Origin of the sequence: Psychrobacter immobilis, from assembly GCF_904846065.1 — a bacterium.
GTDB classification, from domain to species: domain Bacteria; phylum Pseudomonadota; class Gammaproteobacteria; order Pseudomonadales; family Moraxellaceae; genus Psychrobacter; species Psychrobacter immobilis_H.
In genome coordinates this window covers 1,672,476-1,730,146 of sequence record NZ_CAJGZV010000001.1, presented here as the reverse complement: position 1 = coordinate 1,730,146, position 57,671 = coordinate 1,672,476, and the positions used below count along the sequence as shown (strand labels likewise).

At 42.6% G+C, this 57,671-nt stretch carries 46 protein-coding genes (2 of these 46 cut by a window edge); 21 read left to right on the top strand and 25 right to left on the bottom strand.

What is annotated here, in order from left to right; translation table 11 throughout:
* Positions 1 to 110: the final stretch of an acetyltransferase gene (locus JMW64_RS07190; protein ID WP_201553829.1), read on the top strand. The gene continues 841 nt to the left of window position 1, outside the view; 110 of the gene's 951 nt are visible here — the last part of the coding sequence; its start codon lies off the left edge, out of view; it ends in the stop codon at positions 108 to 110.
* Positions 111 to 368: 258 nt separating this feature from the next.
* Positions 369 to 1,973, top strand: a complete 1,605-nt coding sequence (gene cysG, locus JMW64_RS07185) for a siroheme synthase CysG (protein WP_201553828.1) — start codon at positions 369 to 371, stop codon at positions 1,971 to 1,973.
* Positions 1,974 to 2,070: 97 nt separating this feature from the next.
* On the opposite strand, the gene JMW64_RS07180 is transcribed toward cysG, so the two are convergent.
* Complete coding sequence (locus tag JMW64_RS07180) at positions 2,071 to 2,736, bottom strand: DUF4377 domain-containing protein (protein WP_201553827.1); 666 nt, start codon at positions 2,734 to 2,736, stop codon at positions 2,071 to 2,073.
* Between the two features lie 273 nt (positions 2,737 to 3,009).
* On the opposite strand from JMW64_RS07180, the gene JMW64_RS07175 reads away from it, so the two are divergent.
* From JMW64_RS07175 to JMW64_RS07165, 3 genes are all read left to right on the top strand, one after another.
* Positions 3,010 to 4,572 carry an exonuclease SbcCD subunit D C-terminal domain-containing protein gene (locus tag JMW64_RS07175; RefSeq protein WP_201553826.1) on the top strand — a complete coding sequence of 521 codons (1,563 nt, stop codon included), beginning with the start codon at positions 3,010 to 3,012 and terminating at the stop codon, positions 4,570 to 4,572.
* Positions 4,573 to 4,675: 103 nt separating this feature from the next.
* Positions 4,676 to 8,647, top strand: coding sequence for an AAA family ATPase (locus tag JMW64_RS07170; protein WP_201553825.1), 3,972 nt, complete (start codon positions 4,676 to 4,678; stop codon positions 8,645 to 8,647).
* A gap of 30 nt (positions 8,648 to 8,677) precedes the next feature.
* A complete protein-coding gene (locus tag JMW64_RS07165) occupies positions 8,678 to 9,748 on the top strand; it encodes a WG repeat-containing protein (protein ID WP_201553824.1) in 1,071 nt (356 codons plus the stop codon).
* A 150-nt stretch (positions 9,749 to 9,898) separates the two neighbouring features.
* Here JMW64_RS07165 and JMW64_RS07160 read toward each other — a convergent pair whose 3' ends face one another.
* On the bottom strand, positions 9,899 to 14,746 hold the full coding sequence (locus JMW64_RS07160) for an NAD-glutamate dehydrogenase (protein WP_201553823.1): 4,848 nt from the start codon (positions 14,744 to 14,746) through the stop codon (positions 9,899 to 9,901).
* 457 nt (positions 14,747 to 15,203) lie between these two features.
* On the opposite strand from JMW64_RS07160, the gene purD reads away from it, so the two are divergent.
* Positions 15,204 to 16,541 carry a phosphoribosylamine--glycine ligase gene (purD, locus tag JMW64_RS07155; protein ID WP_201555068.1) on the top strand — a complete coding sequence of 446 codons (1,338 nt, stop codon included), beginning with the start codon at positions 15,204 to 15,206 and terminating at the stop codon, positions 16,539 to 16,541.
* 298 nt (positions 16,542 to 16,839) lie between these two features.
* Positions 16,840 to 18,234 (top strand): ABC1 kinase family protein, encoded by a 1,395-nt coding sequence (locus JMW64_RS07150; protein ID WP_201553822.1) that lies wholly within the window; start codon positions 16,840 to 16,842, stop codon positions 18,232 to 18,234.
* 155 nt (positions 18,235 to 18,389) lie between these two features.
* Here JMW64_RS07150 and JMW64_RS07145 read toward each other — a convergent pair whose 3' ends face one another.
* Complete coding sequence (locus JMW64_RS07145) at positions 18,390 to 19,067, bottom strand: class I SAM-dependent methyltransferase (protein ID WP_198329899.1); 678 nt, start codon at positions 19,065 to 19,067, stop codon at positions 18,390 to 18,392.
* A gap of 208 nt (positions 19,068 to 19,275) precedes the next feature.
* On the opposite strand from JMW64_RS07145, the gene JMW64_RS07140 reads away from it, so the two are divergent.
* Together JMW64_RS07140 and JMW64_RS07135 are read left to right on the top strand one after the other, a co-directional pair.
* Complete coding sequence (locus JMW64_RS07140; protein WP_193013089.1) at positions 19,276 to 19,467, top strand: DNA gyrase inhibitor YacG; 192 nt, start codon at positions 19,276 to 19,278, stop codon at positions 19,465 to 19,467.
* A gap of 47 nt (positions 19,468 to 19,514) precedes the next feature.
* Positions 19,515 to 20,696 (top strand): aspartate aminotransferase family protein, encoded by a 1,182-nt coding sequence (locus JMW64_RS07135; protein ID WP_201553821.1) that lies wholly within the window; start codon positions 19,515 to 19,517, stop codon positions 20,694 to 20,696.
* A 114-nt stretch (positions 20,697 to 20,810) separates the two neighbouring features.
* Here the strand turns inward: JMW64_RS07135 and JMW64_RS07130 are convergent, their stop codons facing one another.
* The 6 genes from JMW64_RS07130 to JMW64_RS07105 form a co-directional block, all read right to left on the bottom strand.
* Entirely contained in the window at positions 20,811 to 21,710 is a 900-nt protein-coding gene (locus JMW64_RS07130) for a LysR family transcriptional regulator (RefSeq protein ID WP_045448120.1), read from the bottom strand.
* Between the two features lie 234 nt (positions 21,711 to 21,944).
* Entirely contained in the window at positions 21,945 to 23,891 is a 1,947-nt protein-coding gene (gene dnaX, locus JMW64_RS07125) for a DNA polymerase III subunit gamma/tau (RefSeq protein ID WP_201553820.1), read from the bottom strand.
* A 69-nt stretch (positions 23,892 to 23,960) separates the two neighbouring features.
* On the bottom strand, positions 23,961 to 25,223 hold the full coding sequence (locus JMW64_RS07120; RefSeq protein WP_201553819.1) for a hypothetical protein: 1,263 nt from the start codon (positions 25,221 to 25,223) through the stop codon (positions 23,961 to 23,963).
* A 114-nt stretch (positions 25,224 to 25,337) separates the two neighbouring features.
* Positions 25,338 to 26,870: a lysine--tRNA ligase gene (gene lysS / locus JMW64_RS07115; protein WP_198329895.1), complete on the bottom strand. Its 1,533-nt coding sequence runs from the start codon at positions 26,868 to 26,870 to the stop codon at positions 25,338 to 25,340.
* Between the two features lie 201 nt (positions 26,871 to 27,071).
* Positions 27,072 to 28,163 carry a peptide chain release factor 1 gene (gene prfA / locus JMW64_RS07110; protein ID WP_060491084.1) on the bottom strand — a complete coding sequence of 364 codons (1,092 nt, stop codon included), beginning with the start codon at positions 28,161 to 28,163 and terminating at the stop codon, positions 27,072 to 27,074.
* A gap of 254 nt (positions 28,164 to 28,417) precedes the next feature.
* Positions 28,418 to 29,563 (bottom strand): beta-ketoacyl-ACP synthase III, encoded by a 1,146-nt coding sequence (locus JMW64_RS07105; protein ID WP_060491083.1) that lies wholly within the window; start codon positions 29,561 to 29,563, stop codon positions 28,418 to 28,420.
* Between the two features lie 297 nt (positions 29,564 to 29,860).
* Here JMW64_RS07105 and pnuC point away from each other — a divergent pair, with 297 nt between their 5' ends.
* From pnuC to creD, 4 genes are all read left to right on the top strand, one after another.
* Complete coding sequence (pnuC, locus tag JMW64_RS07100; protein ID WP_045447439.1) at positions 29,861 to 30,622, top strand: nicotinamide riboside transporter PnuC; 762 nt, start codon at positions 29,861 to 29,863, stop codon at positions 30,620 to 30,622.
* Positions 30,573 to 31,154 (top strand): AAA family ATPase, encoded by a 582-nt coding sequence (locus JMW64_RS07095; RefSeq protein ID WP_198329894.1) that lies wholly within the window; start codon positions 30,573 to 30,575, stop codon positions 31,152 to 31,154. The genes pnuC and JMW64_RS07095 overlap by 50 nt, the downstream gene beginning before the upstream one ends.
* A gap of 67 nt (positions 31,155 to 31,221) precedes the next feature.
* Complete coding sequence (locus JMW64_RS07090) at positions 31,222 to 31,746, top strand: TIGR00645 family protein (protein WP_045447433.1); 525 nt, start codon at positions 31,222 to 31,224, stop codon at positions 31,744 to 31,746.
* 177 nt (positions 31,747 to 31,923) lie between these two features.
* A complete protein-coding gene (creD, locus tag JMW64_RS07085) occupies positions 31,924 to 33,516 on the top strand; it encodes a cell envelope integrity protein CreD (RefSeq protein WP_201553818.1) in 1,593 nt (530 codons plus the stop codon).
* A gap of 136 nt (positions 33,517 to 33,652) precedes the next feature.
* On the opposite strand, the gene JMW64_RS07080 is transcribed toward creD, so the two are convergent.
* Complete coding sequence (locus JMW64_RS07080) at positions 33,653 to 34,336, bottom strand: DUF421 domain-containing protein (RefSeq protein ID WP_201553817.1); 684 nt, start codon at positions 34,334 to 34,336, stop codon at positions 33,653 to 33,655.
* 338 nt (positions 34,337 to 34,674) lie between these two features.
* On the opposite strand from JMW64_RS07080, the gene JMW64_RS07075 reads away from it, so the two are divergent.
* From JMW64_RS07075 to JMW64_RS07065, 3 genes are all read left to right on the top strand, one after another.
* On the top strand, positions 34,675 to 35,595 hold the full coding sequence (locus JMW64_RS07075; RefSeq protein WP_201553816.1) for a DMT family transporter: 921 nt from the start codon (positions 34,675 to 34,677) through the stop codon (positions 35,593 to 35,595).
* Positions 35,596 to 35,660: 65 nt separating this feature from the next.
* Complete coding sequence (locus JMW64_RS07070) at positions 35,661 to 36,317, top strand: IS1595 family transposase (protein WP_201553697.1); 657 nt, start codon at positions 35,661 to 35,663, stop codon at positions 36,315 to 36,317.
* A 170-nt stretch (positions 36,318 to 36,487) separates the two neighbouring features.
* Entirely contained in the window at positions 36,488 to 36,859 is a 372-nt protein-coding gene (locus tag JMW64_RS07065; RefSeq protein WP_045447422.1) for an MliC family protein, read from the top strand.
* A gap of 294 nt (positions 36,860 to 37,153) precedes the next feature.
* On the opposite strand, the gene JMW64_RS07060 is transcribed toward JMW64_RS07065, so the two are convergent.
* Positions 37,154 to 37,567 carry an organic hydroperoxide resistance protein gene (locus JMW64_RS07060; RefSeq protein WP_201501213.1) on the bottom strand — a complete coding sequence of 138 codons (414 nt, stop codon included), beginning with the start codon at positions 37,565 to 37,567 and terminating at the stop codon, positions 37,154 to 37,156.
* 185 nt (positions 37,568 to 37,752) lie between these two features.
* Here JMW64_RS07060 and JMW64_RS07055 point away from each other — a divergent pair, with 185 nt between their 5' ends.
* Both JMW64_RS07055 and JMW64_RS07050 read left to right on the top strand, forming a co-directional pair.
* Positions 37,753 to 38,610, top strand: coding sequence for an AraC family transcriptional regulator (locus JMW64_RS07055; RefSeq protein WP_201501212.1), 858 nt, complete (start codon positions 37,753 to 37,755; stop codon positions 38,608 to 38,610).
* A 293-nt stretch (positions 38,611 to 38,903) separates the two neighbouring features.
* Complete coding sequence (locus JMW64_RS07050) at positions 38,904 to 39,233, top strand: hypothetical protein (protein ID WP_087814267.1); 330 nt, start codon at positions 38,904 to 38,906, stop codon at positions 39,231 to 39,233.
* Positions 39,234 to 39,445: 212 nt separating this feature from the next.
* Here the strand turns inward: JMW64_RS07050 and JMW64_RS07045 are convergent, their stop codons facing one another.
* From JMW64_RS07045 to JMW64_RS07025, 5 genes are all read right to left on the bottom strand, one after another.
* Positions 39,446 to 39,814 (bottom strand): hypothetical protein, encoded by a 369-nt coding sequence (locus JMW64_RS07045; protein WP_201501211.1) that lies wholly within the window; start codon positions 39,812 to 39,814, stop codon positions 39,446 to 39,448.
* Between the two features lie 175 nt (positions 39,815 to 39,989).
* On the bottom strand, positions 39,990 to 44,138 hold the full coding sequence (hrpA, locus tag JMW64_RS07040; protein WP_201555066.1) for an ATP-dependent RNA helicase HrpA: 4,149 nt from the start codon (positions 44,136 to 44,138) through the stop codon (positions 39,990 to 39,992).
* Positions 44,139 to 44,390: 252 nt separating this feature from the next.
* The gene (locus JMW64_RS07035; protein WP_201553815.1) at positions 44,391 to 44,804 is read right to left on the bottom strand and encodes a hypothetical protein; all 414 of its coding nucleotides are present in this window, start codon (positions 44,802 to 44,804) and stop codon (positions 44,391 to 44,393) included.
* Between the two features lie 97 nt (positions 44,805 to 44,901).
* Positions 44,902 to 45,219 (bottom strand): hypothetical protein, encoded by a 318-nt coding sequence (locus JMW64_RS07030; protein ID WP_201553814.1) that lies wholly within the window; start codon positions 45,217 to 45,219, stop codon positions 44,902 to 44,904.
* Between the two features lie 48 nt (positions 45,220 to 45,267).
* On the bottom strand, positions 45,268 to 45,861 hold the full coding sequence (locus tag JMW64_RS07025; protein ID WP_201553813.1) for a DUF1543 domain-containing protein: 594 nt from the start codon (positions 45,859 to 45,861) through the stop codon (positions 45,268 to 45,270).
* A 75-nt stretch (positions 45,862 to 45,936) separates the two neighbouring features.
* On the opposite strand from JMW64_RS07025, the gene JMW64_RS07020 reads away from it, so the two are divergent.
* Positions 45,937 to 46,440, top strand: a complete 504-nt coding sequence (locus tag JMW64_RS07020) for a hypothetical protein (RefSeq protein WP_201553812.1) — start codon at positions 45,937 to 45,939, stop codon at positions 46,438 to 46,440.
* A 40-nt stretch (positions 46,441 to 46,480) separates the two neighbouring features.
* Here JMW64_RS07020 and JMW64_RS14150 read toward each other — a convergent pair whose 3' ends face one another.
* From JMW64_RS14150 to JMW64_RS07010, 3 genes are all read right to left on the bottom strand, one after another.
* Positions 46,481 to 46,819 carry a metallophosphoesterase family protein gene (locus JMW64_RS14150; RefSeq protein ID WP_265089803.1) on the bottom strand — a complete coding sequence of 113 codons (339 nt, stop codon included), beginning with the start codon at positions 46,817 to 46,819 and terminating at the stop codon, positions 46,481 to 46,483.
* A gap of 48 nt (positions 46,820 to 46,867) precedes the next feature.
* The gene (locus JMW64_RS14145; RefSeq protein ID WP_265089802.1) at positions 46,868 to 47,284 is read right to left on the bottom strand and encodes a metallophosphoesterase family protein; all 417 of its coding nucleotides are present in this window, start codon (positions 47,282 to 47,284) and stop codon (positions 46,868 to 46,870) included.
* Between the two features lie 142 nt (positions 47,285 to 47,426).
* On the bottom strand, positions 47,427 to 48,848 hold the full coding sequence (locus JMW64_RS07010) for an SLC13 family permease (protein ID WP_060491069.1): 1,422 nt from the start codon (positions 48,846 to 48,848) through the stop codon (positions 47,427 to 47,429).
* A 531-nt stretch (positions 48,849 to 49,379) separates the two neighbouring features.
* Between JMW64_RS07010 and JMW64_RS07005 the strand changes: the two genes are divergently transcribed.
* Positions 49,380 to 49,544 (top strand): hypothetical protein, encoded by a 165-nt coding sequence (locus tag JMW64_RS07005; protein ID WP_201553811.1) that lies wholly within the window; start codon positions 49,380 to 49,382, stop codon positions 49,542 to 49,544.
* Between the two features lie 49 nt (positions 49,545 to 49,593).
* Here the strand turns inward: JMW64_RS07005 and JMW64_RS07000 are convergent, their stop codons facing one another.
* Together JMW64_RS07000 and JMW64_RS06995 are read right to left on the bottom strand one after the other, a co-directional pair.
* Complete coding sequence (locus tag JMW64_RS07000; RefSeq protein WP_087814274.1) at positions 49,594 to 50,289, bottom strand: YoaK family protein; 696 nt, start codon at positions 50,287 to 50,289, stop codon at positions 49,594 to 49,596.
* A 110-nt stretch (positions 50,290 to 50,399) separates the two neighbouring features.
* Positions 50,400 to 51,206, bottom strand: coding sequence for an enoyl-ACP reductase FabI (locus JMW64_RS06995; protein ID WP_060491067.1), 807 nt, complete (start codon positions 51,204 to 51,206; stop codon positions 50,400 to 50,402).
* Positions 51,207 to 51,559: 353 nt separating this feature from the next.
* Here JMW64_RS06995 and folE point away from each other — a divergent pair, with 353 nt between their 5' ends.
* On the top strand, positions 51,560 to 52,156 hold the full coding sequence (gene folE / locus JMW64_RS06990; RefSeq protein WP_227694112.1) for a GTP cyclohydrolase I FolE: 597 nt from the start codon (positions 51,560 to 51,562) through the stop codon (positions 52,154 to 52,156).
* Between the two features lie 130 nt (positions 52,157 to 52,286).
* Here folE and msrB read toward each other — a convergent pair whose 3' ends face one another.
* The 4 genes from msrB to JMW64_RS06970 form a co-directional block, all read right to left on the bottom strand.
* Positions 52,287 to 53,492 (bottom strand): peptide-methionine (R)-S-oxide reductase MsrB, encoded by a 1,206-nt coding sequence (msrB, locus tag JMW64_RS06985; protein WP_201553809.1) that lies wholly within the window; start codon positions 53,490 to 53,492, stop codon positions 52,287 to 52,289.
* A gap of 267 nt (positions 53,493 to 53,759) precedes the next feature.
* Positions 53,760 to 55,064, bottom strand: coding sequence for an iron-containing alcohol dehydrogenase (locus tag JMW64_RS06980; protein ID WP_201553808.1), 1,305 nt, complete (start codon positions 55,062 to 55,064; stop codon positions 53,760 to 53,762).
* Between the two features lie 222 nt (positions 55,065 to 55,286).
* The gene (locus JMW64_RS06975; RefSeq protein ID WP_201555064.1) at positions 55,287 to 56,987 is read right to left on the bottom strand and encodes an ABC transporter ATP-binding protein; all 1,701 of its coding nucleotides are present in this window, start codon (positions 56,985 to 56,987) and stop codon (positions 55,287 to 55,289) included.
* 7 nt (positions 56,988 to 56,994) lie between these two features.
* On the bottom strand, positions 56,995 to 57,671 hold the 3' portion of the coding sequence (locus JMW64_RS06970) for an ABC transporter permease (protein ID WP_201555062.1). The gene runs 355 nt beyond the window's last position; only the last 677 of its 1,032 coding nucleotides appear in the window; its start codon lies off the right edge, out of view; its stop codon occupies positions 56,995 to 56,997.

Genomic DNA, 57,671 nt, shown 5'->3' with positions numbered 1-57,671 from the left:
GCGGCTATGACCGTGATGAAACCACCAAAAAAATGATGTTTGATTGGTTAGAGGATATTTGGCAACAGAAAGATGCCCGTATGACTAAGATGCTGAGTGAGTTTGAATAGGTTCTTGTACGTGGTCAAATCTCTTTATTGCTAATAGCCAATGCAAAAATCTAATTTAAATGACAGCCACAAGCTTTGACGTAAGCCTGTGGCTTTTTTAGTTCTGTATTTCACGACTCACCTATTCCCTTTTACATCAAAAACCCTCACTAACATGACAAAAACGAATATGCTAATGCCAATTCGCTACGTGAGCGTATGCCTGTGATACATCATAATAGCGACATACCTTACATTGAATGAATTACAGGTAATCCTATGAACACCTTTCCCCTATTTTTTAAATTAGAAGGTCGCAAAGCACTGATTGTTGGCGGTGGCGATGTGGCGCTACGTAAAGCGGATTTGCTCAGCCGTGCTGGCGCGCGCATCACTGTTCTTGCGCCAAATATCAGCGACGAAATACAAGCCTTGCTCAGTGACAGTAAGCATGAGCTGATTTATGAGAATTATAATAAAACTTATATGACAGGCGCACGCGTTATCATTGCTGCCACTGACGATGAGACACTTAACCATCAAATACATGCTGATGCGACGGCATTAAATATCCCTGTAAACGTCGTCGATACGCCGCATTTATGCGATTTTATCTTCCCTGCGATTGTTGATCGCAATCCAATCGTGATTGGCATATCGTCAAACGGCAAAGCGCCAGTGTTGGCACGTCTATTACGCGCTCGCCTCGAAACCTTGATTCCACAAGGCTATGGTAAATTGGCAAAGCTTGCTGGTGATTTTCGTAGCGAAGTGAAAACTAAAATACCTACGCTGACAGGACGCAGGCAGTTTTGGGAAAAGGCATTTGAAGGTCCAGTCAGTCAGCTGATGTTTGCTGGTAATGAAGCTGAAGCGGCGGCACAATTACAAGCCGATTTAGATAAAACAGCATCAATTATCACTGAAAAACATACAGAGAATGATATATCCACAGAACCTCAAACCCTACAAAATAATGTAGGCGAAGTCTATATCGTTGGTGCAGGCCCAGGTGACCCAGAGTTGCTAACGTTTAAAGCGCTGCGTTTGATGCAACAAGCAGATATCGTCTACTATGATGCGCTCGTCTCACCGCAAGTATTAGACCTATGCCGCCGTGATGCTGATAAAGTGTTTGTTGGCAAAAAACGAAGCAATCATGCAGTAGCGCAATTAGGCATTAATGAGTTGTTGATCAATAGCGCAAAAGAGGGTCGCCGTGTGGTGCGTTTAAAGGGCGGTGATCCCTTCATCTTTGGCCGTGGCGGCGAAGAAATTGAGAGTTTGCGTGCGTACAGTATCCCGTATCAAGTCGTACCTGGTATTACCGCTGCCAATGCCGCCGCAAGCTATGCTGGCATTCCGCTGACCCATCGTGACCATTCGCAGTCGGTACGTTTTGTCACCGGATTTTTAAAGGCTGGCGCGCCCAATAATAACTTTAAGAGCTTTTTGAATACGGATGAAACAGTCGTATTTTATATGGGGTTGCATTCGCTGGCGCGTTTGACGACAGGCTTGATTGATGCAGGGCGCAGTAGTGATACCCCGATTGCCATTGTCTCCAATGCCAGTATGCCCAATCAGCAAGTATTAACGGGAACGCTTGCCGACATTGTTGAGTTGCAAGAAAAAAACCAGCTACCCACGCCAGCCTTGCTCATTATGGGTGATGTCGTCGCACTCCATCATGATTTGGCTTGGTATAATTTGCAAAATCAGCAGAAAAACAACAATAGTGACGCTACAGCTAGTAACTGGCTACGTGGTGGCACAGCGGCTACATCAAAGGCAGATCATACCAGCCAGCAAGCCCATGCGTTATCTATGGTGGCTAATTTGGCAACGGCTGATGATGGTTTGGAGCAGTTAGTGATTGGTTGAAGTATGATTTTCAATTTCTCAAAAGCCCTGCCAGTAGATCAGCAGGGCTTTTAAGTATAACGCTATTGACCTTTTATGAGCTATTCGTTTTTAACAATTAATATTTGGTCTTTTGTTTCTCGATGACTTTTATTAGCGTGCTACGAATTGATGATGCGTCAGCAGGCGGATTGCTAATAGGTGTATTCTTGATGAGCAAAGTGTATTCATAATTAGGTTCAAAATCAAAACCTTCTATACCACTATATCGATACTCCCAGTCGGCGTTAGCTTGTTCAGCAGGCTTAGTCAGTAAACATGATTGCGGCGCAACACCGACACAGTCTACTTGATGGTCAGCAATGATGATTTTACGTAAAACATAAGGCATCGCATGGACAGTAATGTGGTGCTTACTATCTACCCCTGATTGTGATGTTGATTGCTCTCCCATCACTTCAACATAATCGCCTATGGTTAATTTCTGCATTTGATGGGCGTTTTTCTGAGCAAAGTTAGCTTTACTGATTTCCGCGGTATACGTCTGTCCATCTTGAGCGACGATAGTGACTTTTTGCTGCTCTCTGTCTTGCGAGATGACCTCAGTCACTTGACCAATGATTGCGTCAGAATGACTAGGTTTAATCGAATGGACAAACGCGGTGCTATCTTTTATTTGACTCACACTGGTTTTATTATTCATATTTGCTTGCTCATAACTGCTACAAGCAGCCAAAGAGGAAGTGGCAATTAAAGCCAATGTGCATAATCTGATAAACGACATAACATAACCTTATATTAATAATGGCTTGGATGTTACTAAATATGGACCTTTTCTAGTACCATTTATTTGTTACTTAATACTATTAACAACGCGCCTTATTAATCAGCTTTTTTAAATAGCCATTATTTTAATAAACGATCATCGTTTCATTTACGGTCAAATGTAACTACTCATTCCTATCTACTTTGCTTTACTGGTAAGTTTATAGCAAAGCAAATCGCACCAATTCTTGCTAGAATAATCGATGTCTTTTATCCATCATGAAGCTCAATTATGCCTGTATCTACTACCAAACCTCTCACTATCCTTCACACTTCCGACTGGCATTTGGGGCGTAGGCTCTATGGACGAATGCGTTATGAGGAATTTGAAGCCTTTTTAAGTTGGCTACAAGAGACCATTAGCCTACAGAAAGTGGATATATTAATCGTGGCTGGTGATATTTTTGACACCATGACCCCAAGCAATAGAGCTCAAGCGCTATATTATGAATTTTTAGGAAAAGTTTCAAAATCATGCTGTCAACATATTGTCATCGTCGCAGGCAACCACGATTCCCCTACTTTTTTAGATGCACCAAGTAACGTACTCAAGTTTTTAAACGTCCATGTTATCGGTACCGCTTGTGAAGACTTAAACAATGAAGTATTGGTGTTAGACGATACAAATGGAAACCCGCATTGTATTATTGCGGCTGTCCCCTATTTACGTGATCGTGATGTCCGTAGCACTCAGGCTGGCGAGTCGGCTGATAGCAAAGATGCCAATGTCATTAAAGGCATTCGTGCCCATTATGATGAAGTAGCTAGCATTGCTAAGGCTCATCAAGATAAATTAGTTGAAGTACACCAGCGTCACATTCCCATCATTGCTACAGGGCATCTATTTGCAGCCGGTGGCACCACTACTGAAGACGATGGTGTGCGTGAGCTTTATGTCGGCTCACTCGGTAAGATTTCTGCTGACATGTTCGATGAAAGTTTTGACTATGTGGCGCTTGGACATTTGCACGTACCGCAACGCGTCGGTGGTCGTGAGAGCATTCGCTATTCAGGCTCGCCAATCGCGATGGGATTTGGTGAGTCAAAACAGCAAAAACAAGTATTACTGGTACAGTTTGGTGCAGTAGCAAATGACATTAGCGGTCAAAATTCAGCCTCAGATAATATAGTTGAAAGCATTATTCCTCAGCTGACCAATACCGTTACCCCGATTGAAAAATCTGCTAAGAAAGCAGCCAGTCAGACGACGGAATTTATGGATGACTTGTTTGGTTTTGACGAGCAATCAGAAAATAATGAGGTGACCAAAACTGCTGCTACAGAAAACATCCCTGATCAACGGGATCAAAACAACCAATCAATGACTAACAGTCTCGATACTCCCAACAAAATATTGCATCGCGATAATTTGACGCAGATGCAGGTAATCTCCCTCCCTATTCCAAAATTTCAAAAGTTAGCACAAGTTTCAGGTGATTTGGAGTGCCTTAATCAGGCTATAGATAAAGTCATTCAATCTCTTGATGCAACAGAGTCTGTATGGCTCGAAATTATTTATACGGGTGAGGAGATTATCAGCGAGTTACGTGAGCATATCCAAACGATGGTAGATAATTTGCCGTGCGAGGTGTTAAAAATCAAAAACACTCGTACCTATAATAAAGTACTAAATCAACAACAGATCTCTGAGACGCTACAAGATTTAAATGAGCAAGAAGTATTCGAGCGTTGCTTGATTGCTCATGATATTCCTGATGAGCAAAAATCATCTTTGCGTGACGCCTATGATCAAATCGTTTATAACTTACGTCATGAAGATACTCAAGCTGAATAGCATTATGTAATCATAAACGCTGTTGATCGAAGCTAGCTAGAATAATAGCTTCATTTCTCATTATTGCCCTTTTTATTACTACCTATAAAAATAAGACCCTATCATGCGCCTAATCGAACTACGACTTAAAAATTTGAATTCTTTGAAAGGCGAATGGCACATTGATTTTAGTGACCCCGCTTTTCTTAATGAAGGCATCTTTGCCATTACTGGGCAAACGGGTGCTGGCAAGACGACCATATTGGATGCCATATGTCTTGCGCTATATGGTGAGACGCCGCGGATTAATAGCATCAGCAAAAGTAGTAACGAGGTCATGACGCGGCAAACGGCGGAGTGTTTCGCTGAAGTGGTGATTGATTTAAATGGCACCCTGTATCGCTGCCGATGGGGTCAGCGCCGCGCTTATGGTAAAGCGGATGGTAACTTGCAAGATGCTACCCACGAGATAGCTTTGGTAAAGTCCGAAACTGACAATCTAGACAACGCAGACGTGCCAGCGGGCGATAAAATATTAGAAAGCAAGCTGTCACGCACCAAAGATAAAATCATTGAGCTGACACGAATGGATTTCCAACAGTTCACCCGCTCAATCTTACTGGCTCAAGGGAGTTTTTCAGCGTTTTTAAAGGCCAAGGCCGATGAACGTGCTGACATCTTAGAAAAAATCACTGGCACTGATATCTACGCTACGATATCAACCCATGTCTTTGAAAAAAAACGTCATGAAGAAGAAATATTGAGCAAGTTGCAGTTTGGCTTAGATGGCTTAACGTTGTTAGAAGCAGATGAAGAAGCGCTGATTGGCGAAAAATTAACAGCGCATCAAACCGCACAAACCGAGCAGCAACAATACTATCAGCATCTTAACGAGCAAATCAATTGGCTCGATGCCGTGGCGGAGTTAGAAAAAAACGTCGTCAGCTATCAAAAAGATGTTACGTCGGCAAAGCAAGCGCAGGCAGATTTTATTCCTCATGCTAAACGCCTTATTGCCGCCAATAAAGCCTTGGAGATTGACAGTCAATACAGCCAGCTTGTCCATAACCGTGACACCGTTAAGCGCTTACAAGATGAACAGCAGTCGCTAAATCATCAACTGCCGCAGCAAGAAAATCAACTCACGCAAGCCACGAGCGCTCTACAAGCGGCAAAGGCTCGTACGCAGACAGCAAGTAATGAGCTACAAACCACTTTGCCCAAAATTGCACAAGCCCGCAAGCTGGATGCGACTATCGCCCAGCACAGGCATGTGTTAGACGACCATCGCAAAAGAAAGCAAGCCATAGCAGCCAATATACAGCGCTTATGTCAAGAGATAGACAATCATAAAGAGCGTTTTAATCAAGACAACACCCAGCTGGCGAGTATCGAGACGTACCTTAGTGATGCTGACGCTCTGCACGATATCGATACCGATGCGGCAAACTTTGACAGTCAGTGCAGCCGTCTAAAGGTGCTGCTACAAGACAATGCCGCTTTAGTAAATGAAAAATACAACCATCATCATAAAACCAGCGACTATCAGGCCAACTTTGATAAATGTCAGCAGCAGCAAGACACCACTAACTCTTTGATTGCCAAGGCACGTGAGGAATCAACGGCTTTACAAAAAAAGCAGGCTGGCTTAACCCAAGAGCAGTCATTGGCTGATTTACGTAGCGAGCAAGAACTGATTGACCACACCAACAGCCAGATTGAGCAAGCGATCTTTAAAGCACAACAAATGGCTGCGCTTACGGCGCAAATCAATAAGATAAACACCACCCTGCCCACTCTCAATGAGACATTAGTCAAACTGGCAACGGCTATTACTGATAACGAATCCGTCATAATAGAGGCAAAAGATCGTCGTCAAGATAAGCAAAAGCTGTTGGACTCCTGGCAACACGTCGCAAGTTTAGAGCGCTACATTAGCCAATTAAAAGAGGGAGACCCTTGCCCGATTTGCGGCGCGCTTGAGCATCCTTATGGTGAGCACCACCCTGTGTTAGATAAGGAGCCATCCGAAGTTGCCCAAACGCAGCAGCAGATAAAGGAGCTGGATACGAAGATAAATGCGCTAGAACAAACTTTATCTAAGCAACGTATTGAGTATGCCACTACTCAAAGTCAGATTGAGCAGTGGCAAGAACAAAAAAGCCCACTATATGAGCAGATAAAAACACTGTGCGCAGACAGTGGTCGCTTAATACAGCCACTTTTGCATAAAACCTATTCTGAGTCTCACGCCCTCACCACCATCATGAATCCACTCGGGCAGATTGGCGCCGACATGGATTTACTGAGTGGGCAGATAACGACTGATTCAGCTGATTTCAATCTTATACAAGACGCTCTATTAGTGCTAGGTACGATTAAAGACCAATTTGCCGCGCGCAGGCTTTGTCTAAAAAATACGCTTAGTCAATATGAAGTGCTGAGCGCTGAGCTTACGACAACAAGTAAAACCCTTGAGACGCTTGAACAACAGCAGTATAAGCTTGCTAGTGATATGCATGAGATTGAAACCAATATTAAGATAGGTTTGTTGGCTGTAGAAGGTATCAACAAAAAAACCTGCGCAAATTTTGCTGAATTAACCACGCTTAAAGGCGCTATATCAGCGATATTAAATAAGTATCTGGCTTATACATTAGATTCTGTCGCAAAGCCTGCCACCTTGCAGCCGCTGATAACGAGTATAGATGAGAGAATTGTACTAAACGAAATGGACTATAACACTCATATCCATACACTTCGTCAGCAGCGTAGTAACTTGGTGCAATTAAAACAGCAGTTCAATGCGTATAAGAGTGAGCAACAAACCCTGATGACTGCGCTTGGCAGCGTAACGGTGCAAATCGAAACCAAGCAAGCACAATTAGATAAAGACCAAGCTGAGCTTGATCATCTGAATCAAGCGGTTGCTGATAAAACTGAAATGCTCGAACAATTAACGGCTAAACGGCGCGATATTTTTACGGACAACGCACGTAATATTGGTGCTGATCATAGCAATAACATCACTATTAATCCTGATGAAGAAGACACACGATTACGCGCTTTAGTAGAACAGGCAAATACTGAACAGGCCTCAGCACAAAGACAGTTAGACAGTGCTGAGCATATCTTTCAGCAATTACAGGAAAAACAGCAACAGCTTACCGACCAATTAACCACCGCTACTACTGCCCTCACCATGCAAGAAGATATCTTTAAAGCGGCACTCGCCAGCTCTGACTTTATTGATGAGGCAGATTTCATGTGTGCGCGCCTACCTACCGCTGAGCGCCATAGCCTAACGGAGCAGCAGCAAAAGATAAGTGATACGCTCAAGCAAGCGCAATCGCTATTGGCTCAAACCATGCAAGCACTTACTAAGAAAAAGTCTGAACCCTTAACCACTGAAGAAAGAGAAACGTTGGTTCAGCAGCAGCATCTGGCGCAAAATGAGCTGCACCGCTTGATTGAGGCGATTGGCGCCATGAGTCAACAGCTCAAAGACAATGAAGAGAAAAAAGGCAATCAACAAGCCCAACGTCAAGCTATTGCTCAGCAAAAAGAGACCCTGCAAGTATGGCGACAACTCAATGAATTGATAGGGTCAAGTAGTGGTAAGAAGTATCGTACTTTTGCACAGGGTTTAACTTTTGATATTATGGTGACACATGCCAATGCCCAACTGCACAAAATGAGCGATCGCTATTTGCTGGCTCGGGATGACAATAACCCACTTGAGCTCAATGTCATTGACAACTACCAAGGTGGCGAGAGACGCAGTACCAAAAATCTATCCGGTGGTGAAGGGTTTATTATCAGTTTGGCGCTTGCACTTGGATTATCGCAGATGGCCAGTCACAATATCCGCGTCGATTCATTATTTTTGGATGAAGGCTTTGGCACTCTAGATGAAGAGTCACTTGATATTGCTTTAGATACCTTGACCAGCTTGCAACAAGAAGGCAAATTGATTGGTGTCATCTCACACGTACAAGCCCTAAAAGAGCGTATTTTAACCCAAATTCAAGTTGATAAGCTGTCAGGAGGCTTTAGTAAAATTACTGGTCCAGGCTGCTATCATATAGCCAGTTAATGCTAAAGAAATTTTGGAGTGGCCAATGTTATGCCCATTATGATTCAGCTTACTCATATGAATGCGCGACCGATGATGGTAGGTATCTTCACAATCATCGCTGTTACTTTAAGTTTTACCCCTGCTTATGCAACAATTAGCTGCGCCGGTTATTTACCCAGTAGTTATTTTGAGCGTATCGAAAATAATAAGCCTTTTGCTGGCAAGTTAATTGAATTAACAAATGGCACGCAGCAGCTACACGATCTAAATGGCAATATCCTCACGGATAATTTGTCTGATGCTTATATAGTGATGGATAAACATGTATTAGCTCAGCAAAATGGTAAATACGGCGTTGTTAATGCGGTTGGCAAGATAATTGTACCTTTTGAGTATGATGAGATTCAAACCGAACCGGATATTGCCACCAGCTTTATTGTCAGCGTTAAGTCATCAGATGATGCTCGCAATGCCACCAAACAGGGTATTATCAATCGCCATGGCGGCTGGGTTTATCCGTTAGACAATGCTCATATCGAGCATGCGCATTACGATTCTGCCCAAGATTATTTTATAGTTACTAACAATAACGAGCTAACAGGATTGCTTGATGATAGAGGCTACTGGGCTGTAATGCCGCAATATGATGCGATTCATCCGTTAAATGCCTGTACAGGCGAGCCATTATACCTGCAGGTCAGCTTTAAAAATAAAACGGCGCTTATTGACCAAAACAATGATGTCATCATTCCACTCGCTGCCAACCAACATATCGAATCTTTTAATAATTCTACCAAGCCGCTACTATTTTTACGCAGCACGTTAGTTGCTGGTAGCACCGCTACTGGCATGAGTGAAGATATTCAAGAGGATATTATTAGCGCTCAAATTATCGACGCTAATGGTAAGTTAATCCTCGCATCAGACGCACCGATTAGAAAACTGCTATATCATCAGCTCTATACTTATAAGCAAGCGGGTAAGTTTGGGATTATTAATGATAAAGGTGAAGTGACACTAAAACCCCAATTTGACAGTTATCGTGATGATGCGGATAAAGTATGGCTTGAAAAGAATGGTAAAATGCGGCGTTTAAATACATTGATAACGTTAGAGTAGCGCTTTTATCATTTTTACTGCTTCTATTTTAATGCTCCTATTTATCATTCGAGCATTAGAAGATAAAAAACCACCGTTAATTAATAACGGTGGTTTTTTTGAAAAGATCTTTATCTTGTTGTTTATTGAATGACTACTTAGTTAGTTTAGTTACTTAGTGACTAAACCGCTTAGCTCACTCATCAATACTGACAACGTTGAAAGACCAATTTGACCATTTTCATCATTGCTATGCAGACTATCTAACTTGCTCATCTCTGTGGTGACAGACTCCAGATGATCCAAGTGACGTGAACGCCATTCACCAAATGCTTGCTTCGCATCTGGTTTAGATAATATGGCATCCATCAGTAGACGTAGGCTACGTGACAGCTCGTTCATCAACGCATGGCGTGCGCGGCGATCCCAGTAGTCTTGCTGTGGTAAAGTGGCGATGTTGTCCATCATCCAATCTAACTGCAAGACGTGATAGGCATCAAAGTATAATGTTGCAATCTCATCAACAGGACGCTCATATTGCTCAGCGAGCAGTGCGGCATCAAGTGCATCAACATGATAAGGCAGCATCGCAAACAACGCGGCATCATTGTTAGACAAATCATTCTGCATCAGGCTAGTGGTATCTTCTTGCAAGTATTCTGCAAATTGTTGCTCAATAAAGCCGCCTGATTTGGTTAATTTCTCAACACTATCACTAAAGCGACTGATCATGTCAGCGACTTGCAATTCTTGACCAAAGGCATTGATAAACCAAACCACACCTTGCTCAAGCGCGTCACGTAGACGTAGTTCAAGAGTTAGCAGCAATGTAGCATCGACTTGATTGTCCAGCGCTTCAAGGGTGTTCCAAGCTTTTGATACATTGAAGACATCACGGCTAATTGCATAACCACGTACGATGGTCGCCAGCGATTGATCTGTTTCTTCATAAAGACGGAACAGTGCTTCAATGCCCAAACGATTGACCACACTATTTGTCAAATAGGTGCTGATAATCTCACGATGTAAGCGGTGTTCAGTCATCTCATCAAAGAACCGCGTCGCCAGCTCATCAGGGAAATACTTGCGCAGCTCATTGATAAAGTACGCATCATCTGGCAAGTCTGATGATAACAAGTTGTCATACACCCACATTTTGCCATAAGCCATGACAACTGCCAGCTCAGGGTTGGTCAAGCCAGTATCTGCTTTTTGACGTTTGGCAATTTCTTCATCTGATGGCAGATATTCAATCGCCCGATCAAGACGCCCTTCACCTTCTAACATCTGAATAAAACGTTGATGATCGCTTAAGTTAGCCGCCGCACGAATGTGGCTAAGCTCGATCGCTTGTGGCTGAAGGTAATTTTGACGCAATACCAGTTCTGCCACGCTATCAGTCATGCTCTCAAGCAACTCATTACGCTGCTTTAAGGTCATGTCGCCTTGCTCGACCACTTTACCAAGTAAAATTTTGATATTGACTTCATGATCTGAGCAGTTTACGCCGCCTGAGTTATCGATAGCGTCGGTATAAATGCGACCGCCTGTTTGTGCATATTCGATACGCCCTTGCTGGGTAAAGCCTAAGTTACCACCTTCACCAACGATAGCCGTACGTAGCTCATTGCCGTTGACCCGTACTGCGTTATTGGCACGGTCGCCGACATCAGCATGGCTCTCATTCACGCTTTTCACATAAGTACCAATACCGCCATTCCAAATAAGATCAACAGGCGATTTTAACAACGCACTGATTAACTCATTGGGTGCCATGCTGTCTTCAGCGATATCAAAACGCTGTTTCATCTCAGCACTGAGCGTGATGCTCTTATCTTGGCGGGAGAAAACGCCACCTCCCTGGCTAATAAGTGACTTTTCATAGTCATCCCACGTCGAACGCGGCATGTCAAATAAGCGGGCACGTTCTGCGTGTGAAGCAGCAGCATCTGGATTAGGATCAATAAAGATATGTAGATGGTTAAATGCGGCGACCAGCTGGGTATGGGTTGATAGCAGCATGCCATTGCCGAATACGTCACCGCTCATATCGCCAATACCAACCACGGTAAAGTTATCACGGTTCTGAATGTCCATGCCGCGCATACGGAAGTGGCGTTTGACCGATTCCCAACCACCGCGTGCAGTGATACCCATGGCTTTATGATCGTAACCAACCGAGCCGCCTGAAGCAAAGGCATCGTCGAGCCAGAAATCATATTCAGCAGACAAGGCATTCGCAATATCAGAGAAGCTAGCCGTTCCTTTATCAGCCGCGACCACTAAGTACGGATCATCTTCATCATGACGCACGGTGTTGGCTGGCGGGACAATTTTTCCATCAACGATATTATCCGTCACATCGAGCATACCGCGTAGGAATGCTTGATAACAAGCAATGCCTTCGGCTTGGAATGCGTCGCGACCATCTGCCATGGTTTTGGTTTTGACGATAAAACCGCCTTTTGAACCAACAGGAACAATCACCGCGTTTTTGACCATCTGTGCTTTGACCAAACCAAGCACTTCGGTACGGAAGTCTTCCATACGATCTGACCAACGCAGACCACCACGAGCCACTTTACCACCGCGCAAATGCACCGCTTCCACTCGTGGCGAATAAACAAATATCTCAAACATTGGCTTTGGTTTTGGTAGATTAGGAATATCTGCTGCCAAAAACTTAAATGATAAACGATCTTTACGCTGACCATCGCTATCGGTTTGATAGAAGTTAGTGCGTACCATGGCGTTAATTAAATCTAAATACCAACGCAAGATACGGTCTTCATCCAAGCTATCCACACCTGCCAATGCCGCCGTGATTTGCTGTTGAATCTGCGCGGTTTTTTCTGTGCGTTCATCTTCACTGTACTTAGGGTTCATACGGGCATCAAACAGACTACCTAGCGCCACGCTAATGTCGCTATTTTTTACTACCGTTTGCTGAATATACGTACTAGAGAATGGTGCTTTCGCTTGCATCATATAGCGTGACAATGCTCGTAGTACTACCACATCATAAGTGTCTAAATTGGTCGTCAATACCAATTCGTTAAAGGAGTCACTCTCAACATGTCCCGCCCAAATCTGTTTGAGACTGTCTTCAAACTGACCACGCACCACTTGCATGTTGACAGTATCGACATGCTCTAGTGTCAGTTCATACTCTTGCATCCAAATGGGCTGCTCTGGCAAATCAAACTCATAGGTTTGTGCTGAAATGACAGACACACCAAAGTTTTCAAGGATTGGCAGGACTTTAGACAAAATGACAGGCTGTTCACGACCATACAGTTTTAGGTGTAATTGATTGCTTGCATCGCCAGTTGACTGGTATAAATGCCAAATCATCGGCTGTTCTGCTGTCAATACAGCTAAACGCTTAGTGTCTTCAACCGCAGTACGGGCATCAAAACGCTCTTGATAAGCCGCAGGGATATAATTTAAAAAGCGACGGTTTAAAGCATTGGCTTGTTGCTCACCCACATTATCCAATAGCATCTTTTGATAGCTGTCGCTCCATGATTGCATTAAAGCAGATAGTTTTGCTTCAAGTGCAGCAGTATCGACGTCTTTCACTTGACCTGGCACTGTACGCACATGGACATGCACACGTGCGTGAGCTGATTCGTTGAATTCGGTGGTAAAGCCTGATGATGTGCCACCGTAAGCTTCTTTTAGGACGTTCTGTACTTTGATACGTAGCTCGGTGTTGAACTTGTCGCGCGGGATATAGACCAAGCATGAGACAAAACGCTGATAATGATCCACACGGCTGAATAGGCGCAGGCTCTTTTTATCTTGCAACTGGCTGATACCAGAAACGATAGGATATAGCTCTTCGACGCTGGCTTGAAAGAGGTCGTCACGCGGCAAGGTGTTAATCACATGCATCATTTTATGGTGCGCATGACCGTCACGTGGCAATTCTGCCATCGCCATAATCTTATTGGCTTTGTCACGTAATAGCGGAATTTGCTGTACCGTTAGTTGATACGCTTGTGAGGTCAATAGACCAATAAATCGATATTCACCAACCAGTTTACCGTTGTCATCAAATTTATGAATACCCAAAAAATCCATATATACGGGACGATGCACAGGCGATACACGGCTTGATTTGGACAACATCAACACTCGCGGTTCAGTCAATAGCTGCTTTAATACTTTTGGCAATTGGCTAAAACTTTCTGACAGTTTATCTTCTTCAGCACCGCGTAATAGACCAAGACCGCTATTACCAATGGCGAATAAATCTAAATCAGCAGGTTCAGCATTCACTTCAACAGCCTGACCGCCTTCCAAACGGTATTCACGATAACCCAAGAATATAAAATGATCGTCTAATATCCAATCTAAAAACGCTTGTATCTCTTGCTGCGAGTAAAAAACTTCTGGCAGTGGTTTGTTTGATAGCTCAGCTTTGATATCCGTCAACTGCGCACGCATCTGCTTCCAATCGCCAACGACTGTATCTAGCGTATCAATTTTTGCCAATAACATTTGCTGTAATGCAGCCAGATCTTCATCATCTTGATAGGCAATTTCACAATGAATCAAAGACAAATGAGAGGTCGCGCTTTCATGTGCGCCTTCGACATGAGTAATATGACCATTATCATCACGTGCAACACTGACAATGATGTTATAAGTACGATGAACATCGATACCTTCAGACTCAAGACTCATCAAAATCGTATCGACTAAAAACGGTCTGTCATAGGCAACAATTTGAATAACCGTATGTGAGCTATGAAAATGCTGCTCTTCTGCTTTTGGGTTCAGCACCTTCAGTTGTGGCTTGCTACCATCATAGGCTTGGAGCAACGTAAAATGATGTAATGCCATGCCTGCTAGGTCAGCATTACTGATAGTCTCAGCTGCCTCTGCGTGCAATGGCTGATAATAGCTATGAATAAAATGATCAAATAATGATTTGTCTTTTTGTACATAACTGGTAGCAATATCGCTTATCTGGCTGATGCGCTCTTTTGCGATACTGAGGGAGTTTGGCATGTCCTTCATCCTTTTTTATAGATTTGATTTATCATTTATTTAAGTTTATTAATTCGTACTAACTAATGGCAGCGCATAAATATGTGAAACATTATTGGTGCTGCGGAGCAGTATATCCATTTACGTAATTTATTCTGTTTTTTCTTGATATTTTAAGTTTCTCTCCTTTTTTCACCCTTATTTTTAGGAATATGTCGCAATTGGGATTTAATACCATTAATTTAGTGAAGTGTAACGTACATAGCGCGCCAGCTAAAGCGTACAACATCATTTCATGAATCAGCAACATGTCGATAACATTTACTCATGAGACAGGTTTTTCCGTTTATTGATGATTAATTGCTGGCAAGTGGATACTCATGGCAATCAGTACGACTTTTTTGTTAGAATATGCCAGTATATTTAAGAGTGTGTGGCTAACTCATAATTAACTTTAATGCTAAGGGCAAGACGTATGATGAATATTTTGGTGATTGGTTCAGGTGGTCGCGAACACGCGCTAGCATGGCAATGTGCAAAAGACGATAAGGTCAATAATGTCTACGTCGCGCCTGGTAATGCTGGTACAGCGCTTGAACCTAAATGCCAAAACGTTGTCCTAGTATCGACAGTATCTACGGGCGAGAACGGTAGTGAGCATAGTGCAATCATCGATTTTTGCCAAAACAATGCCATTGACATGGTCATTGTTGGACCAGAAGCGCCTTTGGTCACTGGTATCATTGATGCTTGCCGCGATGCTGGGATTCAAGCGTGGGGACCAACAGCATACTGTGCGCAATTAGAAGGTTCCAAAACCTTCGCCAAAGAATTCATGGAGCAAAACAATATCCCCACCGCAGCCTACAAAGGCTTCACCGAAGCGGTGGCAGCCAAAGCTTATATCGATGAACAAGGTGCACCCATCGTTATCAAAGCCGATGGCCTTGCCGCTGGCAAAGGGGTCATCGTTGCAGAAACTATCGAACAGGCATATGAGGCCATCGATGACATGCTTGCGGGCAATAAGTTTGGTGATGCAGGCAGCCGAGTGGTGATTGAGCAGTTTTTGCAAGGTGAAGAAGCCAGCTTTATCTGCATGATTGATGGTAAAAATGTCTTGCCAATGGCAACAAGCCAAGACCATAAACGGGCTTTTGAAGGCGATACAGGTCCGAACACAGGCGGTATGGGAGCATACTCTCCTGCACCAGTGGTCACTCAAGATGTCCATGAAAAAGTCATGACCCAAGTCATTCAGCCAGTGGTTGATGCAATGAATAATGCGGGTCACCCTTATACGGGATTTTTATATGCAGGTCTCATGATTGATGAAGCAGGTGACCCTTATGTGATCGAATTTAACTGCCGTTTTGGTGATCCAGAAACTCAGCCAATCTTAATGCGTTTACAATCATCAATGGTAGATTTGGTGGCACAAGGTCTAGCAGGACAGTTGCCTAGTGATGCTCAGTGGGACAGCCGCCCTGCCCTCGGTATCGTCGTTGCTTCAAAAGGCTATCCTGAAACATCATCAAAAGGTGATGTAATTGCTGGCTTGCCAGAACTAGATGACAATAATGACAACGCTGTCAAAGTCTTCCATGCTGGCACTGCTTTTTCTGACAGCGATGCCATAGACCGTGAAAAAGAAGTGGTGACGAATGGCGGACGTGTACTATGCGTGACTGCTCTTGCAGATAGTATTTCAGACGCTCAGCAAGCCGCACTTGCGGTAACAGGTGCGATTAGTTTCGATGGTGCACAGTATCGCCGTGATATTGGGCATCATGCCATTGCTCGTGAAAACAGTTAAAAATCAATATTACTCAGGCGAGGGCTGTTCGCAGTTTCAGTCTGATACACCAAATTACTCTTAGCTATTAGGATTTGACCTAGCATCATGCTAGGTCTTATTTTTTGATATTATTTTTTACGAAATTATAATCTGCAAATATATACTGCGGCTTACAAAGTAACTGCTATTGGCAAGCTTAGGCTCATCAACCAAATGTGCTTTATATGATACAATTTTGTACCCGTACATCGCATCTCCCTTGTATTGTAGGTTTTGAACCCACAAATCAATACCAACTGGATGAATGATTATATTTATGGCAAATGATACGTCTAAACCTTCTAGCACCAAGCAATCCATCGATAGCTTAAAAACCTCAGGGTTTGATAGACGAATGTCGATTGCTAAAACCTCCTTAAACATTGGTCGCCGCTGGGCGGGTAATAGTGTGTCTGGTATGTTCTTAAATAAAGAAGCACGCACAGCACGTAACCAAGTATTTATGGAAGCACAAGCAAACTACCTCGCAGAAGAGCTAGGTAAGCTAAAAGGTTCGGTCGTCAAAATTGGTCAAATGCTAGCGATTTATGGCGAACATATTTTGCCACCAGAAATCACCCGTGCCTTGCAAACGCTCAATGATGATACCGCTACGTTATCATGGCCAACCATGCAACAAACGCTGCAGCAATTATTGGGCGAAAAATTACATGAATTAGATGTCGATACGGTTCCTATAGGTACCGCGTCGCTCGCGCAAGTTCATCGCGCCACCGTGATTGCGACTGGCGAGCAAGTTGTATTAAAAATTCAGTATCCGGGTGTTGCTGATGCAATCAACTCAGATCTTGCTTTATTTAAGCAACTATTAAGAGTGAGTAACATCGTTCCGCAGACCCGTTCGCTCGATGCTTGGTTCGAAGAGATACGTGACCTACTCCATCATGAAGTGGACTACGAAGCTGAAGCCGCGACGACAGAACGGTTTTATGACCGTCTGAGTAATGATCCGCGTTACATAATTCCCAAGATTAATCGTACTTATTCCAAAAAGCGCCTACTCTGCATGTCTTATGAGCCAGGTATTACCGTAGTTTCTGAGGCATTACAATTATTACCTCATGAGCGTCGTAACGCTATTGGTCAGGCAGCCATCGAAATCATGATGCAAGAGATTTTTGTGTGGGGTGAAATGCAGACAGACCCCAACTTTGGTAATTATTTGGTTCGTGTCAGTGAAAATGAAGGCGATATCGATAAATTAGTATTATTAGATTTTGGTGCTATTCGTCAATTTGATAACAACCTTTTGACCATTGCGCATGGCTTACTAAAAGCTGGTTACCGCCATGACCATCAGGCAATGATGCTTGCGATGACGGGTTATGACTTCTTTGATAGTATGAGTGATAAAGTACGCTCTGACATGGCGTCACTATTTTTATTGGCAACCGAACCGTTTAGTGATCCAGCGACCAATCCTGATATTCCTAGCGATTGTCTAGATAAGGACGACCGTTATATTTGGGCGAACAGCAAACTTCACTCTCGCCTCTCAATACAAGCCACAAAAGCGATGCAGTCTTTTGAGTTTAACTTACCACCAAAAGAATTTATGTTTATTAGTCGAAAATTTATTGGTGCTTATACCTTTCTGACGGTGCTTGACGCTTATACTGATTCAGATACCTTAGTAAAACCTTATTTATAGTTTTGATTTAAGAAAATTTTCTCTAATAGTAAGTAATTTTTGAACCGCCTTTTTGTGGCGGTTTTATTTTTTAGCTTTTTATTTGCTTAGGCTATTTTATATATTACAAATTAGTACTTATTATCGGCAATATTGGTTTTGATTTATTACTTAGGCTATTTAACTTGATTCATAGTGTCGGCCTTCCACTCATCAAACCTAGTTTTATAACCCTCGGGCTTATGCATAATAAGTTCCCAGCATACCTCTCCACGGGCTAAATATTTTATTTCAAAATGCGTGCGCTGACTGTCATCAGCGACTTGATAGCGCTCATTAGGCAACGACCATATCTCCGTTGCTTGCTGCTCTGCATTATTGATATAGGCTTCGATGTTGGTTACTAGTACCACCTCTCCACCTACTTGCAAGCGTGACAATAGAAACTCGAAGAAAGGCATGTTTAGCCATTGCTGGTTGGGATTGTGCTGTTCAGGATTGGGGTACAGTATGAAGATTTTACTGACACTATTGGGTTTAATGGCATACACAATCCATGCGATCGCATCAGCATGAATGGCAGTTAAGTTCGGTGAATCTTGTAGCACTGCCAGTTTGGCAAAAGCATCAAATTTATTACGCGTACGTTCAATCGCAATCAAATGCTTATCAGTATTCTTCGCGGCAAAGCCAAGCGCATGCTTGCCCTTCCCTGCACCGATTTCTAATACCAAAGGTATATTATTTTTATTGTCGTGAATGAGGTTTGGCACAATAAAATCACGTGGTGCCGAAAGCTTTTCTGGTTGAAATGCACGCAGTTGCTGATGCGTAAGTTCAATATTGTCCGTCATCTACTATCCTTAAAGTATTTGTCTTTTGCCATTATTCGGGCGCATGCTATTATATAGCCAATCCACTTCAATAGTAATATAGCGACTGCGAGTAACGCGCTATCGTAGTCTATCAAGCGCATATGAGAAGAAAATAGACCACTTAACGACTGCCGCTCGCTAATGAGATTAATCATACAAATAAATCAAGGATACTCTCACCCTTATCATGACTGAATCTACCCCCAATACTTCTCCTAAAACCTATCCTTGCCCACGTTGTGGCACTAAAACAGCATGGCAAGACAATAAGTACAAACCGTTTTGTAGCAGTCAATGTAAACTTATTGACTTAGGTGCATGGGCAAATGAAGACTATACCTTGCCTGCTGAAACCACGCCTTTTTCTGACGAGCTATAATCAACACCTTCTCTTTTAACTAATTTATCATCTTAAGGATGTTTTATATGTCTGCTACTTATCTGATGCCCACTTATAACCGTCAGCCAATCAGCTTTACACGCGGTTCAGGCAGCTGGCTATATACCAAAGATGACACGCCTTATTTAGATGCGCTGACTGGTATTGCCGTATGCGGTCTAGGGCATTGCCACCCGCAAGTGACTGACGCCATTCAGCAGCAAGCAGCGACTTTAGTACATACCAGTAACTTATTCGGTATCGACTGGCAAGAGCGTGCGGGTGAAGTGCTATGTACAGCTGCCCAAATGGACAGTGTGTTCTTTGCCAACAGTGGTGCTGAAGCGAACGAGGCCGCGCTCAAATTGGCGCGTCTATATGCCTATCAGCAAGGTTTTAAACGCCCAAAAGTCATCGTTATGGAGCAGTCATTCCATGGTCGTACCTTATTATCATTGTCAGCCACCGCCAACCCAAAAGCCCGTGAAGGGTTTTACACATTAGATGATGATTTTATCCGTGTACCCTTTGGCGATATTGCCGCGATTAAGCAAGCCGCGCAAGATCATGATGAAATTTGCGCCATCTTTGTAGAGCCTATTCAAGGTGAAGGGGGTTTAAATACTGCTACTAATGGATTTACGTATCTTGAAGAACTACAAGCAGAGTGTGAAGCCCATAACTGGCTATTTATGCTAGATGAAGTGCAAACAGGTAATGGCCGTACGGGTAAATACTTCGCTTATCAACATAGTAATGCGCGTCCTGATGTATTGACGACAGCTAAGGGCTTGGGTAACGGTTTTCCAGTAGGCGCATGTATGATACGTGGCCGCGCTAATGGCCTGCTTGGTGCTGGTAGTCATGGCTCTACTTATGGCGGCACGCCGCTAGCCAGTCGTGTGGTACATAGCGTATATGACGTATTGGCTAACAGTGATATCATGACCAATGCCGTGACCGAAGGGCTGTTTATTCGAGAGACGCTGGTCGATACACTAGGACAATATGGCGTCAGCAGTCGTGGTGCAGGTATGATGATTGGTATCACCTTACCTGAAGACATGGACTGTAGTCAGTTGGTTGATCGTGCACGTGATGAGCAAAAGCTAATCATCAATGTCACTGGTGGGCATGTTGTGCGCTTGCTACCGCCGCTTAATATGAGCCGCGATGAGAGCACACAAGTGGCTGAGCGTCTGATTGACTTGCTAAAACCATCATTTTAAATGATTGGTTACATTAAACGCTAATACTAAAAAAGCCTATAGATAATATATCTATAGGCTTTTTGCTTTTGGAGGCTTTAAACTACTCTCTACGGTGCATTATTCAAACGTCACCTAATTGGCATGGAAGTACTTTTTTAATACCTCTAAACAGCGAGTGATTTTGGCTGGCTGTTGATCACGGTTTAAGGTGACGGCATATAGTACAAAACTTGGCAATTGATAACCAGTCAAAACTTCGACCAAATCACCATTTTCAAGCTCTTTTTTAATGTCCATTTCCATCATTCTAACCAAGCCATGACCTTCTTTTGCCAAGGTGGTCGCCATAAAGACATTATTGGTATAAATGCGTGAATTCATTTTCGTACGCGTCTTTTTACCCGTTTCTGTTTGAATGAGATCAATTTGATTGGCATCTTTCATGATTTCAATACAAATCAGCTGATGGTCAGCCAAATCCTTAGGCGTCTGCAGTTTGGTATGTTGACGTAGGTACTGCGGTGAAGCAACCAACATTTGGCGCACATCGGTCAATGGATGACTGCTGAGGCTCGAGTCATTAATCGATGGACTCATACGAATCGCAATATCGATCCGCTCATCAATCATGTCAATATAGTGGTTGTCTGCCAGATAGGTAATACTAAGATCATCATGTGCCGCCATCCACGTAGAAAGTGCCGGCAAGATGTGATTAACGCCAAGCTCCGGTGTTGTCGCCACTCGTAAGCTGCCTGCCAACTCATCACGCAACTGATTGACCTTAATCCGCCCTTGTTCAGCAGCACTTACCACATCCTTTGCGGCTTCATAAAAGCTCTCGCCAGCTTCTGTTAAGCTCAGCTTACGAGTTGAGCGGTGTAATAGTACGACGCCCAGCTCATTTTCTAATGAGCGGATTTGCTGACTGACTGCACTGGTTGTAATGCCAAGCTCACGAGCAGAGCCACTAAAAGAGCCATGTCCAACCACACTGGCGAACACAGCCATACCGCGTAAATTATCCAACATATTCTCACCTAAACTTCATTTCAGTTTTTAATATAACTTAACCATTATAACGAATCTTAATTTATCTTATCGTTACTAAATATTTCTCTCTTGTTTAAAAAAGCCCATTTAATCTGCAATAAAAACAAAAATATCAAGGCGATAGTACAACATCGCCTTGATATTTTATATGAAAGTTGTCTTTAATAACTATATAGACTTTTAAATAATTTTAACAACAGTTTTTCTGACTGTTTAATACAACTGAACCTTACCCATTTTTCCTTCACCGCGCTCATTCAAATACTGCATCACAGGCGTAGCAAGCAGTCTTGCTTCTGCAACCGTTTTGGCTTGCACCAAGCGCTTTTGTTGGCGACGCTCAGGCGTCTTATCCTCTGCTTGCATGACGCTGCCATCGATTTGTAAGTCAATTTCTGCTTGGGTGAACTGCTGTTGCAGTTTAGCCGCTAATTGCTGAAAAGTGGTTTGTAAATGCCGACTATCTACACTTGTTATAAATATTGCCTTGCCATCGCATAAGCCCGTCATCATGCCTTGACGCGCAAGTGCTAATTCGTCTTGAGCCAATATCTCCGCTTCACGAGCCGTTTGTAGCCAATAATCCCATTTTTCTGGTGTCCACTCACCTAGCAGTTCTTGCGGTGAGCAACGCAGCAAAGTACGAGGATCATCCAGTTGCGTTGTTAACTGAGAATTATTTGCATCAGGCTCAACAACGGGTTCAGGCTCAACAACGGGTTCAGGCTCAACAACGGGTTCAGGCTCAACAACGGGTTCAGGCTCAACAACGGGTTCAGGCTCAACAACGGGTTCAGGCTCAACAACGGGTTCAGGGCTAGTAACTAATACATCATGATTTTGCTCAGAATATTGAGCCAAACTTGGCTCAATATTGTCATAGGTCTCGACTTGCAAATCATCATTATCTCGTGCTTGATAATCAATGCCATAAGACTGTAATGGCGGTGCAGAAGCCGATTGGCTAGTTGATGACTGTGTAGAATGTGTAGATGTCCCATCTTCTATAGCTGGCATTTCAGATGATACAGAGCCAGCATAAGTATGATTTAATATCTCATCGACTGGCAACGGACGAAATGCCAGCAGACGTAAAATGCACATTTCCAGCGCTTGCATTGGTGTGCTCGCAAGCTTAACACCTTCACGTGCTTGCACGACAATCTCATAATACAGTTGCAGAACGTCTGGACTCATATGCTGCGCAAGCGTGTTAATATCTTGCGCCTGTGCCTCATTTACATTTAATGCCACTTCAGGCAACAGCTGAGTCAACGCCAATTGATGCAGTAATTCAGTAAGACCATCAAACATACTCGTCGCATCAACCATTTGCGCGCGCATTTGTTCTATATGAGCCGCGACAGCAGATTTGTCATGGTTATAGATATCAGTAATTAAACTGACCAGATCAGCCGCATCAATTAAGCCAAGCATGGCGTTTACAGTGACATCGTCGAGCGCACCTTGACCAAAAGCAATGGCCTGATCGGTCAATGACAACGCATCACGTACCGAGCCTTTAGCGGCGCTAGCCAATTGCCAGAGCGCAGGCTGCGTATAACTTACCTGCTCTTGGGTAAGAACATTTGCCAAATGCTCGCTGAGTAACGTTTGCGGTAGCGGACGTAGCACAAACTGCAAACAGCGCGAAATAATGGTAATCGGCAATTTTTGCGGATCAGTCGTGGCAAGTAAGAATTTTACATGCTCAGGGGGTTCTTCCAAAGTTTTAAGAAGCGCATTAAAACTGTGTGTGGACAACATATGCACTTCATCAATCAGGTATACTTTATAACGCCCCTGACTTGGCGCATACGGCACATTATCCAGCAACTCTCGTGTGTCTTCTACTTTGGTACGGGATGCCGCATCAATCTCGATAAGATCGATAAATCGCCCTTGATCGATTGCCACGCAGTTATCACACACACCGCAAGGCGTACTAGTGATACCAGTATCGCAGTTCAAACATTTAGATAAGATACGCGCGATCGTGGTCTTACCCACACCGCGTGTGCCCGTAAAGAGGTAAGCATGATGCAAACGGTTATAATCAATCGCATTAATCAGTGCTTGAGAAACATGCGTTTGCCCAATCAACTCGTGAAAGTTTTTTGGACGGTATTTGCGCGCTAAAACTTGATATTGCTGCGTCATAATAAATGCCAATGTGAATAATACAAATATAGATGGAGTGTCAAACCAGTAAGCTATATTAGGTTTAGATTATAACTGCGCTTGAAGTTGTGCTAAACGTTCGTATAAGCGCTGAGTATTGGCGTCAATCACTGAGCCTTTTTGATAAAAGGCATCCAAATGCACCTCTGTATTGACGCTATCATCACAAGGTCTAAACTCTACACCAATCAAAAATAAATCATCCATCACTGGATCCTGCATTTGAGCATTGAGCTCCAACAACAAATCTTGTTGAGACGTGCGCACCTTGTCAGCACTCAGCGAACTATTATCATCTTGCGCATAGAAAACCATCAGATAATGGCGTCCAAACACGTGATAAGAGTGCTCATGACAGACATAACCATTCCAGCGAGAGTCTTGATCCATCGTTTTGTAAGCTAAGATTTTTTCAACCAAACAAGCGTAAGTATACATTGACTCATCGACCAAAATATCGACTGGCTCTTTTGGTAGTGGTTGACCTGCCTCATAATAATTTTTGATCAAACTATTAAACAGCTTGTACCACATTCGAGTATTTTTCTGAATCTCAGCCATGAGTGCTTTGGCAAAGACTGCCTGATCTGGTTCTGTAGCTTTGAGCAAGCGTTGCTCAATCTGATCGATCAACTGATTGTCAATCAATTGCTCTTGCACCCTAATCGCTCTTTGATGAAAGTCAGGCGACTGTAAAAACTGGGTAAGTAATGTCGATTCGTCTTGGAATGACTCAAACCCTGTCAGCTGGCTGCGATGAAAGTCTAAAAATGCGGACAAATCGCTTGGCGTAACCAATTGGCTGATGGTATCGACAAAGTTTTGATGGCTAAATACCTGTAAGACACTCTGCTCATCATCCAGATCTAAAACACAGTCTTCAGCAAAAAACTGACTACCATATTCATAATCAACCGTATGCGAGGATGCTTGTGGTTTATCATCTTGATGCGTGACAGACAGTGACGTCAAACCAATGAAATAAACATTCTTACCAGCTGCCGAGGTATTACTTTCTGCCATCGACTTATCGTTTTTTAGATAAAGCTGAGCGTGACGCTTAATTAGTTGGTTGACGACTTCTTTTCTCCACTCACGAACTTGAGCGCTGTCTACTTTTTGCCTACTCGCTTGCATCACCACATCATTGACTATCAAATAAATGATAGCGCCAGAAAACTCAAAAACGAAATCATAACCTTGAAACTGCTCAGGATTGGTTGTTTTATCTGCTGGTAACTCATACAAAGATAAGAAACTTTGTTGAATCATTTGTTGCCAAAGTGAGGGTGACGCGTGCTGATTATCCATGATGTCCCTATAAATGAGGTCTCATAAAGAATCTGGGACCATTCCATTGAAAGCAAAAGAGCTTTCTTATGTTCAGTTTAGTCCCAGCATGGATTTATGGCAAGTAAACTAGTTTTAGCTTTCTAACTTGCGGCGCATATGCGGGAACAAAATCACATCACGGATACTAGCCGAATCGGTAAACAACATCACTAAACGGTCAATACCGATACCTTCACCTGCGGTTGGTGGTAAGCCATAAGACAGCGCTTCGATGTATTCTTCATCAAAATGCATCGCTTCATCATCACCAGCGTCTTTTTCAGCGACTTGTCCACGGAAGCGTTCTGCCTGATCAGCAGGATCATTAAGCTCGCTAAAGCCGTTTGCCAGTTCACGACCCCCGATGAATAGCTCAAAACGATCGGTGATTTCAGGATTGTCATCACTACGGCGTGCCAGTGGTGAAGTTTCCGCTGGATATTCAGTGATGAAAGTTGGCTGACGCAATTGGTGTTCAGCGGTTTCTTCAAAGATGATGGTCTGTAGTTTGCCCACACCAAACACCTCTTTCACTTGCTGTTTAAGCGTTGTCGAGGCATACTCTGCCAGATATTCACGGTCATTGATACGTGCCATATCGAAATTTTCGGCATATTTTGCAATTGCATCACACATAGATAAACGTATAAATGGCGCTTTTAGACTGATGGCTTCTTCTTGATAAGTAATCTCAGTCGTGCCCAAAATATCCATCGCCAATTCATTAAATAAGCGTTCGGTCAAATCCATCAAGTCATGATAATCAGCATACGCTTGATAAAATTCAATCATGGTAAATTCAGGATTATGGCGAGTTGATACACCTTCGTTACGGAAGCTGCGGTTAATCTCGAACACCCTTTCAAAACCACCAACGACTAAGCGCTTCAAGTAAAGCTCAGGCGCGATACGCAGATATAAAGGCATATCTAGAGCGTTATGATGAGTCACAAATGGACGCGCCACCGCACCACCTGGGATAGGATGCATCATCGGCGTCTCAACTTCCATGAAACGCTCATTTAACATAAACTTGCGAATGCCGCTAATGACTTGACTGCGAATCATAAAGGTATCACGAGTCGTCTCATTGGTCATCAAATCAAGATGACGATTACGATAGCGCGCTTCGACATCAGCTAAACCATGAAACTTGTTTGGCATTGGACGTAGCGCTTTAGTCAATAACTGAAACTCTTCGATATGCACATATAAGTCGCCTTTGCCTGAGCGACCGATGTAGCCTGATACGCCAACAATATCACCCAAATCTAGTGATTTAATGGCCGCTAACGTCTCTGGATCCAACTCTTTGCGTGCAACATATAACTGAATGCGACCCGTCATGTCTTGAATAACAATAAAGGCACCACGGTTCAGCATGACGCGACCTGCCACGTTGACCTGTGTTTTTTCGCCATTCGCCGCTTTTTCTTCAATTTCTTGTTTTGAGACGCCGTCAAAAGCAGTTTGCAAATCTTGCGCATAATCAGTACGTTTAAATGTATTTGGATACGGCTGTTTGCCTGAAGCACTGATATCGTCTAGCTTGGCTTGCAGCTGAGCAATTAGCTCGTTAGCGTCTTCTGGGGCTTGCTCTTGATTCTGATTGTTGTGCTTTGACATAACACTCTCAATATTGTTAGGTAATTAAATGGAATAAACGAAAACTGCAAAATTAAATCTATACTTATTATCATAGTCGATAGCCGTAAAAAAACAGCTATAAACAAACAGACACTGTCATCTAGACAGTGTCACGCTTTTATGAATTAATGGATTCACGACCAGCTATTGAGCCTCTAGTCATTAATATCCTGATGGTTACTAATCACCACCGCCGATACTGGCCATCAAATCAGCCTGATGCTCACGCAACAGTGCATCAAGAATCTCATCCAAGTCGCCTTCCATAATGGCATCAAGCTTGTATAACGTCAGGTTGATACGGTGATCGGTCATGCGACCTTGTGGGAAATTATAAGTGCGAATGCGTTCTGAGCGATCGCCACTACCCACCAAATCACGGCGTATGGTATCTGCTGCATCAACTTGCGCCTGTACTTTGACTTGCTGGATCTTTGAAATCAGCATTTTCATCGCTTGCGCACGGTTTTTATGTTGGCTACGCTCTTGCTGACACTCTACCACGGTACCCGTTGGAATGTGGGTCAAACGTACGGCTGAGTCAGTGGTGTTAACGTGCTGACCACCCGCACCGCTTGAACGGAAAGTGTCAAAGCGGATATCGGCTGGGTTCAGATCCACTGTATCATCAATCTCAACCTCAGGCATCACCGCCACGGTACAAGCTGAGGTATGCACGCGACCTTGGCTTTCGGTTTCAGGCACACGCTGCACACGGTGTACGCCAGATTCAAACTTTAAGCGACCATACACGCTGTTGCCTGATACGCGAGTGATGATTTCTTTATAACCGCCATGCTCGCCTTCACTTGCCGACAATACTTCCACTGTCCAGCCTTGTGTCTGCGCGTATTTTTGGTACATTCGGAACAAGTCACCAGAGAAAATCGCGGCTTCATCACCACCTGTACCCGCACGAATTTCCAAGAAAGCAGGCACTTTATCATTCGGATCTTTTGGTAGCATCATGACATTGAGCGCCTCTTCCATCTCTACGATGGTCTCGCGGGCGTTATCAATCTCATCGATCATCATCTCTTTCATGTCAGGATCTGATGCATCAGCCAGCATAGCCTCTGCATCAGCCTGATCCGTTTCTGCACGCACATAGTTCTGCCATAAAGTGGTGATATCCATCAAGTCGCTGTGCTCGACAGACAATTCACGGAATTTATTATTATCGCTGATGATACTAGGATCTGATAATAAGGCGGTGACCTCTTCATAACGGTCTACCATCTGGTCTAAACGCAGGCGTAAGGATTCTTTCATAAAAGGACTTTTAATTGGATGAGAGGAATAAGACCGTGATTATAGCAAATTTTTCGGGGTAAATTAAAACCTCTACGCATTCTTGTCGATATTCTAAGCATTCTTCCCGTTATATTCTCAAATAGCGCCTCATTCTTGAATAATATATTGCTTAAATAATGTGATTAAGTGCTCATAACAAAAATAACAGACAAAAAAAATAGCTAAGGTTGTTCTTAGCTATTTTTTATTAGTAACAGATTTTACTTTAAAAATTAAACCTTACGCACCAACACTGAACCGATAGAGTAACCAGCACCAAATGAACAGATAACACCCAAATCACCTGATGCCAGCTCATCTTTATAGCGATGGAAAACAATCATCGGACTGGCTGAACTGGTGTTAGCAAATTCAGCAATGACACTTGGCACAATCGCTTTATCTGCTTCTTTACCAATCACAGTACGTAGGATTAAATCCAACATATTGGCGTTGGCTTGGTGCAGCCACATCATTTTAACATCAGACGTTGCGATATCGTTTTCTTGCAAATGCTCAGTGATGACCTCTGAAACCTTTGGACAGACTTCACGGAACACTTTTCGACCATTTTGTAAGAATAGCTTGTCGGTGACTGGCTCTTTAATGTCTGGATACATCTCAGTCTGTGCCGCTAAGAACTCTGAGCGATCCATAAAGCCGTATTCGTTTTTGATATTGGTCGAAAACTGGGTGAATAGCTTAGAGTTAAGAATCTCATAACCTTTTGGCGTGTCTAGCTCTTCGACGATAGATGCTGTTGCGACATCGCCAAAGATAAAGTGGCTGTCACGGTTACGCCAGTTTAGATGCGCTGAGGTAATCTCAACGTTGACCACAGCGATGCGCTTAGCCAGACCAGAAACGATAGAGCCGTGTGCTTGCGATAGACCAAAAGTCGCGGCACTACAAGCGACGTTCATATCATAAGCAAAACCACCAATCATACCGATTGCATTTTGAATCTCGATAGCGACCGCAGGATAAGTACGCTGGAAGTTTGAACAGGCAAGGATAATACCATCTAGGTCATTCGCCTCAAGACCCGCATCTGCTAGCGCGTCTTTCAAAGCCGCAGTACCCATTTCTGCCATGATAGACAGCTCTTCACCTAAATGACGATAAGGAATCACTGGTGCCATGATTTCAGGATCTAAAATACCATCCTTTTCCATCACATAACGTGATTTGATACCAGATACTTTTTCGATAAAGGCCGCTGAAGAAGGCTCTAGGGCAGTCAAAGTTCCTGCTGCTATCTCGTCAGCATGCTTTGCATTATAATTCTCAACATACTTATTAAATGAATCTACTAGCTCTTCATTACTGATGCTATAAGGTGGAATATACAGGCCAGTGCCTGTGATACAAGTCGTCATGATAAGCTTCCTTGTCTACTACTATAGGGCTTGGGATAAGCATAAAAGTGGAAAAATAACAGTCGTTTGATTTCAGTGAATAACTGTAAACTTAAAATCAGAGTCTTTATTATGCCTGAATATAATTATTTTTCTAATACTTTGTTACAAATAATCTGTTTGTTGCGAAAAATAAGCAAAGTCCTGACTTCATTTTGGAGCAGCTACGTTATAATTGGCGCATTTTGCTAGCGACGCGTTCACAGTTCGAGCTCATAAAACTGCGAGACATAAACCCGCTCATATTTGGGAATACTCATGGTAGAAATTTTTAACTGGTTATTTGGACAGTACGCTGACTATCCCACCGTCTTTATTGCTCTTGAATTGATTGCCGTCATATTTGGGGTAGCAAGTGTCTTACTCGCCAGCAGAACCAATATTCTAGTCTTCCCCATTGGTCTCGTCAGCACCGCAATCTTTGTCTATCTGTTGTGGAAATGGCAGTTATTTGGCGATATGTTTATCAATGCCTATTATACGGTGATGAGTCTATATGGCTGGATCAATTGGACACAGAGTAAGAAAAACACAGCAATCAAAAAACAGCAAGATTATATCAACCCTACTGGTCAGCAGCAAAATGAGTCGTTAGCAAGGACTAACGCCCAGAATGCTATTCAAGTAGAACATCTCGATAAAAAAGATGTGCCAATACTCGCCTTACTAGCCTCGGCGACTATTGCCTTTGTCGCGTTGGTGTATTACTTCAGACCAGTCATCAATAATAACTTTAGTTTTGATGGCGCGGTATTAGGTTTGCATTTATTTACGTGGGTTGATTACACCGACATGCTGACCACCGCGCTGTTTTTGATGGCGATGTGGCTGATGGCGCGGCGCAAAATTGAGCATTGGATACTCTGGATAATCGCCGATGCTATTTCAGTCCCGCTATACTTTTATAAAGGTCTCACTTTTACTGCGCTACAATACGTAGTCTTCACTCTTATCGCAATTTGGGCTTACTATGAATGGCAACGACGTTACCGCTTGCAACCTAAAGCAGCATACGCCTAAATCGGTCATCAATGTCGCTATCCTAGGGGCAGAGAGCACTGGTAAGACCACGCTATGTCGCGACTTGGCAGCGCATTTTGGTTGCCCTTGGGTGCCAGAATACATGCGCACCTATCTACAAGCGAAATGGGATAAGGAACACCTCACTTGCACTTGGGATGATTTACTCCCTATTGCACAAGGTCAAATTGAGTTAGAAAATAAACTCGCCGCACAAGCCGCGCAAAATTCTGATAGCAGCTACTTGTTTTGTGACACCAGTTTATTTGAGCTAATGGTTTATGCCAACTGGTATTATGGTGATTGCCCTAAAGCGCTCACCAATGCGGCGTTAACGCATCATTATGATTTGATTCTATTAACCGAAGTTGATATTCCGTGGGTCGCCGATGATTTGCGTGATAGCCCACATCAACGTGATGAAATCAGTGCTTATTTTGAAAGTCAGCTGACCCGTCACCAAAAGCCATTTCATCGCATAGGTGGTGATAGAGATGAGCGGGTACAACAAGTGCTTGAATGGCTTTCTTAAATCCATCTATACCACGTTATCAGTAAATGACCTACAACCTTACCTTTAAGAGCCTTAAGAGATATCCATGCTAAAAAACATTGAACGATACCTAGAAAAAACCATCTTTAACAGCCGCTGGATATTGGCGCCTTTTTATTTAGGGCTGGTCTTAGGGATTATTTTATTATTTATAAAATTCATTCAAAAAACAGTCATGATGTTCAATACTGTATTTAGCGCTTCTGTATCAGATGTCATTGTTAATATATTAGTGTTGGTCGACCTCTCTTTAGTAGCCAGTTTATTATTAATCATCATATTTAGTGGCTATGAAATATTTGTCTCAAAAATTGATACTGGTGATCACGTTGATCGACCTAGTTGGATGGGCAAAGTAGATTTTTCTGGTCTAAAACTAAAAGTTATCGGTGCCATCGTCGCTATTTCTGCGATTGATCTATTAAAGTCATTTATGGATATTCCTAATGAATTGAGTGAGGGTGAAGCGGACAAACTCATGTGGAAAGTCATCATTCACATGACTTTTGTGTTGTCTGGTTTATTATTTGCTATTATGGATAAAGTGGTTGGTGATACTAAAAAACACTGATGCCAGAAGATACTAGTATCAAAAAATACTGGTATCAGAAAACACTAAGGCTTATTTTTCCACACACTCTCCATCGTTCTTACATATTTTTTCTTCATCTCTCCTCTATGATCTTCTTTGAACCTACTGACTTTTATATGCACAGTTTTGGACTAAAGATTCATATGAGGAGCTTTCATGCAAAAAACACTATTGACGAAATTGTCCATCATCGCCGGGCTTTGTATTATTTTTGCCATCGGTCTCGGTATGATTGGCTCAGTCATCTACGAACGACAAAATTATGCCGCGTCGGTGGTTAAAGAAATTGCCCAGCAGCACGTCAATCCGCAAGAAGTCATCACCCCATTTATCATCATCCCTACCACAATTACACCTGAATGTCAGATTACAGCACCTGAAACAACCAGCAAATGTGCACCATTTTACTCAAAAAATGAAATTGTCTTTGCCAGTCAGACCCAAGCCATACAAGATCTTGAAGTCAGCACTGATACCTACAAACGTGGCATCTATCATGCGACCAGTTATGATGGTGCGTTGACATTTGACCAGCGCTATACATTTGATCAAGCCATCAGCAGCTTATATGAAACTACGAGCAAAACTAGTGACGCACAAGGCTCCATCAACACACCCGCCAATAAAAATAACGCCCAGCCCGAAAAAACCATCATCCACTGGAATGCAGCAAAATTGATTATTCCAGTATCAGATCTGCGCGGCGTGGCGACGCTACCAACGGTGACCATTGATAAAAAACCGATAAAAGCGACCTACCCTCAGACAGCGCTGCTGAAAAACCTGACCTATGTAGAAGTAGATATTCCGCAAGATATATTACAACGTTCAGTAAAAAACCTAACGAGCCAGCAGAATGGCAATAACATCCTAGCTACGAACGGTGCTAGCGAGTCATTGACCAGTACAGAAATCGTCATTGATTTACCATTAGCTGGTATTAGCAATGTAAGCACCGTGCCGACTGGACAAAACTTTAACTTAACGATGCGCAGTAATTGGCATGCGCCAAACTTTATTGGTAAGGCGCTCCCTAATGCCAAAAAACTTACCGCTAAAGGTTTTGAAGCCAGTTGGCAAAATCAGTATTTAACAATAGCCAACAATCAAGATTTGTCGCAGTGTGTCAGCATCGCTAACAATCGATGTGTCGTCACCAGTCAAGCCACTCTTGATAACAACAGCCAGTCAATGGCTTCTGGTGATGCGCTTATAGCAATGGAAGGCGCTGCTACAGCAGAAGCTACTACCATACCTGATAGCTATCGAAACGTGCGCCTGAACAGCTTTGGTGTGAGTTTGGCTGAGCCTAATAATGTGTATTTACAAACTGAACGAACGATGAAATATGCCTTATTATTAATCTTAGTATCATTCGGCACTTTCTTCTTATTTGAAGTAATTAAATCCAGTCGTATTCACCCTATTCAATATCTGTTGGTCGGTTGCGCGCTGTTTGTGTTTTATGTCTTACTATTACCACTTGCTGAGCAAATTGTCTTTTGGAAAGCGTATGCCATTGCTGCCAGCGCCTGTGTTGGACTCATTGGTTGGTATACTTATTATGTACTGGGCGGCGTCAAGCGAGCGGCGATTTTTACTGTCACACTGGCAGGATTGTATGCGGCGTTTTTCGGCATATTAACCACCGAAGATATGAATTTATTGCTTGGTGCTGTCTTCTGTTTTGTGCTACTCGCTTGCGTGATGGTCATGACCCGTAAAATTGATTGGTATAAAATTGCCTAACTCAATTAGGGCATGTTAAAAGCGTTTAGTCTAGGGCTGTCTTACGTTGGTAGAATTGGCTATTATTAAGCCTGCCAATATAAGACAGCTCGATCTACTCATAGATAATTTAATATAGCTATCATCTCATTTATTATCATCTAACGATCTCACTATTCAAGGCCTTCGCCCAGTCTCGACATCCATTCTCACAGCGTTCACAGAGCTGATTTGGGTCAGATATATAATCGACATAGCCGCAGTGCATACATGCATAATATGTTTCTGACTCTATCTCTTCGACGGGTTGATACTGCTTAGGGAAAAGCGGCATACCATAGCCAGTGTTTTCAGGCGGATATAACAATATACTAAAATTACCGTCTGTCTCTAGCAAGCCTGTACGCACTTGACCCAAATGCTCAACCCCTTGTTGGCGCATTTCAGTAAAAAACTCATCATGAGACATTTTACCCTTTTTAATCTTGTCAAGTACCAGCATTCCGTCTTCTACAATATAGAGCGATTTCCCTTCTAATAAATCTTCAAAAGGTTGGAATTCCATCATGATCCACGTGCACAATCGATAAAGCAGGATAACGGCGCTCATGACCAGCACCGCCTGAATAATCGGCAAATCCTCGTTAAACATAGGATCACCTGCGATAGAACCCAATGATAAAATAATGGTCAGCTCAAAGATTGACAGCTGACGGACGCCGCGTTTGCCCGTCAAACGCAAAAACGAGATAATCAGTACAAACATGACGCTGACGCGCACCAATATCTCAAGCGCAAATGCCCAAGTGGTGTCATGAATAAAAATACTTGCCCAATCCATATTACTTTTTCCTATCTATTGTTTTTATTTGATTTATGACGATTAACTTCAGCAATCTTTCTGAATATGCGCTTGACCCACATCACATCACTTTTGTAGTCGGCCTTTATTGTTAATTCAACTATCATCAGTCCAATTTAAAAAATACTTTTCCCTGCGAGTGCAATAAAATATGGTCTGTTGTGAGAAACCTCTCAATTGGCAACTAGCAGCTAGCAACTCAGTTTTCGCACTTCAGCCATTATTTTTGCTGGTAAAAAACGGCGTTAACAACATCCCTAAAAATCAGATTTGCCTATTTTATTCAAAAACCAGCTTCTTTATTGTAGGAATTATTTTTGAAAGCCACCTTGTACACCGTTATTGCATTAATCGCCTTTGCTGCAAACTCTCTCTTTTGCCGGATGGCGTTAGCAGAGGGTCATATAGATGCTTGGAGCTTTACCATTCTGCGCCTGCTGAGCGCTGCTGTCTGCCTAGGTATTATCATGGCCATTCATGCTTATCGGTTACGACAGCATGTGCGAGAGCCTGACAGCATTGCTCACGCTGCTATTTTAAGTGACAAAGGCAGCTGGTTAAGCAGCGTGAGCTTAGTGATTTATGCACTATGCTTTTCGATTGCTTATGTAGAGTTGGATACTGGTACAGGAGCACTGATTCTATTTTCAGCGGTTCAGCTGACGATGATTGGTTGGGGCATCTATAAGAAAGAGCAATTGAGCGGCTTACAATGGCTGGCATTTATCGTAGCGGTAGCAGGGTTTGTCTATTTGATGCTACCGTCAGCAGCGGTGCCTTCGTTACTAGCGGCGGTGCTTATGGCAATCAGTGGTGCTGCTTGGGGCATATATAGCATACGCGGCAAATCATGCGTGTCACCGCTGCGAGCCACAGGGTTTAATTTCATTCGGTGTCTGATAGCAGCGCCCATACTGTTAGTGATAAGCATGACTTATCTAGACAATATAGGCTTGGAAAACATCAATTTAGGTGACATTACTATCAAGGGAGTACTTTTGGCCTGTGCATCAGGAGCGATCGCATCCGGTATAGGCTATAGCATCTGGTATATGGCCATGCCTTTGTTAAAAAACACCCAAGCAGCAGTTGTACAACTGTGTGTCCCTATACTGGCTGCGATATTAGGCGTGGTGTTTTTATCTGAGCAATTGACATTACCATTCGTTATAGCAAGCTCGGTTATCTTGGGTGCAGTATTGGTATTTATTTTAAATAGAGAAAAAGCCCCTACGTGAAATATTCTCATTCGTTATTTAATATAAGGGGCTGTAGTAGATAAGCACTATGCTAGACTACTTTTATGAAGATAACCCGTTGTAAACTAAGTAAAAAAGTACAGCGAAGACTGTTAGAGTTTTTTGCAGCTGAAGTAACCGCTAGAACAGCCGCAGATTTGCTCGACATTCAACCTAACACTGCGGCACTTTTTTATCATAAAATTAGACTTGTAATAGACGACCATCTCTCATTAGAAGCTGATGAGCTCTTTGATGGTGAAGTCGAATTAGATGAAAGTTACTTTGGCGGCGTACGCAAAGGCAAAAGAGGTCGCGGGGCTGCTGGTAAGACAGCTGTATTTGGTATTCTAAAACGAAATGGTAAGGTTTATACCATTGTCGTAGCAGACACCAAACAGACGACTCTAATGCCTGTCATCAAACGTAAAATCAAGCCTGACAGCTTTGTTTATACTGATAGTTATCGAAGTTACAATGCGTTAGATGTGAGCGAGTTTAAACACCTCAGAGTCAATCACTCTAAAGAGTTTACTTGCGGTAAAAACAATCACATCAATGGCATTGAGAACTTTTGGAACCAGTCTAAACGAATACTCAGAAAATATAATGGGATCGATAAGAAGAACTTCCATTTATTTTTAAAAGAGTGTGAGTTTAGATTCAACTATGGATCACCGTCTACTCAGCTTAAAACTCTGAGAATATGGTGTGATGTTTAATCCTTATCTACTACAGCCCCTAATATAAATAGGCTAATAGAGGCTTAGTGATAAAAAAGACAGATAAGATTACTACCATAGCCCTCAAACACAACATGAAGTTACATTCTCTACGGTATCATGTTGCTTGAAGTAACAACCTACTTTTACCGATACTTTTGAGGCATATTATGAAAAAATTATTAGCCGTAGCACCTTTTGCTCTATTATTGTCTGCCTGCGCCACTAATGCACCAACCACTACGACCCCAGAGACCAATACTCAGCCAGTAGTCCAATCATTCACTTGTGAAGACAATGGTCAACTCACTGCTGCCTACACTGCCAATGGTCAAACTGCTAACCTAAACGTGACCTTGCCTAAAGTTGGCTTAACCAACGCAAAAATCACTATGGAGCAAGCGGTATCAGGTTCTGGCGCTCGTTATGTCAATAATGTTAACCCTAAAACCACTTACGATTGGCACACCAAAGCGGATTACGGCATCATGACCATCAAATCAGATAATGGTCAACAATACCAAGTGAACTGCCAACTATAATAACCTTAGAAACAAGTATGAATAATACGCGGTGGTTATTTGAATAAAACCCATGTTTTTATTCAAATCTATTGAAAACGAAAGAGCCAGTAGTCAAACTACTGGCTCTTTTTTGTGCTTAACTTTTTATGCTTGATAATTTGATTTTAATGATCAACGTTGAATCACTCAATAAAAAACTGCCTGAATACTTTATGTACCCAAGCAGTTGAAAGTCATGTCGTTTTTATATTTGTTTATAGTTATTAGAAACAGCTGTTGAATCAGTCGTTAGGTGTTAACTACTGCTGACCGTTAAACCACGGTCACATGCAAACGTGCATCGACATTACCGCGAGTAGCATTAGAGTATGGGCAAACTTGGTGAGCTGTTTCGACCAGTATTTGCGCTTGAGCCTCATCAATGCCCGACACTTCAACATACAAATCTATATCTAGGTTATAGCTACCATCGGCTTTCATACCAATACCCACTTGGGTCGAGGTTTTTGAGGCAGTGATTGGCAGTTTCATTTGCTGGGCGGTCAGATTTAAAGCACTATCAAAACAAGCTGCGTAACCCATTGCAAAAAGCTGCTCTGGATTGACACCTTCCTTGTCTGTTTCTTGAAAAGAGACCAGATCAAAAGCTAGCGAACCATCGTCAAGACCTGTATGACCAGAACGACCACCGGTTGCTGTTGCGCACGTTTTATAGAAAATTTTCATCATATATTCCTTATGGATTGGCATGTTATTGGTATTGGGCAATACGCTGCAAATCAATCTTACTGCGTTTTGATGCCATCATTATAGAAGTGAACACGCTAATCTGATAGAGCATTACTCCAGCATCCTTGCCTATTCCTATAAATATTTATATCATTAGGCAAATTATAAAGTAAGTAGAAATCATGAAAACAAAAACGGTTGAGCAGCTACTTAGTATATTACCCAAAAACCAAACCATCGAATCAGACATTTCAGGCTTGTTTTTTTATTGTGCCGACAGACCAAGAAAGACTGTCAGCTATATCCAAGAACCTAGTATATGTATCGTCTTACAAGGCACGCGTGAAATTTACTTAGGTACAGATTGCCAGAAATTTGATGACAGCAGTCTGATGTTCTGCCCTGTAAATATTCCTATAAGCATGCATATCAAACACGCCACTGTAGAGAAGCCTGTCATCGTATTGTCTATGAAATTAAATTTGGCGCTCATTCGTGAAGTCATGGCGCAAATACCACCTCGGAAAAATGCCGATTATGAGCATCTAGGTATAAAATGGCCATTAGAAGACACCATATTAACTGCATTCGAGCGGCTGATAGACTTGCTTAATTATCCAAATGATATAGATTTTTTATCATCTTTAATTCAGCAAGAAATTTATTATCGGCTACTCTCAGCACAGCAAGGTCATAAACTTCGGCAACTGGTGGTTAATGGCAGTCACACCCACCGTATTGCCCAAGCTACCGATTGGCTAAAAGCGCATTTAGAAGAGCCCGTCATCATAGAAGATTTGGCCAGTCGCTGCGGTATGAGCGTGTCGGGATTTCATCAACATTTTAAAGAAATCACTCAACTAAGCCCGCTTCAATATCAAAAAAGCCTACGATTGATGAAAGCGCGGCAGCTGATTCAACTCGGCGAAGCACAAGTATCGCAAATCGCCATGCAAGTAGGCTATGAGAGTCCCAGCCAATTTAGCCGTGAATATAAGCGGCTATTTGGAGTAAGCCCAAGCAGTGAGTTAAATATCTAGAATGAGGCTTCTACCATAATGCCCCTACTATAATGGTTTCTGACTAAGGCAATCCCTCTGCGTCTTGACAGCTTCATAAGCAACTGCGTACAAAATTTAATTATCTGTTTAACAGATTCCTACACCCTCCCTCTTTCCAGCCAAACAAACGACGAAATATCTTACCCAAGAAAAAAAACAGTTGACTTGGTCTATATATTCATATTATAACATATAATATATATTCATAATTTAGCAACTATTATAATAATTTTTCTACGTGTGATCGTCAGAATATTTCGGGAGGCACTAACATGATTCGTCTAAGCTATACTCTCAAATGCTGGGCATTGGGTGTCACTTATTTTTTGGTGTTTTATTTTATGGTGGTCATGAGCGACCCTGGTTTTAGCAAGTATATTTATATGCTGGCACTAAGCACTTTGTTATTCCCCGTAGCTAAGCGTGCAGTCGATGTTATGACGGACTTTTTTACACCAAACACGGTATTATTTAATGGATTATTGCCCTCATTATTGATCAATGTGGTGATTTGGATACTCACGCCATTTATTGTAGCACTGACCGTTATAGCATTCTTGCTTTATAGTATGGGTGTGCTGACAGAAAAGATCAGCCACTAATTTTACTCAGATGCTAAATTTTAGAGCAAAGTTCTCATGACGCTACCTTTGCTTTTTTGTTTCATAAAAGATTTATCCGTCGCAAAAAAACAATGGCACTTAAACAAAAGGCTGGGTTAGCAATTGCCAATCCAGCCTTTTTATCGATAGTGAGTGAAAGTTAGTTACTTAAAATCAATAGGATATCCATACGATAACCTACGCTATCAAAGCTACGCGCAAATCTCACGAATAGTTATTTGATTTTGATATTTGCCTAGAGGCCCATATTGACCGATAGGGCTAATGTTACCAATGACACAAATTTCGAAATATTTGTAATAACCTTTTTGCTTGAGACTTTTCGAATCTTTAATTAATAATTGCTTTGGGTCTGACACATAGTAAATGATGTTATCAGAAACGAACTCGTGAACTTCAAAGCTTCTTTTAAACTTACCGCGTAACTGCACTTCTTTTTCTACGCTTGTTGGCGCAAATCCCTTCACATTTTTATTATTACTGGCTTGTGTCTCATCACAGCCCGTACTCATAAATATAGTTGATGCAAATGCTAGTATTATCAATCTACCTTTAATCATTATTTTTTATCCTGCTCAAAAACTTACATCAATATATTAGGTAACATCCAAAAAACGTTGGTATAAAAAATAATAGCTCTTTCATTTAATCAAATATTATCGACTAAATCAAAGAGCTATACAAGACAATTGTCATATGCTGTCAATTAGCAAGTTTTAAAAATCTAACGCTATCCTAACTAATTTTATCCCACATCTTGCTTAGGCGCTTTGGTGACACTGCCATGCGGGTTTTCATCGGTTGCGCGAATAGCTGAATACGATACTCCTCGACCATCCAGCGGTATTCACTAATGGCTTTATCATTGGCACGATTTGCCAACCGCTCCATATGTACATCAAGCGCGTATACACCTTCGAGATCAGATTCGAGATTGTGCTCAAGCCGTTCGATACGAATTTCAAGCGCCTCTAGATAGCGCGGATACTGCTGCCAATGGCTATAATCCATACGATAAACAAAATCAGCCAAGTGCAAATCTTCTAGCTGGTCTTCGATATCTTCGATAGACTCACCAAATACCTCTCGATCGAGCATGAGTAAGCTTTGGCGAATACGTTGCCAGCGAGTATAAACATTTTTAAGGATTTTTATGACGTTTTGACCGGTCAATAGAAAGTTACCCGACACCACTTCCAAGGTTTTCTCGTACTCTTCTGGTGTAAAGGGCAATTCTTCAGCAAGCGCTACGGCAGCATCATCAGCACTTTCAGGCAAATCAGCACTATGATCAAATAATACATAATGCTCTTCAAGCGACGCGTCCAATGCCGCATCGATGACGATGGTTTTTAGCTTCTCCATATCACCAAGTGGCGCGAATGCCAATTTAAATATCTTATCAATTTGGCTGGTCAGCTGTTTTTTCTTCGCACCAAGCTTACCTTTTATCAAGGTCAAAACCCCGATACGGTGTGCCTGTAACGCGGCATTGACATCGGTATATTGATGGATAGATACCGCTTCACCTGACGCATCTGCTACGAGCGCAGCAAACTGCTTCATCACCACTCCTGCACTATGATGATTTTTGCTAAAGGCAAAATGCTCAGGGAATTTCGTATGCGTACCTTGCTGCTCATTCACCGCTTGGCGGGTTTCAGAAGCATGACGAATCTGTAGGGTTTGCAGGTCGCGACCCTTTTCGATAATACGGTTTTTGTCATCGACCACACAGATTTGGGGCTGTAAATAGCGATCAATGCTAGAGGGATTAAAGCTATCAGGCGTCACTGACATAACGCCGCGACGGTTGAGCGCTTGGCAAAGCTGTTTAAGCAATCCTTGTCCACCAGCGGGTTGCAGTTCATCAAACAAGCTATCGGCTGTATCAGGAATCGGTACAATTTGACGGCGAATATCCTTTGGTAGTGACTTAAGCAATTGCAATACTAGCTCATAACGCCAACCGGGTACGCCCCATAATAGTTCGATCGCATCAAGCTGCGGTAGGGCGGCAAGTGGCACACGAATGGTCACGCCATCATCATCGCTGGACGGATCAAAGACATAACGTAGCGGTAGTTTTAAATCACCCAATTTCCACACTTCTGGGAAATCGCCTGTGGTCGGTGCTTGGCTATTGAGCACGTCATCATCGGTAAAAAATAGATAGTTAGCATCAGTTTTTTCGACCTCGGCACGCCAATCTTCAAAGGCTTTGCGACTGGCAATATGCTCAGGTATTTTTTTATCATAAAACTGATACAGTGCTTCTTCGTCAACCAACAAATCACGGCGACGTAACTTATCTTCAATGCGTTCAATGTCGGCAATTTTATCCATATTATGCTGTAAAAATGGCGCTTGACGCCCCAAATTACCAGTCACCAGACCATCACGAATGAAGATTTCTCGTGACTCAACTAAGTTCACTTGCTCATAATTGGTCAGCTGTTTACTAATAATAATCAGCCCAAATAAGCTAATCTGCGCGTAAGCTTTCACTCGTCCAGTCTTCTTCGACCAATGCGGCTCAAAGTAATGGTACTTTAATAAATTACCAGCGGCTGAGATAATCCATTCTGGTTCAATTTTGGCAACAGTGCGCATAAAGACTTGCGAGGTTTCGACCACTTCAAAAGCCATGACCCAAGGCGGTACTTGTTTAAATACTGTACTGGCTGGGAATATTTTGGCTTTTTGCTGGCGCGCGGCTAAGTATTCACCGCGATTTTCGGTTTTATGCGCAATCGTAGACAATAGACCTGTCAATAATGCGCGGTGTAAATTGGCATATTTAACCGCTTTAAGTTCTTCATCTTCGATCGCGGTAGGATCGCTAGTCATGTTTTCTAACGAAGTATTTTTATCGGTTCCTTTATCGGAAGCTTTTGCCTCTTTAACATCCGTCAGCTTAAGGTCTGTGACCATTTGTACTAACTGACGATGGGTTTGATTCCACTCACGTACACGCGGGAAGCTCAGATAGTTTTTCTTGGTAAAATTCTTACGCTGATTGCCAGACAGCTTATTGCCATCTTCATCTTTTTCAAACAATGCTTTCCACAGACTCAAATAGAATAAAAAGTCAGAATCATCTTGACGAAATTCCGCATGCTTTTGATCGGCTTGCTGACGTTTATTGGCAGGACGCTCGCGTGGATCCTGTACGGCAAGCGCGGCGACAACGATAAGCATTTCACGGATACAATCAAAATCACTACCTGCGACTAACATACGTGCCAGTCTTGGATCGATTGGCATACGCGCCATTTTTTGCCCAGTGGGCGTCAGGCTTAAATGGTCGAGGCTGTTTTTGGGTTTTGGCTTATTGGTTTGATGAGCAGCAGTTGCTTCGCTTTTCGAGGTAATGGCACCCAATTCATCGAGCAATTTATGACCATCAGTAACTAAGCGGCTATCAGGTGGCTCAATAAAGGCAAAATCATCAACGCTACCTAAACGAAGATTGGCCATCTGTAAAATAACCGAGGCTAAGTTAGTTCGTAAAATCTCAGGCTCGGTAAATTCCGGACGACCAGTAAAGTCCTCTTCACTATACAGACGAATACAAACCCCTGGTGCGACACGACCACAACGACCTTTACGCTGATTGGCAGCCGCTTGCGAGATCGCCTCAATCGGTAAACGCTGTACGCGTGAGCGATACGAATAACGAGAAATCCGCGCAAACCCTAAATCAATCACATAGCGGATACCCGGTACGGTCAATGCAGTCTCGGCAACGTTGGTCGCGATAACGATACGCCTGCCACGACCTGACGGCTGAAAGATACGCTGCTGCTCTTCATAAGTCTGCCGTGCAAATAATGGCAGCACTTCCGTATGCTTTGGCCCATGACGCTCAAGCACCTCTTGGAGCTCCCGAATCTCAGCTTCTGTGGCGGCAAATATCAAAATGTCTGCTTGGTCAGCATGACCTTTATTTTGTGCATCGCCAAAGCATTCTTCGACGGCGGCCACAACCGCACGTGGCAGATTTTCTTCAAAGTCATCGTAGCTGTCATCATCGGAGCTGTTCACTGGCTCATCAGTGAGGGGACGGTAACGAACTTCAACAGGAAAACTACGACCTTCGACATTGAAAATAGGTGCAGGTACGTTGCGCTTGAGCTTATTATCATAGCGGCTAAAGTATTCACTAAAGCGTTTGGTATCAAGTGTTGCTGAGGTAATAATCACTTTTAAATCAGGACGTTTGGGCAGTAGCTTTTTCAGATAACCCATAATGAAATCAATGTTTAAGCTACGTTCATGCGCCTCATCAATAATGATGGTATCGTATTTACTCAAGAATCTATCGTGACCTAATTCAGCCAGTAAGATACCATCGGTCATCAGCTTAACAACAGATTGCGCCGTACCCTGCTCATTAAAGCGAATCTTGAAGCTGACAGTATTACCGAGCTGCTCGCCCAATTCTTCAGCGATACGGTTTGCCACACTGCGCGCGGCCAATCGTCGAGGCTGGGTATGCCCTATCTGCCCAGTGATACCGCGACCTGCCAGCATTGCCAGCTTAGGCAATTGCGTCGTCTTACCAGAACCCGTCTCCCCTGCAACAATAATGACTTGGTGATCAATAATCGCCTGTACTAAATCTTCTGCACGTTGACTCACGGGCAAATCAAGATTCAGTTTTTCTGCCAGTTTTTCTGGAATGCTATCCATACGTGCCTGCACCGCTTGCTGTGAGCGGGTCTTGATTTTTTCATACTGCGCACGTTTTTTAGTTAGCCCATCATCCGCTTTATCGTCAGAAACTTTTTTATTTTTAGCCACGGCAGCCCTTGCCAGTTCACGCTCAAGACGACTTAAATAATAACTGTCTTTAGCGAGTACTGGTAAATCAACAACCATATCAGGTTGTGAAGACGCTTCATTACTGTTTGCCGTAATATTTAAATCATCGTCACTTGGGTTTGTTAATTTACTTAATTCATCGGATTTAAATCCATTGGTATTGTTTTCAGTTGGTATATTTGAGGTATTCTTAGAAGTATTCGGCATATTTACTTAGGCTATTTATTGTTTGGAAGTGGTTAGATTATGAGGGTAATTTGGGCGTGATTCAAGGTGGTTATAGTGTTTGCTTGGCAACTATGCAGGCTATTACCTATTTGCAAAACGCTCAGTCAAAATATTTCTAAGATCATCCGTCATGGGTCTAAATTTAAAATGCTTTGGCTCCATTTGAGCAATCAAAGCATACTGATCATTTTCAATCGAGTTATTCTCACAAGAAAAATGATTCATCTCTTGACCAGTGATGGCATTAATAATATAAAAAGAGGTATCGCTATCTTCAAACTGTGTCAGCTCATAGTAATTATTCGGATCCCGCATAACGAGATTAGTACCATTAGAAAGAGTCGTATAATAGGTATCCTCAGTAGCTTGCTGCGCCTCTAATCTTAAAGGATTGCCTTGGGTAGCGAAATAATACTTCAGCATATAACCAATATCACTATTAATCACATCCAAACGTAAATGCTCACCCTCTTCTGTGATGCACTGATAGATCATAAAAGGTTCGTAAATTCGTGGTTCAGTAGTGACATTTTATCAAATTTTTCAAACCTACCAGCCCTATTTTATTTTTGTAAATAAATTATTTGTAAGCTCAAACGCTGCTTGTATAAATAATCTGTTGACGAATGGCAGCCCCCGTAAAGAAATTCTGCAACTTTTGCAATGGCAGCCTAGGAAAAGGCAGATGCAGCGAAAGTATTAACCTCTCAAACGCTACCATTTCATCAGCTAATGCTTGTGCGACATCAGGTTGAATCTGCGGATTTTCATACACATTATCAATTAACCAAGTGAGTTGTGGAAACTTAGCATTATCATGAATCTGATAAAGGGTGGGTAATAGCTCATCAGAGATTTGGCAACGCGATTTGCGAATCATGCCATTTTTATAATACATATTTAAAGCCATATTAGGGTGTGTCCTTAATTAAATGATGAGACTAAAAATGAAATGAATTTAAAATAACTTCCTTAAATTCTTGATACTTAGATAACCAACATACTCTTTATCTTCATCAGCATTTGCAAGTTCGTGACTATTATGAATCGTAGGCTCAATTAAAATCTGTATGTTTGAGACAAGGTCGTTCACGTCGTATATATCATCGATATCTACCTGAAATTTATCATCAATGTGCGATGCGGCATTAAAAGGTGAGTCTTTATCTTTAAAAGTAAATTCTTTATAAAATGTACTTTGTTTGGCTTGTTTAATAGCATCTGCTTGAGTAGCAGCGACGATAAGCAGTTTATGATGAAACTCTTCAAAACTCCCCCGCCGATAGCCGCCTAAATTAATAAAGAACAGTTTTAAACCGTTATCATTCGCTGTTTGATTGTTTGACTCGATCAATTTAACAGTATGGTTTCCCACTTTGGTAATCGCTCTGTATGAATCAATATGCCATTTGTTTTTGACTTCAGGCCAGTGGTGATTGATATCGTCTACCAGCTCGCTCACCTGATTGGCCACACCAAAGAAAATATCATGCTGCTCAATCAAACGACCTTTGGGGCGACCACCAAGCTGTAACATAAAGAGTGTTGGCATAAAGAATTACCTTGTACGTTAATAACTTCTGAGTAAAATGTGTGATGTTAGATAAATCATATAAAAAGGATCAATATGGGCATTCTGATAGCTATTAAGCTGATGTTTATAGCGACTATATTTTTGCCAATAGTGTTGTGTTTAACTTCCTGTACAAATAAAGAATCAAGCTTAACATCAAGAGCTACTTATCATGACATCAGCAAAGTTGAAATTGAGAACCCTTATTCAAACCCTATTCTACTATCTTACGACGCAAAGCATCAGCCTGAAAAAATGCAAGCCATAGTCGATGAGATAAACAGTCAAAGCCATGGTTTTTGGCGTAAAGGTCTAGGCGGCAAAGAGGGAGCTAATGTTATTAGTATTCATATCTATAGCCATTCTGAGACGCCAGTTGCAAGCTTTTCTTTATTTTCTAATCAACTAATGGAGCGAGGAGCGAATTATCGACAGCTTAATGTAGACGGTTTTTTTAGGCAAATAGATATTCAAGCGCTACCCGCATTGAAAGAGGTTTGGTGTGGTCATAGAGATATTGATGCATATAATAGCTTGCAACTTAGTAAATCATGCTAAAAATAGGCAAAATCCTGATACTTATATATTTAATTGCTCATCAAGGCAATACTCGCCCTGTTCTCAGTGCAAACGCCCAGTCTTCACGACCGTTCATTGAAGCTAATTTAGCCGCAGCCTCATAATCATAAGGCACTTTGATATGCTCAGTTTGCCAGTATTTGCCCTGTTCAGTATCAACACATTTAATAATCGCGTAACTGGCATGGGGCGAATAGGTTTGCATTTTATGAGCGATAGGCAAATCATCTTCATAGGCTGGGTAACCAACGCTACCTGTATTGACGACCATCTGCCCTGTCGATAGCGTGACTATACGTGGGATATGAGTATGACCACATATGATCACTGAACTGCCAATACCGTTAAGCAGTGCCAAAATGGCTAGATTATCACGTAAGGTCGGCTGACCCGTCTCGATATTTTCTCACAAATATACCATGTCATCGGTTGGTGACCCATGGCACAGATAAACATCTTCACTCAGATGACAATCAAACGGCAAATTCTGCAGCCACTTAACCGCTGCTTTTGGCAAGTCCTCTATGATAAAAGCCATGGTTGCGCTGTTGCCAATCTCCGCTGTTGTCGCTTCATAAATCTGTCTATCCTGATTACCTCGAATAGTAATGATATCGTTCTGCTGTGCCATTAAGAGCGCATAGGTATCTTTGGGGGCAATCGGTCCGTATAGAATATCGCCCAGATTAACAATTTGATCAATATCGCGCTGTTTAATATCAGTCAGCACGGCTTCAAGTGCGAAGACATTACTATGAATGTCGGAAATAGCCGCTATAGTATTTAATTGCTTGTTATTAGAGTTGGAGTTAGAGTGCGCCATCTTATTTATTTTCCTAACAAATCACTATGTTATACATCGACTAACCGTAAAAAGGAACAGAAAAGAGAAACAAAAAAAACCCAATGGCTCGTGATTATTGAGACATTGGGTTTCATAAATTATGATTAATGTGATTAATAAACTATATTAAGAAGAAATAAGCCCACAATCCGACGACAAAGGTAGCAATGATATTAAGAATGACACCTGTACGGATCATTTCGCTCTGTTTAATCAATCCCGTACCAAAGACAATCGCATTTGGCGGTGTCGCAACGGGTAGCATAAAGGCACAAGATGCACCAATACCGATGACCAATACCAACACTTCGTGCGGTAAACCCATCTGCTCTGCAATGGCAGCAAATACGGGAACCAGCAGGGCGGCAGAGGCGGTATTAGAAGCAAACTCCGTCAAGAAAATAATAAATGCTGATACCGCAATCATCACCACGATAAGCGGTGCAGAAGACAAGGCATTAGCGACCGTCTCCCCTAGCACCAAAGAGGCACCTGACACTTTCAGAATCGTCGACAGGGCGATACCACCACCGAACAGCATGAGTACACCCCAATCCGTATTATCAGACACTTGCTTCCACGATACCAAGCCTAAGCTGACCACAGCGGCAGCGGCTGATAAGGCAATAACCGCGTCAGTATCTGTAATATCAAGCGCAGCACCAATCTTTTTGGAGAAAATCCAGCTCAATGCGGTGACAATAAAGACGATAATCGTCACTACGCGAGGTTTATTCCATACAATAGGCTCATCTTCAACCAGTACAATTTTACGATTCAGGTTGGGCTTCAAAAACACATACATCGCGCCTAACAATAGCGGCAATAATACCAGCATCATCGGCACACCAAACTTCATCCAGTCCACAAAGGCAATATTGAGCGCTTTTGCAGCGATAGCATTTGGTGGCGAACCAACGATCGTACCTAAACCACCAAGGCTTGCTGAATAAGCGATACCTAATAGTACAAATACAAAAGTACCTCGGTCTTTTTCACGGTCAACTTGCGTTAAAATACCCAGTGCTAATGGCAACATCATCGCCGCCGTCGCAGTATTCGATATCCACATCGACAAAAATGCGGTCACGCCAAATATCAAAAATACCGCCGTGCTTAATTTGCCACCTGACATCGATAAAATCTTCAGGGCAATTTTTTTATCCAATTGCTGCACATGCAAGGCTGCAGCTAAAGCAAAACCACCAAAAAACAAATAAATGGTCGGATTGGCAAAGCTTTGTAAGCCTATTTCGGCATCAAATTCTGGTATACCAACTAAGGCACCAACCACGACTACCAATAGTGCCGTAATCGTGACGTGCAACGCTTCCGTTAGCCACAATACGCCGATGAAGAACAATAAGGCAAGACCCTTATTGGCATTGATATCGAATGGCAATACATTATAAATAATCATACTGATAACCGCCGCAATAGCGACCACTATCAACCCTTTACCAGTACCCTTTGGAAAGGTATCGGTAAATAAATACTCATTGCCATCATCAGGAAGATGGCTATCTAATTTTTGCTCTGACATAAAATGTCCTTATTTTCCCAAAGACAGTGTAAAAAGACGCTAAAATAAAAACGCATGTTAGCGATTAATGGTTATTCAACCAGCAACCACAAAAAATACGCCGTTATCATAACAGATATATAACAAAAAGCTGATGCAACAAAGCCTTTATAAAAAAAACCTTATAAAATTTGCAATAAATATGGTTATTTCACAGGTAAAGAATTACTTTAATGCGTTTTAGGAAAGGTACTTTAAAACGGTACTTTATAGAGATGACTTTTATCTCATGAGTTTTTTATTTTTGAACCGAACGCCGAGAGTGAGTGAGAGCAACTTATAACCAAGTAATCGCTTCTCATTAAACAGCAAGCCTTGTGAGTTGCAGTTACACATCGTCACTAAACAAGCGTACACTTAGTATGTACAAGCGTATGGTGCTATCTCATAATAAATAAGTCAAAATAAATTTCTAATACCAGTAATAGCTTAACAACTTTTTTTTATTAGTATTTATATCGGAAAATGAATAACAATAAATAGGAGCAGTTTATGACAGATGCAAATAAAACAGACTCAACCACTAAAATGGCACCAAGAGATATCAATCAAGACGGTTTGGCTAAAAAAGATCAGCAGCGTACCGATGACTCTGCACTTGATATGATGCAAGGGTTGCATGAACATGAAGACCATAAGGAAGAAGGTAAAAACTAAATCACAGCTTTATTATTACCTCAAAGCAAAAAACAAAAGGTATTGATCGTTATGATGAGTGCCTTTTATTTTTTGGCTCTCTTTTTTCTGGCAAGCGATCTGAGACGTAGTTATATATAAATGCTGCCGTCAAGACGATAGCAATGGGTACAAATAGCGCTTCATAACCAACCTTGGCGAATAAAAATGCTCCAACGGCGCTGCCACCGCAAAAGCAATACCAAATAATGGCTTGAAACCCTAATGTCGGTTTGCTAATCGATCGACCCGCCAACCAGTTGCCAATCGCTGCGCCCATATCTGATGTCAAACCTGTCAAATGGGTGGTACGAATAACCGCACCGCTATAAGTCGCTACCATGGCATTCTGTAATCCGCATGCCATTGCCGCTGCCAACTGTCCTAAATAATCATGCTGCTGATACAACCAGTAGCTGACCATTAACAGTGCCGCCTCGATATATAGTGCACTACCATAGCGCCTACCTAACTTTAATGATGTCTGCCCAATCACATAACCGCTCAGTATCGCACCTGCCAAAAAAGACAATAGCAGCGCACCGATATACAAGATACTACGCACATCCAAGTAAGCAATAGCCGCTGCAAATAAGCTTACGTTGCCAGTGACGTGAGAAACCGATAGATTGGTAAACCCCATTAACGCAGCAGTGTTAACACAGCCAGCACTGAATGCCAGTACTGCCCCGCCCCACAATATCCACTTTGGTAATTTGGTTATCATATTCGCCGCCTAATGGCTTATCACCAAAAAGCATCTATTATAACCAAAAAAGGCAACCTATTGGCTGCCTTCCTGATCTATAGAACCCTATAACCGACTATTGAAGTGGATTATTTCGGCTCATCAAGCATCATTAGTTGCTCACTGATAGCCACAGTATTAAAACCTGCGTCAACAAACATGATCTCGCCGGTAATACCAGATGCCCAAGGTGATAGCAAGAAAAGCGCCGCATTACCGACTTCGGTTTGTGTGATATTACGTTGTAGCGGTGCTATTTTTTCGCTGATATCGAGCATTTTACGGAATGATTTGATGCCACTGGCAGCAAGCGTGCGAATAGGACCTGCTGAGATCGCATTGACACGAATGCCTTCACCGCCCATAGAGGTAGCAAGATAGCGAACACTGGCTTCGAGGCTGGCCTTTGCCATACCCATGACGTTGTAGTTTGGCAATACCGAGATACTACCTTCATATGTCAATGTCAGCATCGAACCGTGACGCATGGCCAATAAAGCACGAGCTTCTTTGGCTAATGCTACAAAACTATAGCTTGAGATATCATGGGCAATTTGACTGCCTTCACGGGTCGTCGCCTTAACAAAATCGCCATCAAGCTGATCCATCGGCGCAAAGCCAATCGCATGTACCACACCATCGATTCCATCACCCCAATGGGCAGTGACTTGCTCAAAGCAGGCAGCAATAGACTCATCAGACGCCACATCACACTCAAGTACCAAATCTGCTTCGAATTTCTCCGCTGCCATATCGACACGCTTTTTGATCTTATCATTAGGATAAGTGAGAATTAATGAGGCACCTTCACGGTGCAGTGCCTCAGCGATAGCCCAAGCGATAGACAGTTTGCTCGCAATGCCTGTCACGACAAATCGTTGTCCTTGTAGTAGCATAATATTTCCTTTTGGGTCGATCAAAATTGTTTAATCATATTAAGTTATTTAGAGTGATTAGATACGATGAATATCACAGCGTAAAAAGTACAAATTATAAAATAAGTCATTATACACGAATTAATTTAAGTAAACAGTCGTAAACTGTATTCCCTTATAATGTCTTCTAATATCGATTAAACGCCCAACTGCTCGCCACAGCAGTATGAAGTTAAGTAGATTTCAAGTATAATCACAGCCCTTCCCAGCTTGCACAATTTTTATAAAAATCCTTTACAACAGTTATTTGTAACTGTTCGTAATTAGGGATTTAGCGTTAAGCTACACCCACATTTTGGATGGCTGCCAAACTTATGAGTAACACCCCAACAATAGCATCAAATTACCAAGAAAGCGTTGAGTCTTATCGTCAACTGATTCTCTCAACTGGTGAGGACTTACAGCGTCCCGGTCTTGAAGAAACGCCGATGCGTGCCGCGAAAGCTTTTGCACATCTAACCCAAGGTTATCATCAAAGCTTGGATGAAGTCGTCAACGACGCCCTGTTTCCATCAAGCAATCGCGAGCTGGTATTGGTACAAAATATTGAATTTTATTCATTGTGCGAACATCATATGCTGCCTTTTCATGGTATCGCTCATGTAGGCTATTTACCCAATGGTCAAGTACTAGGCTTATCAAAATTTGCCCGTATTGTCGACATGTTCGCCCGTCGCTTGCAAGTTCAAGAAAATTTAAGCGAGCAAGTGGCACAAACTATTATGGATGTCACTGGCTGTCGCGGCGTAGCAGTAGTGATGGATGCAGCACATATGTGTATGATGATGCGCGGCGTAAATAAACAGCACTCTACTACACGCACGATGTCGATGTTAGGTGAATTTGTACATGACAATCAAGCGCGCAATGAGTTTTTGAGTGCGATCCCTAGACGTCAGCCTGCATTCTAACGCTTCAAATAACAATAGATAATAAAAAAAGGATACTTAAGTATCCTTTTTTAATGCGTACCTTTCAATATAGCTATCATTAATAAATAGCAATCAACCATTAATTGCAATATAACGAGGCTTAACTAACCTATTTTACGTCATCAATCCAATTGCCATAACCTTCTGCTTCCATCTGTGCCAGTGGAATAAAACGCATTGCCGCTGAATTCATACAGTAGCGCTTGCCTGTCGGTGCTGGACCATCGTCAAATACATGACCGACGTGTGAGTCTGCATATCGGCTACGGATTTCGGTACGGCTTCCGAATATCCCTCGGTCTTCCTTCTCAACGACCATATCCGTGCTCAATGGACGGGTAAAGCTTGGCCAGCCAGTGCCAGATTTGTATTGATCACGAGAGGAATATAGTGGCTCCCCCGATATCACATCGACATACAGCCCAGGCGCTTTATTATCCCAATATTCATTATCAAAAGCGCGTTCGGTGCCGTCTTTTTGAGTGACTTTATATTGAATATCACTGAGCGACTGCTTTAGCTCATCCTGTGCAGGCTTCACAAAGGTATCTGGATTGAATCCTGTACTAGCTTTAATAGCTGACGCATTGTTTGATGATGCCTGTACGCTATCTGCCGCCGTAGGTTTAAACTGGCTAAAATCCAGCTCGTAGTCTTTACCATAGACACTTTCGATAAACTGATAGCGACCAGAATTAAAGGTATAAGCCTTATAGCGGATTGGGTTTTTCTTATAATAATCTTGATGATACTCTTCAGCAGGGTAAAACTTGCTAGCAGCAACAATTTCAATCACAACTGGTTTGCTATAGACACCAGAGTCTTGCAGTGATTGCTTAGCCGCTTCCACTATCTGCTTTTCTTGTGCATTATTATAAAAAATAGCCGGACGATACTGAGTACCACGGTCTACAAACTGACCTTTATCATCGGTAGGATCCCCAATGCGCCATAACGCTTGAACGATACCATTATAGGTGATTTTCCTCGGGTCATAATAGACTTGCGCCGCTTCAGTATGCCCTGTGCCGCCTGCTGATACAGTGCTATAAGTTGGATTGGTCGATTGACCGCCGGTATAGCCAGAGACCACTTCTACAACGCCAGGTATTTTTTCATAACCCGCTTCCACGCACCAAAAACAACCGCCAGCGACCGTAGCGACTGCGAGATTTGGGTCCGTTGGCGCATAAGGATTATCGATGGCAGTATTTTTCACAGCGGGCGTATTTTCGGTGGCAGCACAGCCAACGAAAACCATACTGATGGCTGCTACAGCCATCGCAATAGCGCCCGTCTTTAATTTATGATTCATCGATACCTCCTAAAAGTAATATAATATAACCATGGTAACTCTTTGACCTCACTAAACTATACCTACATTGTTATAAAAATTTAATAGTTATTAGATATTATTTAATATAATTAAACAGTAAAATTCTGAATTATACACAATTTCTTAATAAGATAAGTTTGCTACAAAGTATGATAATTAAAAAAAGAGCACATTACGGACAGCGTAGTGTGCTCTTTTATATTACATCAATATATCTTAGGCAGCTTATGTAGCTTAGTTACTTTTTCATTTTCCAGCAGTATGCTCATCACTGGCTCGCTGAATCTTGGTTAAAATAGCCTTGATTTCAGACGCTGATAGATACGTTGGTACGGCATAGGTATCACTGACTTCTTTTGCTGCTGCTTTGGCAATTTTATCAAAATCACTGCTTTGCATGCCTTTCACCGTTGGATCGATATTCAAGGCGGCAATCAGTTCGCGTACTTGCGCGATGAGGTGGTCGGCAATCTCAGCATCACTCTTGCCAGCTTGTCCTGATTTTACCATACCGGTCTTGCGAGCTAACTCTGCTAGTCTTTTTTTACTTCCTTGACGATTGACATCAAGCACATACGGCAGCACGATGGCATTGGCACGACCGTGAGGAATACTATAGTGCGCGCCTAACTGATGAGCGATAGCATGAACATAACCGAGACCCGCTTTATTAAAGGCGATACCGCCGTAATGAGCGGCAATACCCATTGCTTCTCTGGCTTTAAGATTGCCGCCGTCTTTATAAACCAGCGGTAGGTTTTGCATCACAGATTTGACCGCAGAAGCTGCATAATAATCGGTCTCGACGCTCGCATTAGCACTCATCCAAGCTTCAAGCGCATGAGTCAATACATCGATACCCGTATCCGCTGTGATATGAGCAGGCATGCCTTTCATAATAACAGGGTCAATAGCCGCTGCTAATGGCACCATTCTTGGGTCAATAGACAGCGCTTTTTGATGCGTTTTATCGTCTGATACTACTGCACCAAGGGTTGCTTCTGAACCTGTGCCAGCCGTGGTAGGAATACAATAAAGCGGCATAGAAGGCTTTCTGGCTTTAAGAATGCCGATAAGTTGTTGCGGCTTGCAGCTATTGCCTTGTGACATCGCAATCATCTTAGCCGCGTCAATCACAGAGCCGCCACCGATGGCAATAATCGAGTCGCATTTAGCATCGATAGATTTGCGCAGTCCCTCTTCGACAACCTTAAAAGTAGGATCTGGGGTAATGCCGTCATAAACGGTATAGCTGATATTTTTGCTATCTAGATAATCAGTCACTTTGGCTGGGATACCTAGCTTATTAAGCACGGCATCAGTAACGATAAAAACATTGGTGCTGCCTTCGTTGATGGCCATATCACATAGCTCTTCACAAGAGGTCTCACCGACAAATAGCATTGGTCTTCTAATTGGAACAACATAAGCGAACGCTTTTAAGACTTTAGCGCGTGTTTTAGCAACGGCTAAATAACCGACATTCTGCAATCCATTGGTATTTACTAACTTGTTATTTACTAATTTAGCAATACTGTTTTGCTTTTTCATGAGTAAAAATCCTTTTTCATGAGGGTAATAATAGCGATGACAATCCTTTAAAGCAGCGATTTCAACTGCTCTTTAACTAAAAATTAAACAAAGTTAAGCCTCTAACTAAAGTCAACGTCTGTTTAACTTATTGTATCACTGCTATTTTTAGGATATCGCAATTAGTATGAACTGCCATGTTCTGCTTATTTGGCTATATCTGCTTAACTCTTTTTGGCTAAGCTAAATCATGCTCGCCTGCAGCAACTGCTGCGCATAGGGATGCTGTGGGCTATTAAAAATATCTTCAGTACGTCCGTACTCAATACATATGCCATCTTTAAGCACCATAATATGCTGACATAGGGCGCGTACTACTTTTAAGTCATGACTAATAAACACATAGCTGATTTGTAGTTTCTGTTGAATTTCACGTAGTAAATTAACGACGGTCACCTGCGTGGTACTATCAAGCGCGGACGTCGGCTCATCCAATATCAATAGACTCGGCTGCATAATCAGGGCGCGCGCAAGTGCGACACGCTGACGCTGACCACCTGACAACTCATGCGGATAGCGATGCGCAAACTCAGCTGGCAGATGCACGGTAGTAAGGCTATCCATCACTGCCTGCCGCCGTGCTGCCTTATCAACGCCTTGTACGAGCAATCCTTCTTCAATGATTTGCATCACCGTCATACGTGAATTAATACTGGCAAAGGGGTCTTGAAATACCATTTGAATTTGCGAGCGGAACTGACGTAGCTCACCCTTGGACAATACTGAAATATCTTGTCCATTGACCATTATTTCGCCACCCACACGCGCTTGATTGCTAAGTAATTGACTTAACGCAAGCGCTATCGTGGTTTTTCCAGAGCCTGACTCACCTACAATGCCTAACGCCCAGCCTTTCTGTAGCGTCATATCAACGCTTTTCACCGCATCAAACCAGCGCTTAGTACCACCAAACAGACTTTTTTCAATGGGAAACTGTACTTGTAAATTGCTGACTTGCAATACGGTTGGTGGATGACTTTGATCATCATTAGAGAAGTTCAGTGCTTGGCCAAAGTCTTGTTTGATTAACGAGCGGGTATATTCGGCTTTGGGCTGGTTAAACACCGCTGCGGTTTGCCCCTGCTCAATCGTTTGCCCTTGGCGCATGACAATTACTTCATCACTGTAGCGCCTGACCAGATTGAGGTCATGGCTAATAAGCACCATCGCCATATTATGCTGACGCTTAAGATCATCTAATAGGGTGAGAATCTCATGTTGGAGAGTCACATCAAGCGCGGTGGTCGGCTCATCAGCGATTAAAATATCAGGCTGCTGTGCCAATGCCATGGCAATCATGACCCGTTGACGTTGACCACCTGATAGCTCATGCGGATAGCGGTTCAGCTTATCAATCGGATTGGTAATATTGACATCATTTAGTAAATCGATTGTTTGACTTTGCCATTGTTTCTTGGGCACACCAACTAGACGTAGTGATTCTGCAATTTGTTTGGCAACTGTATGTAGTGGATTGAGCGCCGTCATCGGCTCTTGAAACACCATGCCGATGCGCTGTCCGCGAATAGAGCGCAGCGCAGCGTTACGTGCCTTAGCACTAACACTAACATTGGCATTGGCATTGGCATTGGCATTGGCTATCGGTAGCACAGTCAACCCTGCTGACCCTGCTAGCTTCACCTCACCGCTAACGGTCAAACTGTCTGGCAATAAGCCTAATAGCGCGAGACTTGCAATGGATTTGCCAGAGCCTGATTCACCTACGATAGCAAGGGTTCGTCCTTGCCTAAGCGTATAAGACAGATTATCAACTAACGTTACGCCAGTATTGGTAAGAATACTGAGCTTATCGACACTCAATATTAGCTTTTGCTGTGTATTGCTACGATTTACGTTTAGGCTGTCAGTTTGCGTATCAATCATAGTCATCTTAAGAACGCCTCGGATCAAACGCATCACGCAGCGCTTCGCCAACGAAAATCAGCAATGATAAAATAAAGGTCAAACTAAAAAATCCAGATAGTGCAAGCCAAGGCGCATCGAGATTGTTTTTACCTTGTACCATAAGCTCACCAAGCGATGGTGAACCAGGTGGCAAGCCATAACCCAAGAAATCTAGTGCCGTTAAAGCGATAATATTAGCTGTCAATATAAATGGCAGCTGTGACAAACTTGACGCTAGGGCATTGGGCAAGATATGCCTTAGCATGATTTGACTGTCGGATACCCCAAGATTACGCGCAGCACGTACATAGTCAAAGTTACGCGCGCGCAAAAACTCTGCCCGTACCAAACCAACCAGTCCCATCCAACCAAATAACAGCATCATTGCAAATAGCATAAAGATACTAGGGCTGAATAAGCTGACCAAAATAATAATCATAAACAGCTGCGGCATACCGCCCCATAATTCCATGAAGCGCTGCCCTGCCAAATCTATCCAACCACCGTAATAGCCTTGTATTGCACCGACGATAATACCAATCACTGCCCCAGCAAGTGTCAATGCTAAACCAAAAAGTAACGACACGCGCATGCCATAAAGTATCCGTGCCAGCACATCGCGGCCTAAGTCATCAGTACCAAGCCAGTTCTGGCTATTGGGCG

Coding starts and splice junctions, on each gene's coding strand:
- JMW64_RS07170 (WP_201553825.1), top strand. CDS start 4,676: ATGCGCCTAATCGAACTACGACTTAAAAATTTGAATTCTTTGAAAGGC.
- JMW64_RS07065 (WP_045447422.1), top strand. CDS start 36,488: ATGAAAAAATTATTAGCCGTAGCACCTTTTGCTCTATTATTGTCTGCC.
- JMW64_RS07150 (WP_201553822.1), top strand. CDS start 16,840: ATGGCAAATGATACGTCTAAACCTTCTAGCACCAAGCAATCCATCGAT.
- msrB (WP_201553809.1), bottom strand. CDS start 53,492: ATGAATCATAAATTAAAGACGGGCGCTATTGCGATGGCTGTAGCAGCC.
- JMW64_RS07120 (WP_201553819.1), bottom strand. CDS start 25,223: ATGGATAATCAGCACGCGTCACCCTCACTTTGGCAACAAATGATTCAA.
- folE (WP_227694112.1), top strand. CDS start 51,560: ATGAGTAACACCCCAACAATAGCATCAAATTACCAAGAAAGCGTTGAG.
- JMW64_RS07070 (WP_201553697.1), top strand. CDS start 35,661: ATGAAGATAACCCGTTGTAAACTAAGTAAAAAAGTACAGCGAAGACTG.
- JMW64_RS07095 (WP_198329894.1), top strand. CDS start 30,573: ATGAATGGCAACGACGTTACCGCTTGCAACCTAAAGCAGCATACGCCT.
- JMW64_RS07060 (WP_201501213.1), bottom strand. CDS start 37,567: ATGAAAATTTTCTATAAAACGTGCGCAACAGCAACCGGTGGTCGTTCT.
- JMW64_RS07005 (WP_201553811.1), top strand. CDS start 49,380: ATGACAGATGCAAATAAAACAGACTCAACCACTAAAATGGCACCAAGA.
- JMW64_RS07020 (WP_201553812.1), top strand. CDS start 45,937: ATGGGCATTCTGATAGCTATTAAGCTGATGTTTATAGCGACTATATTT.
- JMW64_RS07090 (WP_045447433.1), top strand. CDS start 31,222: ATGCTAAAAAACATTGAACGATACCTAGAAAAAACCATCTTTAACAGC.
- JMW64_RS07140 (WP_193013089.1), top strand. CDS start 19,276: ATGACTGAATCTACCCCCAATACTTCTCCTAAAACCTATCCTTGCCCA.
- purD (WP_201555068.1), top strand. CDS start 15,204: ATGAATATTTTGGTGATTGGTTCAGGTGGTCGCGAACACGCGCTAGCA.
- JMW64_RS07135 (WP_201553821.1), top strand. CDS start 19,515: ATGTCTGCTACTTATCTGATGCCCACTTATAACCGTCAGCCAATCAGC.
- JMW64_RS07000 (WP_087814274.1), bottom strand. CDS start 50,289: ATGATAACCAAATTACCAAAGTGGATATTGTGGGGCGGGGCAGTACTG.
- JMW64_RS07055 (WP_201501212.1), top strand. CDS start 37,753: ATGAAAACAAAAACGGTTGAGCAGCTACTTAGTATATTACCCAAAAAC.
- JMW64_RS06975 (WP_201555064.1), bottom strand. CDS start 56,987: ATGATTGATACGCAAACTGACAGCCTAAACGTAAATCGTAGCAATACA.
- JMW64_RS07025 (WP_201553813.1), bottom strand. CDS start 45,861: ATGCCAACACTCTTTATGTTACAGCTTGGTGGTCGCCCCAAAGGTCGT.
- hrpA (WP_201555066.1), bottom strand. CDS start 44,138: ATGGTTGTTGATTTACCAGTACTCGCTAAAGACAGTTATTATTTAAGT.
- pnuC (WP_045447439.1), top strand. CDS start 29,861: ATGGTAGAAATTTTTAACTGGTTATTTGGACAGTACGCTGACTATCCC.
- prfA (WP_060491084.1), bottom strand. CDS start 28,163: ATGAAAGAATCCTTACGCCTGCGTTTAGACCAGATGGTAGACCGTTAT.
- JMW64_RS07010 (WP_060491069.1), bottom strand. CDS start 48,848: ATGTCAGAGCAAAAATTAGATAGCCATCTTCCTGATGATGGCAATGAG.
- JMW64_RS07180 (WP_201553827.1), bottom strand. CDS start 2,736: ATGTCGTTTATCAGATTATGCACATTGGCTTTAATTGCCACTTCCTCT.
- JMW64_RS06980 (WP_201553808.1), bottom strand. CDS start 55,064: ATGAAAAAGCAAAACAGTATTGCTAAATTAGTAAATAACAAGTTAGTA.
- JMW64_RS07105 (WP_060491083.1), bottom strand. CDS start 29,563: ATGACGACTTGTATCACAGGCACTGGCCTGTATATTCCACCTTATAGC.
- JMW64_RS07035 (WP_201553815.1), bottom strand. CDS start 44,804: ATGATCTATCAGTGCATCACAGAAGAGGGTGAGCATTTACGTTTGGAT.
- cysG (WP_201553828.1), top strand. CDS start 369: ATGAACACCTTTCCCCTATTTTTTAAATTAGAAGGTCGCAAAGCACTG.
- lysS (WP_198329895.1), bottom strand. CDS start 26,870: ATGTCAAAGCACAACAATCAGAATCAAGAGCAAGCCCCAGAAGACGCT.
- JMW64_RS07030 (WP_201553814.1), bottom strand. CDS start 45,219: ATGGCTTTAAATATGTATTATAAAAATGGCATGATTCGCAAATCGCGT.
- dnaX (WP_201553820.1), bottom strand. CDS start 23,891: ATGACGCAGCAATATCAAGTTTTAGCGCGCAAATACCGTCCAAAAAAC.
- JMW64_RS07080 (WP_201553817.1), bottom strand. CDS start 34,336: ATGGATTGGGCAAGTATTTTTATTCATGACACCACTTGGGCATTTGCG.
- JMW64_RS07160 (WP_201553823.1), bottom strand. CDS start 14,746: ATGCCAAACTCCCTCAGTATCGCAAAAGAGCGCATCAGCCAGATAAGC.
- JMW64_RS07045 (WP_201501211.1), bottom strand. CDS start 39,814: ATGATTAAAGGTAGATTGATAATACTAGCATTTGCATCAACTATATTT.
- JMW64_RS07145 (WP_198329899.1), bottom strand. CDS start 19,067: ATGACGGACAATATTGAACTTACGCATCAGCAACTGCGTGCATTTCAA.
- JMW64_RS07175 (WP_201553826.1), top strand. CDS start 3,010: ATGCCTGTATCTACTACCAAACCTCTCACTATCCTTCACACTTCCGAC.
- JMW64_RS07050 (WP_087814267.1), top strand. CDS start 38,904: ATGATTCGTCTAAGCTATACTCTCAAATGCTGGGCATTGGGTGTCACT.
- creD (WP_201553818.1), top strand. CDS start 31,924: ATGCAAAAAACACTATTGACGAAATTGTCCATCATCGCCGGGCTTTGT.
- JMW64_RS07130 (WP_045448120.1), bottom strand. CDS start 21,710: ATGTTGGATAATTTACGCGGTATGGCTGTGTTCGCCAGTGTGGTTGGA.
- JMW64_RS07165 (WP_201553824.1), top strand. CDS start 8,678: ATGCCCATTATGATTCAGCTTACTCATATGAATGCGCGACCGATGATG.
- JMW64_RS14145 (WP_265089802.1), bottom strand. CDS start 47,284: ATGGCGCACTCTAACTCCAACTCTAATAACAAGCAATTAAATACTATA.
- JMW64_RS06995 (WP_060491067.1), bottom strand. CDS start 51,206: ATGCTACTACAAGGACAACGATTTGTCGTGACAGGCATTGCGAGCAAA.